Source organism: Bacteroides caecigallinarum, from assembly GCF_016901995.1.
GTDB classification, from domain to species: Bacteria; Bacteroidota; Bacteroidia; order Bacteroidales; family Bacteroidaceae; genus Phocaeicola; species Phocaeicola cellulolyticus.
Window position 1 is genome coordinate 1 of record NZ_JACJLE010000017.1, and the last position, 57,671, is coordinate 57,671.

The 57,671-nt window shown below is 40.5% G+C and carries 41 protein-coding genes and 3 tRNA genes (1 of these 44 running past the window's edge); 28 read left to right on the plus strand and 16 right to left on the minus strand.

Annotation, left to right across the window (positions count from 1 at the left end; genetic code table 11):
• Positions 1-190 precede the first annotated feature (190 nt).
• The 3 genes from H6A61_RS06070 to H6A61_RS06080 all read right to left on the minus strand — a co-directional run bounded on the left by H6A61_RS06070 (position 191) and on the right by H6A61_RS06080 (position 484).
• Positions 191-264 (minus strand) — tRNA-Thr (locus H6A61_RS06070).
• Between the two features lie 36 nt (positions 265-300).
• Positions 301-374: transfer RNA gene (locus H6A61_RS06075), tRNA-Thr, on the minus strand.
• Between the two features lie 36 nt (positions 375-410).
• Positions 411-484: transfer RNA gene (locus tag H6A61_RS06080), tRNA-Thr, on the minus strand.
• 301 nt (positions 485-785) lie between these two features.
• Between H6A61_RS06080 and H6A61_RS06085 the strand changes: the two genes are divergently transcribed.
• From H6A61_RS06085 to H6A61_RS06170, 18 genes are all read left to right on the plus strand, one after another.
• Positions 786-1,319: a DUF4199 domain-containing protein gene (locus H6A61_RS06085; RefSeq protein ID WP_204392085.1), complete on the plus strand. Its 534-nt coding sequence runs from the start codon at positions 786-788 to the stop codon at positions 1,317-1,319.
• Positions 1,320-1,355: 36 nt separating this feature from the next.
• Positions 1,356-2,306, plus strand: a complete 951-nt coding sequence (locus tag H6A61_RS06090) for a glycosyltransferase family 2 protein (RefSeq protein ID WP_204392087.1) — start codon at positions 1,356-1,358, stop codon at positions 2,304-2,306.
• A gap of 6 nt (positions 2,307-2,312) precedes the next feature.
• Positions 2,313-2,861 carry a DUF6452 family protein gene (locus H6A61_RS06095; RefSeq protein WP_204392089.1) on the plus strand — a complete coding sequence of 183 codons (549 nt, stop codon included), beginning with the start codon at positions 2,313-2,315 and terminating at the stop codon, positions 2,859-2,861.
• Positions 2,812-3,513, plus strand: coding sequence for a DUF6048 family protein (locus H6A61_RS06100; protein WP_204392091.1), 702 nt, complete (start codon positions 2,812-2,814; stop codon positions 3,511-3,513). The genes H6A61_RS06095 and H6A61_RS06100 overlap by 50 nt, the downstream gene beginning before the upstream one ends.
• A 57-nt stretch (positions 3,514-3,570) precedes the next feature.
• Complete coding sequence (locus H6A61_RS06105; RefSeq protein WP_154043912.1) at positions 3,571-4,137, plus strand: manganese efflux pump MntP; 567 nt, start codon at positions 3,571-3,573, stop codon at positions 4,135-4,137.
• A 16-nt stretch (positions 4,138-4,153) separates the two neighbouring features.
• Positions 4,154-5,167, plus strand: a complete 1,014-nt coding sequence (locus tag H6A61_RS06110; protein WP_204392093.1) for an FAD:protein FMN transferase — start codon at positions 4,154-4,156, stop codon at positions 5,165-5,167.
• A gap of 309 nt (positions 5,168-5,476) precedes the next feature.
• Positions 5,477-6,814 carry an NADP-specific glutamate dehydrogenase gene (gene gdhA, locus H6A61_RS06115; RefSeq protein ID WP_204392095.1) on the plus strand — a complete coding sequence of 446 codons (1,338 nt, stop codon included), beginning with the start codon at positions 5,477-5,479 and terminating at the stop codon, positions 6,812-6,814.
• A 160-nt stretch (positions 6,815-6,974) separates the two neighbouring features.
• Complete coding sequence (locus tag H6A61_RS06120; protein ID WP_204392097.1) at positions 6,975-8,675, plus strand: fimbrillin family protein; 1,701 nt, start codon at positions 6,975-6,977, stop codon at positions 8,673-8,675.
• An 89-nt stretch (positions 8,676-8,764) separates the two neighbouring features.
• On the plus strand, positions 8,765-9,634 hold the full coding sequence (locus tag H6A61_RS06125; RefSeq protein ID WP_204392099.1) for a hypothetical protein: 870 nt from the start codon (positions 8,765-8,767) through the stop codon (positions 9,632-9,634).
• Between the two features lie 19 nt (positions 9,635-9,653).
• On the plus strand, positions 9,654-11,006 hold the full coding sequence (locus H6A61_RS06130; RefSeq protein ID WP_204392101.1) for a S41 family peptidase: 1,353 nt from the start codon (positions 9,654-9,656) through the stop codon (positions 11,004-11,006).
• 102 nt (positions 11,007-11,108) lie between these two features.
• Positions 11,109-12,572 carry a TolC family protein gene (locus tag H6A61_RS06135; protein ID WP_204392103.1) on the plus strand — a complete coding sequence of 488 codons (1,464 nt, stop codon included), beginning with the start codon at positions 11,109-11,111 and terminating at the stop codon, positions 12,570-12,572.
• Between the two features lie 9 nt (positions 12,573-12,581).
• The gene (locus H6A61_RS06140; protein ID WP_154043919.1) at positions 12,582-13,568 is read left to right on the plus strand and encodes an HlyD family secretion protein; all 987 of its coding nucleotides are present in this window, start codon (positions 12,582-12,584) and stop codon (positions 13,566-13,568) included.
• Positions 13,569-13,577: 9 nt separating this feature from the next.
• On the plus strand, positions 13,578-14,750 hold the full coding sequence (locus tag H6A61_RS06145) for an ABC transporter permease (RefSeq protein WP_204392105.1): 1,173 nt from the start codon (positions 13,578-13,580) through the stop codon (positions 14,748-14,750).
• A gap of 14 nt (positions 14,751-14,764) precedes the next feature.
• Entirely contained in the window at positions 14,765-16,030 is a 1,266-nt protein-coding gene (locus H6A61_RS06150; RefSeq protein ID WP_204392107.1) for an ABC transporter permease, read from the plus strand.
• 116 nt (positions 16,031-16,146) lie between these two features.
• The gene (locus tag H6A61_RS06155) at positions 16,147-17,517 is read left to right on the plus strand and encodes a TonB family protein (protein ID WP_204392109.1); all 1,371 of its coding nucleotides are present in this window, start codon (positions 16,147-16,149) and stop codon (positions 17,515-17,517) included.
• 45 nt (positions 17,518-17,562) lie between these two features.
• The gene (locus tag H6A61_RS06160) at positions 17,563-19,737 is read left to right on the plus strand and encodes a S9 family peptidase (RefSeq protein WP_430746786.1); all 2,175 of its coding nucleotides are present in this window, start codon (positions 17,563-17,565) and stop codon (positions 19,735-19,737) included.
• A gap of 140 nt (positions 19,738-19,877) precedes the next feature.
• The gene (gene lipA / locus H6A61_RS06165; RefSeq protein WP_204392113.1) at positions 19,878-20,729 is read left to right on the plus strand and encodes a lipoyl synthase; all 852 of its coding nucleotides are present in this window, start codon (positions 19,878-19,880) and stop codon (positions 20,727-20,729) included.
• 39 nt (positions 20,730-20,768) lie between these two features.
• Positions 20,769-21,752, plus strand: a complete 984-nt coding sequence (locus H6A61_RS06170; RefSeq protein WP_204392115.1) for a hypothetical protein — start codon at positions 20,769-20,771, stop codon at positions 21,750-21,752.
• On the opposite strand, the gene H6A61_RS06175 is transcribed toward H6A61_RS06170, so the two are convergent.
• The 6 genes from H6A61_RS06175 to H6A61_RS06200 all read right to left on the minus strand — a co-directional run bounded on the left by H6A61_RS06175 (position 21,743) and on the right by H6A61_RS06200 (position 27,831).
• Positions 21,743-22,447: an SAM-dependent methyltransferase gene (locus tag H6A61_RS06175; RefSeq protein WP_204392117.1), complete on the minus strand. Its 705-nt coding sequence runs from the start codon at positions 22,445-22,447 to the stop codon at positions 21,743-21,745. The genes H6A61_RS06170 and H6A61_RS06175 overlap by 10 nt on opposite strands.
• A gap of 16 nt (positions 22,448-22,463) precedes the next feature.
• A complete protein-coding gene (locus H6A61_RS06180; RefSeq protein WP_154043927.1) occupies positions 22,464-23,459 on the minus strand; it encodes a gliding motility lipoprotein GldB in 996 nt (331 codons plus the stop codon).
• Positions 23,460-23,469: 10 nt separating this feature from the next.
• Positions 23,470-24,327: an enoyl-ACP reductase FabI gene (locus tag H6A61_RS06185; protein WP_154043928.1), complete on the minus strand. Its 858-nt coding sequence runs from the start codon at positions 24,325-24,327 to the stop codon at positions 23,470-23,472.
• 128 nt (positions 24,328-24,455) lie between these two features.
• Entirely contained in the window at positions 24,456-25,691 is a 1,236-nt protein-coding gene (locus H6A61_RS06190; protein WP_204392119.1) for a sodium ion-translocating decarboxylase subunit beta, read from the minus strand.
• Between the two features lie 7 nt (positions 25,692-25,698).
• Positions 25,699-27,543: a biotin/lipoyl-containing protein gene (locus H6A61_RS06195; protein ID WP_204392121.1), complete on the minus strand. Its 1,845-nt coding sequence runs from the start codon at positions 27,541-27,543 to the stop codon at positions 25,699-25,701.
• A 27-nt stretch (positions 27,544-27,570) separates the two neighbouring features.
• Positions 27,571-27,831, minus strand: a complete 261-nt coding sequence (locus H6A61_RS06200) for an OadG family protein (RefSeq protein WP_154043931.1) — start codon at positions 27,829-27,831, stop codon at positions 27,571-27,573.
• Positions 27,832-28,167: 336 nt separating this feature from the next.
• Between H6A61_RS06200 and H6A61_RS06205 the strand changes: the two genes are divergently transcribed.
• The 9 genes from H6A61_RS06205 (at position 28,168) to H6A61_RS06245 (ending at position 44,098) form a co-directional block, all read left to right on the plus strand.
• On the plus strand, positions 28,168-29,544 hold the full coding sequence (locus H6A61_RS06205; RefSeq protein WP_204392123.1) for a TolC family protein: 1,377 nt from the start codon (positions 28,168-28,170) through the stop codon (positions 29,542-29,544).
• A 17-nt stretch (positions 29,545-29,561) separates the two neighbouring features.
• Positions 29,562-30,821 carry an efflux RND transporter periplasmic adaptor subunit gene (locus tag H6A61_RS06210; protein WP_204392125.1) on the plus strand — a complete coding sequence of 420 codons (1,260 nt, stop codon included), beginning with the start codon at positions 29,562-29,564 and terminating at the stop codon, positions 30,819-30,821.
• A 38-nt stretch (positions 30,822-30,859) separates the two neighbouring features.
• Complete coding sequence (locus H6A61_RS06215; RefSeq protein WP_154043934.1) at positions 30,860-31,540, plus strand: ABC transporter ATP-binding protein; 681 nt, start codon at positions 30,860-30,862, stop codon at positions 31,538-31,540.
• Positions 31,541-31,620: 80 nt separating this feature from the next.
• A complete protein-coding gene (locus tag H6A61_RS06220) occupies positions 31,621-33,972 on the plus strand; it encodes an ABC transporter permease (protein WP_204392127.1) in 2,352 nt (783 codons plus the stop codon).
• 49 nt (positions 33,973-34,021) lie between these two features.
• Positions 34,022-36,412, plus strand: a complete 2,391-nt coding sequence (locus H6A61_RS06225) for an ABC transporter permease (protein WP_204392129.1) — start codon at positions 34,022-34,024, stop codon at positions 36,410-36,412.
• Positions 36,413-36,535: 123 nt separating this feature from the next.
• Positions 36,536-38,872, plus strand: a complete 2,337-nt coding sequence (locus H6A61_RS06230; RefSeq protein WP_204392132.1) for an ABC transporter permease — start codon at positions 36,536-36,538, stop codon at positions 38,870-38,872.
• A 141-nt stretch (positions 38,873-39,013) separates the two neighbouring features.
• Positions 39,014-41,353, plus strand: coding sequence for an ABC transporter permease (locus tag H6A61_RS06235; protein ID WP_204392134.1), 2,340 nt, complete (start codon positions 39,014-39,016; stop codon positions 41,351-41,353).
• 139 nt (positions 41,354-41,492) lie between these two features.
• Positions 41,493-42,854, plus strand: a complete 1,362-nt coding sequence (locus H6A61_RS06240; protein WP_204392136.1) for a sigma-54-dependent transcriptional regulator — start codon at positions 41,493-41,495, stop codon at positions 42,852-42,854.
• Complete coding sequence (locus tag H6A61_RS06245; protein WP_204392138.1) at positions 42,851-44,098, plus strand: sensor histidine kinase; 1,248 nt, start codon at positions 42,851-42,853, stop codon at positions 44,096-44,098. The genes H6A61_RS06240 and H6A61_RS06245 overlap by 4 nt, the downstream gene beginning before the upstream one ends.
• A gap of 23 nt (positions 44,099-44,121) precedes the next feature.
• Here H6A61_RS06245 and H6A61_RS06250 read toward each other — a convergent pair whose 3' ends face one another.
• The 3 genes from H6A61_RS06250 to H6A61_RS06260 all read right to left on the minus strand — a co-directional run bounded on the left by H6A61_RS06250 (position 44,122) and on the right by H6A61_RS06260 (position 49,752).
• Positions 44,122-44,931, minus strand: a complete 810-nt coding sequence (locus tag H6A61_RS06250; RefSeq protein WP_204392140.1) for a glycoside hydrolase family 16 protein — start codon at positions 44,929-44,931, stop codon at positions 44,122-44,124.
• A gap of 80 nt (positions 44,932-45,011) precedes the next feature.
• Positions 45,012-46,628: a RagB/SusD family nutrient uptake outer membrane protein gene (locus tag H6A61_RS06255; protein ID WP_239469126.1), complete on the minus strand. Its 1,617-nt coding sequence runs from the start codon at positions 46,626-46,628 to the stop codon at positions 45,012-45,014.
• Between the two features lie 19 nt (positions 46,629-46,647).
• A complete protein-coding gene (locus H6A61_RS06260) occupies positions 46,648-49,752 on the minus strand; it encodes a SusC/RagA family TonB-linked outer membrane protein (protein ID WP_204392142.1) in 3,105 nt (1,034 codons plus the stop codon).
• A 308-nt stretch (positions 49,753-50,060) separates the two neighbouring features.
• On the opposite strand from H6A61_RS06260, the gene H6A61_RS06265 reads away from it, so the two are divergent.
• Entirely contained in the window at positions 50,061-53,999 is a 3,939-nt protein-coding gene (locus H6A61_RS06265) for a hybrid sensor histidine kinase/response regulator transcription factor (RefSeq protein ID WP_204392144.1), read from the plus strand.
• Between the two features lie 73 nt (positions 54,000-54,072).
• Here the strand turns inward: H6A61_RS06265 and H6A61_RS06270 are convergent, their stop codons facing one another.
• The 4 genes in view from H6A61_RS06270 to H6A61_RS06285 are tightly spaced (at most 42 nt apart) and all read right to left on the minus strand, a layout consistent with a single transcriptional unit that may run on beyond the window.
• A complete protein-coding gene (locus H6A61_RS06270; RefSeq protein ID WP_154043944.1) occupies positions 54,073-54,489 on the minus strand; it encodes an ACT domain-containing protein in 417 nt (138 codons plus the stop codon).
• Positions 54,490-54,531: 42 nt separating this feature from the next.
• Positions 54,532-55,833: a phenylacetate--CoA ligase family protein gene (locus H6A61_RS06275; RefSeq protein ID WP_204392146.1), complete on the minus strand. Its 1,302-nt coding sequence runs from the start codon at positions 55,831-55,833 to the stop codon at positions 54,532-54,534.
• A 42-nt stretch (positions 55,834-55,875) separates the two neighbouring features.
• On the minus strand, positions 55,876-57,189 hold the full coding sequence (locus H6A61_RS06280) for an aminotransferase class I/II-fold pyridoxal phosphate-dependent enzyme (RefSeq protein ID WP_204392148.1): 1,314 nt from the start codon (positions 57,187-57,189) through the stop codon (positions 55,876-55,878).
• Between the two features lie 22 nt (positions 57,190-57,211).
• Positions 57,212-57,671 carry the 3' portion of an indolepyruvate oxidoreductase subunit beta gene (locus H6A61_RS06285; RefSeq protein WP_204392151.1) on the minus strand. It continues 122 nt past the right edge of the window, so only the last 460 of its 582 coding nucleotides appear in the window; the start codon falls outside the window, past its right edge; it ends in the stop codon at positions 57,212-57,214.

Consider the following 57,671-nt stretch of genomic DNA (forward strand, 5'->3'; position numbering starts at 1 on the left):
TAAAATCAAACTATTCAGAGCCAATCTGCATGGAGTAACGGATAAAAAGTTCTTTCTCTTCAGAATTGCTAAGTTGTATGGTTATCCCCACTAAATTTCTACTGTCCCCCGAACATCCCAAAAGATTTCCGGACGGCATTTCGTTTATAACAACAAAAAAATCAGATTGAATATTCAACCTGATTTTCTGAGCCTCTTGTCGGATTCGAACCAACGACCCCGAGATTACAAATCACGTGCTCTGGCCAACTGAGCTAAAGAGGCAAAGGGAATAATATTCCAAAATATGTTTGTTTTTTGAGCCTCTTGTCGGATTCGAACCAACGACCCCGAGATTACAAATCACGTGCTCTGGCCAACTGAGCTAAAGAGGCAAGGGGAATAATATTCCAAATATGTTTGTTTTTTCGAGCCTCTTGTCGGATTCGAACCAACGACCCCGAGATTACAAATCACGTGCTCTGGCCAACTGAGCTAAAGAGGCAGGTGGGTAAGCTTACCATATCGCGCCGCTACAACCAACTACCTTTGCTGCGATCAAGCCCTGGAGGATTCGAAGGGAGCTGGCCGTATGGGACTTACCCATGTTATGTCTGCTTTCGATTTAAACCGTATCGGTGTTTCTCGATTGCGGGTGCAAAGGTAGGCATTTTTTTTTATTACGCAACTATTCTTCGATAAAAAAATAAAGTTTTTCCCATAAAAAGATGATTTTTCCTCGTTTTATATACTTCCTATGCCGAAAAAACTTACTTTTGCACTATAATTACATATATAGAAAAGACATGGAAGACAAACCAAAGACACTACAAGAACATGCAATGCGTTTCGGTACGATGATGGGAATATTCTGGATAATAAAATTCTCATTTCTGCCAATAGGTTTCAAAATACCACTCCTGCAGCTTTTATTCATTTTCATGACATTGTTTGTCCCAATACTTGGCTACATATATATACGTAAATACAGAGAACGTTACTGCTGCGGCGAGCTGTCATTCCTGCGCGGATGGGTATTCTCGCTATACATGTATTTCTTTGCTTCACTGCTGACAGCCGCGGCACATTATATATATTTTCAGTTCATAGACAACGGATATTTAGCAGGAACATATATGGAACAACTGGAAAGTCTGAAATCAACTCTGACCGGAGACCTGGAGACTTCCATAGACCAGCTGATACAAAATCTTGAAACCATAGCATCAATGTCTGCACTCCAGCTTACCATGCAATTAATATTCCAAAACATATTCTACGGAGCACTGCTATCACTTCCTACAGCATTATTGGCAATGCGAAGAAAGAAGAATCCATAAAATAAAATAATCAAGAAATAAAAAAAACATATCCAAATGGACATATCAGTAGTAATTCCTTTATATAATGAAGAAGAATCCTTGCCGGAACTTCAGGCATGGATAGAACGAGTAATGAACGAAAATGGTTTCAGCTATGAAATAATTTTTGTAAACGACGGTAGTACCGACAACTCGTGGAACGTTATAGAAGATCTTAGCAAAAAGCACGATAATATTAAAGGTATAAAATTCCGCCGTAACTACGGTAAGTCCCCTGCCCTGTTCTGCGGTTTCGAAAAAGCTGAAGGAGATGTAGTCATTACCATGGATGCCGACCTGCAGGACAGTCCAGATGAAATTCCGGAACTCTACAGAATGATTACGGAAGACGGATACGACCTGGTTTCAGGATGGAAACAGAAAAGATACGACCCGCTTTCGAAAACAATACCTACAAAACTGTTCAACGCTACAGCCAGAAAAGTGTCCGGCATCAAGAACCTGCATGACTTCAACTGCGGACTGAAAGCATACCGACGCGAAGTGATAAAGAACATTGAGGTTTACGGCGAAATGCACCGCTACATACCATATCTGGCAAAAAATGCAGGTTTCAGCAAGATTGGCGAAAAAGTGGTACACCATCAGGCACGCAAATACGGAAAGACGAAATTCGGAATAAACAGATTTGTAAACGGATACCTTGACCTGATTTCCCTATGGTTCCTGTCTAAATTCGGAGTCAAGCCAATGCATATATTCGGTTTCCTGGGATCAATAATGTTCTTCTTGGGATTTGTGGCTGTAATAGCAGTAGGAGCTATGAAGATATACAACATGCATGCCGGCAACCCATACAGTCTGGTAACGGATAACCCGTATTTCTTCCTTGCACTGACCACTATGATATTGGGTACACAGCTGTTCTTAGCCGGTTTCCTTGGAGAACTTATAGCGAGAAACTCCACGGAAAGAAACAAATATCAAATTGAAAAAGAACTTTAACACACGATGAAGAGACTACCAATAATATTTATAGCGATAACCTTGCTTGCTACATTTATCCTGAACAGTTGCGAAGGTGAAAGCTGTCCGCCCAATGCCATGGCATACGCCAAATTCACCATGGTGAACCAGCACGGAACAGCCGTTGCACCTACAGTCCCCACAAGTATTATAGGACAGATAACTACCGACGTAACGGTTTATGACACTCTTGAAAATGGTGAAATCATAGAAAGAATAGTGAAAGACTCAGTAATAAACGATACACTGATAAACAAAGAAAGCAACCTCAGCACATTCAAAGTGCCTTTGAGCTATGCTGACCAAACTACTTTCATTATAAATTACAACGGTGAACAGCAGGACTATATCACAATAAAACATCGCAATATACCATATTTTATGAGTGTCGATTGCGGTACAATGATGTTTCACGAAGCAACGGAAGTGACACACAGCAACGGGATAGACTCCATAGTAACAATAAATGCAAACATTGACAATTATGAGAAAGAAAACTTCAGGATATATTTTACAGTTTCTGATACTCAGTAGTCTGCTGATATGTCCGATGTATGCTTTCGCACAAAATAAAAAGGACAAGGAAAAGACAGAAAACGTAAAACTGTATCAGGGAACCACCATAGGTGTAGAAGTGGCCGGTCTGGGCAACTATGTATTGGGCAGCGACATCCTTAGCAGCGAAGTAATGCTTCAAGCTAATCTCCTGAACCGTTTTCTGCCTGTTTTAGAGGTGGGATACGGTAAAGTGAACACAATAAGCGATGCCACCGATATACGATACAAGACGGCTGCTCCATTTTTCAAGATAGGAGCCGACTATAACTTCTTTTACAACAAGCCTCATCTGCCCGGATTTCTATACGGTGGAATCAGATACGGATTTTCATCATTCGTTTACGATGTGGACGGACCGACAATGACCGACCCTAATTATGGCGGACAAATACAAGTGCCGTTCTCATATCATGGTGTAAACACCACAGCCCACTGGCTGGAACTGGTAGGCGGAATGAAAGTCAGAATTTACAAAGGTTTCTGTATGGGGTGGAGCGTCAGATACAAAAAACGCCTCAGCTACACCAAATACCCTAACACGGAACCCTGGTACATACCTGGATACGGTGAAAATGCAGGAACAGGATTTACACTATCCTATCATCTGATGTATAATCTTCCGTTTTAATATAAGGACATAACAAAACCTTTATGTCCTTTTGTTATTTTGTCAAATATAAAATATATGAGCGTAATTGAAATATGGCTTCTGGCGATAAGCCTCGCCATCGACTGTTTCACCGTTTCAGTGGCAAGCGGTATAATACTACATAAGGTTGAGTGGAAAACATTTCTCAAAATGGGCTTCTTCTTCGGCTTCTTTCAGGCTATGATGCCATTCTTTGGATGGTTGGGAGCAAAAGGCTTTCATCACTACATAGAGGCATACGACCATTGGATAGCATTCGGACTCCTGACATTTCTTGGCGTAAGAATGATAAAGGAATACTTCAGTGATGAAGAATCCGAAAGTTTCAACCCAAGCAAACTAAAAGTCATCCTCACATTGGCTGTTGCCACAAGTATAGACGCACTGGCAGTAGGCATATCATTCGCCTTTACCGGATTCAGCACACTAAGCTCATTGGCATATCCGCTAGCAGCCATAGGCGTAGCATCTTTCGTGATATCAGTAATAGGCAGCCTCATCGGTGTGTTCTTCGGCAAAAGATTCAATCTCAGAATGGAGATATTCGGAGGACTGGTACTGATATGCATAGGAGTAAAAATACTTATCGAACATTTATCATAAAAAACAAATAAAAGACATGAACAATAAATCATTGAAATGGCAGATACCATTCCTCGTTCTGCTAATAGTGGGAACAGTACTCATATTGAAGAAACAGCCACCGTTTCACACCGACCAGGGACTAGTGTTCGGCACAGTGTATAAGATAACATATCAGCATGCCGACAACCTGAAACCGGAGATTGAAGCTGCATTGAAAGAAGTTGACAACTCACTATCACCATTCAACAAGTCTTCTGTCATTACAAAAATAAACAATAATACCGATATGACTGCCGACAGTCTTCTGACAGACGTCTATACGCTGGCAAAAAGAATATCAGAAGAAACTGACGGAGCTTTTGACATAACTGTAGCTCCTCTGGTCAACGCATGGGGATTTGGGTTCAACAGTTCAACGAACGTAAGCCGCGAGACGATAGACTCACTGCGCCAGTTTGTCGGTTTCGAAAAGATTTCACTGAAAGACGGAAAGATAATAAAGCAGGACAGCAGGACTATGCTTGACTGCAGCGCCATAGCAAAAGGTTATGGAGTGGATCATGTGGCACGCCTGCTCGACAGCAAAGGAGTGGAAAACTACATGATAGACATAGGCGGCGAACTTGTCCTGAAAGGCAAGAATCCGAAAATGAATCCGTGGAGAATAGGAATAAACAAACCTATAGATGACTCCCTGTCTGTAAACCAGGAACTTCAGACGGTTATTGAAATAACAAATGCCGGACTTGCCACATCTGGAAACTATCGCAACTTCTACTATAAGGACGGAAAGAAATATGCCCACACCATCAACCCTCGTACGGGATACCCAGTACAGCACAATATTCTGTCATCGACTGTAGTAGCAAAGAACTGTGCTACAGCAGACGCCTATGCTACAGCATTCATGGTTCTTGGTTTGGACTCCGCTGTTGCCATCTGCAACGCACACCCGGAAATTGACGCATATTTCATATACTCGGATGATAAGGACTCTACACGTGTGTTCTACACTGAGGGAATGAAGAGATTTATCAGAAAAAAATAATATTTCAATAAAAAAAGTTTAGTTTCAATTAGCGTTACACGTACGTGTAACGAGCGGAACACGAACGTGTAACGCGTGTAACACCTACGTGTCGCGGGCGTAACACGAACGTGTTCCGCTTTCTGCGTGCTTAAATTTTTCCTAACACTCTCTAAAATCAATTCATCACTAGACCGACTTTTTAAAGCATACTTACTTTTTATCATTATTTCACACAAAAACACGCCGGAAGATTTTGCCAATACATATAATTTCATAACTTTGCATATACAAAACATTTCATTTTGTCAGACCTTAATATTTTGAATTATGAATATCAACCAAATCATGGCTTCACTGGAAGCTAAGCATCCCGGTGAATTGGAGTATTTGCAAGCAGTAAAAGAAGTATTACTCTCTATCGAAGATGTTTATAACCAACATCCTGAATTCGAAAAAGTATCATTGATAGAACGTTTGGTTGAACCGGACAGAATAATAACTTTCCGTGTACCTTGGGTTGATGACAAAGGCAAGGTACAGGTTAACATCGGTTATAGAGTACAGTTCAACAACGCCATAGGCCCTTATAAAGGCGGTATCCGTTTCCACGCATCAGTAAATCTTTCAATCCTTAAATTCCTTGGATTCGAACAGACTTTCAAGAATGCCCTCACAACATTGCCAATGGGTGGCGGTAAAGGTGGTTCCGACTTCTCACCTCGCGGAAAGAGTGATGCGGAAATAATGCGTTTCTGCCAGGCATTCATGCTTGAATTGTGGCGTCACCTTGGTCCTGACATGGACGTACCTGCAGGCGATATAGGTGTTGGCGGCAGAGAAGTTGGCTATATGTTTGGTATGTACAAGAAATTGACTCACGAATTTACAGGTACTTTCACAGGTAAGGGACTTGAATTCGGCGGTTCACTGATCCGTCCTGAAGCAACAGGTTTCGGTGGTCTGTACTTCGTAAAACATATGTTGGACAAGAAAGGTATAGACATTAAAGGCAAGACAGTAGCCATCTCAGGTTTTGGAAACGTGGCATGGGGAGCTGCGACCAAAGCTACACAGTTGGGAGCAAAGGTTGTGACTATTTCAGGACCTGACGGTTATATATATGATCCAGACGGAATAAGTGGCGAAAAGATTGACTATATGCTTGAACTTCGTGCTTCGGGCAACGATATAGTTGAACCTTATGCTGAAAAATTCCCTGGTTCAAAATTCGTTCCGGGACGTCGTCCATGGGAAGTTAAGGTAGATATTGCACTTCCTTGCGCAACTCAGAACGAATTAAATGGCGAAGATGCTGGAAATTTGATAAAAAATTCCGTACTTTGCGTCGGAGAAATTTCAAACATGGGTTGTACGCCTGAAGCAATAGATGCATTCATCGAAAATAAGATAATGTATGCACCTGGTAAAGCAGTAAATGCAGGTGGTGTTGCAACATCAGGTCTTGAAATGAGCCAGAACGCAATGCATCTGAGCTGGAGCGCACAAGAAGTTGACGAAAAGCTTCATCATATAATGCATAATATCCACGAACAGTGCGTCAAGTACGGAACTGAACCTGATGGATATATAAATTATGTGAAGGGTGCTAACATTGCAGGCTTCATGAAAGTAGCTCATGCAATGATGGCTCAAGGAATAGTTTAGAATTAAATCTTTATGATTTAAGATATCTCGTTTAGTTGTATTTGTATTTTGTATTGTAGCTTGCGCTGCCCGCCTGAGAAGGTATGGCAGCGTTTTTTTATTCCATATAATGGACCATTGTTATAACCTGACTGTTATATATACATCTAATTTTATAACAATGAAAACAAGCACTTTACTATCGGCCATTACAATATTAATATTGGCAGCATGTACAAAAGAAAACTTCACAGAGAACAATCTTAAAGAAACTCAACTAGTTACAATTACCGGAAATTCCATGTCCGGTTTCAAAGACATTAATTCCAGAGCATCAACTGTCAGCTATATACCCGAAGACGGTTCCATACTATTCTTCAGTGAAGGAGGGGTTAAAGCCAACGGAGACACACTATATTATACTGATGGAAAATGGAGCGGCTTAAAAGACGACAATTGGTATATTGATGACGGAGACGCCAACATTACAGCATATTATCCGATAATTCACAGCAGCGAAGATCTTTATTACGAGAATGGCGAGCTGAAAGATGTTGTATGCTACAGAAACAGCGTTAAAGCCGGAGAACAAATAAGTTTAAGTTTCAATCATATTTTTGCAAAATTCATTATAAACATTGAGAAGGGACTAAACGATACGATTAAAAAAGTTCACGTAAACATACCTCAAAGAGTAAACAGTATCAATCTTAAGACATGTGAATACACAACGACAGAGAATAACAGCGGAAGTTTTACTTTCGATAAAAACGATAATTGTAAATATGAATTCTTCATACCTGCTATGAATGGAATGAGCCTGTCGTTTAAGATAGAGAGTAACAACATAATGTCCAAAGAAGTGATTATAAATGAGGACATTTTCGAAAGAGGGTATGAATACATATGTAATGTAAGCAAAAACAAAGGAAACGGCATTTATACTACAAAAGACTTCATAGCGTTCACTCATCTTATAAATGGTGAAACAGAATATGAAGGGAAAAAACTTGAAGATTTCTATACAGAGATAAACGGCAAAAAAATATTCAATTTATACAATGACTTGAGTTTCACGGATGAGGAGGCGGGAAAAATTTCCATTATAAAAGAATTCAATTATACATTCAACGGGAACAATCACACATTATCAAATCTGAAAATAAATCAAGAAGACATTGTAAACCTTGGTCTATTTGGAGAAAATAAAAAAAACGGATACATAAAAGATTTAACCATAAACAACTGTAAATTTAGTTTACCTGAATATAATTCTTACAGTACAGGATGCTTGTTCGTGGGAATGAATGCCGGAACTATAGACAACTGCCACGTTACTAATGGAATCATAAATATGTATCAGGAAAAACAAAAAAGCTATGCAGGCTTCTCAGTTATCAATACAGGTTCGATTATAAACAGTAGCATATCAAATTTGCAATTAGAATACAACAATGGCTTACTAGGTATTTTTGTATATCAAAACAATGGGAATATCTTAAACTGCAAAATAAACAATAACATAAACAAAAATGCAATAACAAGTAATGCCTCTACGATTTGTGTTAACAATACAATGAGATTATATAACATATTTGTGTCTGAATATAAAAATGGATATTATGGCATTTGCCATAGAAACGATCCCGGACATTATTACAACTGTATTCTACCTAAAGAATATAAAGGGAAAACAATACATGAAGATCACAAAAGCGGAACAGCATTAAAAAAAGCCGTATTTTATTCAGACACTCAAGAAGAATATAATAATATTGTAGATAGTTTAAACCTATGGATTGAAGATAACAAATCAAAATATTCGCAATTCACCTTCCGCAAATGGAAAACAGACCCTTCAGAGAAGGTAATATTCGAATAGAGACTATATTATGTTTTTTTTGGAGACCAAAACCATACATCTTGACATAATTATTGTATTTTTGCGGCATATTACCAATAAATAAAATTATGAATAAGAATAAGTCTCTAATAATCATAGTAATTCTAGCTATTATTGTAGCTGGTGTATCATTCTTTGCAATCCATCAGATGCAGCAAAACAAAGAAATGTCCGAACTGTTTGCCATAGAAAAAATGGAAATGGAAAACGAGTACAGTACTTTTGCAACACAGTATGACGAATTGCAAATACAGATAAACAATGACTCACTCAGAGAAAAGCTGGAAAGCGAAAAGCTAAAGACACAAAGGTTACTTGAAGAACTTCGCCAGGTAAAGACAAGCAATGCCGCTGAAATAATGAGGCTGAAAAAGGAACTTAAAACCGTAAGAGCTGTATTGAGAAGCTATGTTATGCAAATAGACTCTCTAAACAAAATCAATGCAGCCCTACAGGAAGAAAATAAAGAAGTAAAAAGTAAATATAGCGCAGCAACAAGACAGATTTCAACCCTGTCGAAAGAAAAAGAATCTCTGAACGAAAAAGTTACATTGGCATCACAGCTTGACGCCACAAACATAGTGACAGAGCCGCTTAACAAACGCAACCGTGAAGCAAGAAAAGCCAAGGACGTAAAAAAACTTGCAGTATCATTCACTATTGTAAAGAACATTACAGCTAAAACCGGAAATAAAACTGTATATGTAAGAATAGCCAAACCTGATAATGAAGTTCTGACTAAAAGCGATTCGAACACTTTTCCATACGAAGACAGAAACATTTCGTATTCTATGAAGAAAATGATAGAATATACAGGTGAGGAACAGACTGTTACATTATATTGGGATGTAGAAGAATTCATGCCGTCAGGTACATATAAAGTATATGTCTTTGCAGATGGCAACATGATTGGACAAGGTTCGTTTACTCTTAAATAATCACGACAGAATGTATAAGATGAAAAATATTATATCTGGAATAATGGGCGGACTTGCTATATCCGCCCTTGTTTCTTCATGCGGTGAAGACCGTTCGGGAGAATATTACGCGCTTATTACAACTCAGACATGGATGTACGAAACCATGCAGCAGGAATATCTCTACTATCAGGACATACCAGACAAGAATTCACTCAATTTCTTTAAAAAGCCGAGTGAGTTCCTCAGTTCAATGGTTTCTTCAAAAGACAAAAAATCAGGAGCCACATTCTCACACATAGATTCTGTTTTCGTTACCACAAGAAGCACATCCACAACCCCTACTTTCGGTTTCGAAGGTACAATGGTAAGAGCCGAGAATGGTTCTTACGGAATACGAGTACTCTACACCCAAGAAAATTCGCCAGCAGAAGAAGTCGGATTAAAAAGAGGCGACCTTATTATAGCTGCCAATAATAAGAAGATAAACAGTTCTGACCTTTTTTATATCACATCGCCCAAAGAAGCGTATCTGTTCACTATGGGCAAATTGAATGAAAGAGGATTCGACACATTGCAGACGGTACAAATGCCATCACCCAGAATTGTAGAAAACAAAAACATCTACAAGTCCGATATAATGGAAATTGGCGGGAAAAGGGTTGCATATATAATGTATAACGAATTCGGAAACAATGATGCTGAAAATCTGAAGCTACTGTTCAAAGATATAGCAGGTCAATCAGTAGATGATATTATCCTCGATTTGAGATACAATCCGGGAGGATATGTAAATATTGCACAATTGGTTTCCACCAATCTTGCACCTCAGGAAGCTATGGGAAATGTCTTCCTTAAAATGACACATAACGATAAGATTAACCAGACCGATATCCTGAACTTCGAACAGTCATTATTGGCTAACGGTTCACCCGTAAATTACAAAAACTTATATGTAATAACATCAAGCAACACTGCTTCAGCTTCGGAAATAGTGATTAACTGTCTGAGACCATATATGGCCGGAAGACTCATACAGGTTGGCACTGCAACTTTTGGAAAAAACGTTGCACAACAACTCTATACAGACGAAGCGAAAGCCCCGATGCTAGAATTCTGGATGACAAACAGCCTGCTGAGCAATGCAGAAGATTTCAGCGATTATTACACTAGTGGTCTGAAGCCGGATTATGAAAAAGCAGAAAATTTCAAGGGTGAATTAGGAGAGTTGGGAACAGCTCAGGACTCACTTATGATACCTATAATAAAACATATAGAAACCGGAAGCTTCCCAACAACAGAGACTCCGGATGCTGCATCAAGAAGTCTTGATGAGAAACTTCGTTTTAATAATTCAATCGACCTGAAACCTAAATCGGCAATCATAAAATAAAAAATAGAAATCTTTTCAACAATATCCTTTGTTTATTTGTTATTAAGGCATATATTTGCAATGTTGCATAAACAACCAAACAATAAAAACATTTCATTTGGTATGAAAAGATTTCTTAGCATTATCCTATTGGCCGGAATTACTATAAACGGTTTCAGCCAACGCATCCTGTCACTGGACAGTTGCAGAAACCTTGCTATCCAGAATAACAAGGAACTGCGTATAGCACAGGAGAAAATAAATGCCGCCCACTATAACAAAAAGGCTGCATTTACGAACTATCTGCCCAAGTTCGACATCATGGCAACCTACATGCGTACGCAAAAAGAGATTTCATTGCTCAGCGACGAGCAGAAAAATTCAATCAGTAACATCGGTACTGCAACAGGAGCACAACTGCAACAACAATTCCAGCAGATTGCCGCATCAAATCCTATATTGGCTTCGCTATTGGAACCGCTTCAAGGCATGATACCAGGGCTTACAGCCGGACTTAACGGAGTAGGTCAAGGACTTGTTGACGCTTTCCGCACAGACACACGAAACATGTTTGCCGGTGCCGCTACCCTGACCCAACCATTGTTCATGGGCGGAAAAATCATCGCTTACAACAAAATTACAAAATATGCGGAACAGCTTGCACAGATGCAACACGCCACCGGCATGGAAGACCTTATCCTGAATACAGACAAGGCTTATTGGCAGGTTGTATCTCTGGTCAACAAAAAGAAACTGGCCGAAAGCTACCTCAAACTGCTTGAAACTCTTGATTCTGATATAGACAAGATGATAGCCGAAGGTGTTGCCACAAAAGCAGACGGACTGAGTGTCAAGGTTAAGAAGAACGAGGCTGAAGTGACTCTATTGAAAGTGGAAAACGGACTGAGCCTTTCGAAGATGGTTTTATGCCAGATATGCGGTTTGCCTCTTGATACAGATATTTCTCTGGAAGATGAAAATATGGACAACCTTACACTTCCTAATTTATATACCGAAAGTAATGTAAACACTGCTTTAGCCAACAGACATGAGCTTAAAAGCCTTGAACTGGCATCGCAGATATACAGACAGAAAGTTAACGTGGTACGTTCGGAATTCCTTCCTTCACTTGCCCTTACAGCAAACTATGCAGTAACAAATCCTTCACTTGTCAACGGTTTCGAAAACAAATTCAGAGGTTTCTGGGCTGCAGGAGTAGTATTGAAAGTTCCTGTGTTCCACTGGGGAGAAGGTATCTATAAAGTCAGAGCTGCAAAAGCTGAAGCAAACATTGCAAGATACCAGCTTGAAGATGTAAAGGAAAAAGTGGAACTTCAGGTAACACAAAGCTCATATAAGGTGAACGAAGCTACAAAACAGCTTCACATGGCAGAACAGAACATGGACAAGGCTGAAGAAAACCTTCGTTTCGCGACCCTTGGCTTCAAGGAAGGCGTGATACCTACAAGCAACGTGCTTGAGGCACAAACAGCATGGCTTTCTGCACAATCGGGCAAAATAGACGCTCAGATAGACATGAAAATGAGCGAACTGTATTTACTAAAATCAATGGGAACTTTAAAATAATAAAAAGATATGGCTGATAAATCACAACACAGCAACGTTTTGCTGGCATTTTTCACATTGGTGGCTGCTATAGTCATCGTTAGCGTTATTGGATTCTTCACTCTTGGTAAAGGTCCTGAAATCATACAGGGACAGGCTGAAGCTACTGAATACAGGGTTTCAAGCAAGGTACCGGGACGTATTTTGAAATACTTCGTAACAGAAGGCGATCAGGTAAAAGCCGGCGACACACTTGCCATACTTGAGGCACCGGATGTGATGGCCAAACTGATGCAGGCTCAGGCTGCAGAACAGGCTGCACTGGCAATGAACCAGAAAGCAAACAGAGGAACTCGTGCCGAACAGCTTCAGGCTGCCTTCGAGATGTGGCAAAAAGCTAAAGCAGGTCTGGAAATAGCCGAGAAATCATATAAAAGAGTTAACAATCTGTATGAGCAGGGAGTTATCTCAGAACAGAAAAGAGACGAGGCTAAAGCTCAGTACGAAGCAATGAAAGCCACAGAAAAGGCTGCAAATGCACAATATACAATGGCAAAGAACGGAGCTCAAGCTGAAGATAAGGCGATGGCTGCCGCTCAGGTGGAACGTGCAAAAGGTGCCGTAGCAGAAGTATCTTCTTATATAAACGAGACTTATCTTGTAGCATCGGCAGACGGTGAAGTGACAGAAATTTTCCCTAAAGTGGGCGAACTGGTAGGTACTGGCGCTCCTATTATGAATGTGGCACAGCTTGACGATATGTGGCTTACATTCAACGTAAGAGAGGATTTGCTTAAAGACTTCACAGTAGGTGGAGAAATAAAGGCTTACATTCCTGCTCTTGAAAAAGATGCCGTACTAAAGGTTTACTATATGAAAGACCTGGGAAGCTACGCAGCATGGAAAGCTACAAAAACTACAGGACAGTTCGACCTCAAGACTTTTGAAGTTAGAGCAAAAGCTGTAGATACTGTAGAGAACTTGCGTCCAGGAATGTCTGCCATAATTGAAAAATAATAAAGGAATATGTCGAATACCGCCTATAAACTTATAAAAATAATGAGGCGCGAGGTGCTTCGTATCGCTACAAAACCGATGTATCTGTTTTGTATGATTATTGCACCCCTGCTCTGTTATGTGTTTTTCGCTACTCTGATGAGTAACGGACTGCCGACAGACTTGCCTGCCGGGGTGGTGGACCTCGACAACACATCTACCACAAGAAACATAATCAGAAATCTGGATGCATTCCAGCAGACAAAAATAGTGGCGCATTACACCAGTGTGGCTGAAGCTCGCAGAGCCGTACAAAAAGGCGATATATATGCTTTCTACTACATTCCTGAAGGAACAACAGAGGAAACACTAGCCAGCAGACAGCCTAAGGTTTCGTTCTATGCAAACTATTCATATCTCATTGCAGGATCACTGATTTACAGGGATATGAGGACAATGTCCGAGCTTGCAGGTGGAGCAGTAGGAAGAGCCACTCTCTATGCCAAAGGAGCAACAGAGGATCAGGCAATGGCATTTCTGCAACCCATTGTCATAGATACACATGCCATAAACAATCCGTGGCTGAATTACTCCATTTACCTGTGTAACACTCTTTTCCCGGGTGTGCTTATGCTATTGATATTCATGACAACAGCATATACTTTAGGAACGGAGATAAAGGAAAATACAGGAAAAGATCTGATGGCACTTGCCGACAATTCTATTGTTACGGCTCTGGTAGGAAAGATTCTTCCTCAGACTCTGGTGTTCTTCATCATGGCTACGTTCCATAATATCTACCTGTACGGATTTATGCATTTCCCATGTCATGGAGGTATCCTACCTATGATATTGGCCGGATTATTGCTGGTACTGGCATCGCAGGCTGTAGGTATTTTCTTCTATGGATTGTTCGGTTCGATGCGTCTTGCTCTGAGCGCCGCATCACTGTGGGGAGTGTTGTCATTCTCCATTTCAGGCTTCACATTCCCTGTAATGGCAATGCACCCTACCCTTCAGGCTCTAAGCAATCTTTTCCCATTGAGGCACTACTTCCTGCTATACGTAAACCAGGCTTTGAACGGATATCCAATAATTTATGCATGGCATTCCGTTGTGGCACTTATGCTGTTTCTGCTCTTACCTTTCTTTGTACTGAAGAAGCTAAGACTTATTATGGAGACATACGAGTATCTCCCTTAATACTATTTTAAATTATGAAACATCAATCATTTAAAAATATTGTCCGTCAGGGATTCTCAAGTCTATTCCACATCTGTGCCAGAGAACTGAGGAATGTATTCAAGGACCAGGGTGTTCTGATATTCTTCATTCTTGTTCCATTGGCATACCCTCTGGTCTATGCCTTTATATATACACAAGAAGTTGTAAGAGACGTTCCTGCAGCCGTGGTTGACAACAGCCGTTCATCCTTGAGCAGGGAGTTTATACGAATGGTAGATGCCACTCCTGACATCAAGGTGCAATCCTATTGTGCCGACATGGAGGAAGCACAGAATCTTATCGAAGAAGGAAGGGTATATGGAATAATATACATCCCCGAAGAATTTGCCCGCAATATCTCACAGGGGAAACAGGCTTCGGTAAGCATTTTCAGCGATATGAGTGGTTTGCTCTATTACAAATCTCTGCTGATGGCTACAACAAACGTATCGCTTGACATGAACAAGGATATAAAAATCGAACGAATGGGAAATACAACCGCACGCCAGGACGAAATAGGCACAGCTCCCATTGAATACGAAGATATATCATTGTTCAATCCACAGGACGGCTTTGCCAGTTTCCTTATTCCTGCCGTACTTATACTGGTTATACAGCAAACTTTATTGCTTGGTATAGGCCTGTCGGCGGGAACGGCAAGAGAAACGAACAAATTTCAGGATCTTGTACCTTTAAGCAGAAAGTACAACGGTACATTGCGAATTGTGCTTGGTAAATCTTTGGCTTACTTCCTTATTTATGCCATAGTGTCGGCATACGTGCTGTGTGTAGTCCCCAGAATGTTCAGCCTTGTACAGATTCCGAATCCGACGACATTGCTTCTGTTCATCCTCCCGTATCTGTCGGCATGTATTTTCTTTGCAATGACATGCTCCATATTCATCCATCACAGAGAATCGTGTATGATGATATATGTATTTACCTCAGTACCACTGTTGTTCATCTCCGGTATTTCATGGCCGGGAGCTGCAATACCTGATTTTTGGAAGGTAGTATCCTGGATATTCCCTTCTACATTCGGTATAAACGGATTCGTAAGAATCAACAGTATGGGAGCTACACTGCCCGACGTACTTACTGAATTCAGAGCATTGTGGCTACAAACAGGTATATATTTCATAACGACCTGTATCGTTTATCGCCGACAAATACAGATAAGCCACAAGCACGTGGAAGAGAAACTCAGAAAAGTGAGAAAATATTTCCGTCTGAAGAAAAAGACTGTTATTACACAATAACAGACAATAAGTTCATCATTATTAACAATTCATCTTATACTTATAAGAGAGAATACTATTAGCTTTGCAAATGGTTTTAAAAACGTTTGCAAAGCTTTTTTATTTAAATGAAATCAATGAGAAGAATTAACCTTTATATAACAAGCATAATATTATTGACAGTTATCAGGACAAATGCAAATCCTATTATAAGCAGTATCAATGATAACGGAAAAACTAAATTCAAGGTGGAGGTTAAGAACTCCATAGGTGAACCTCAGACAAAAATTTTTCTAAAAATAACAGGAAGAAGCGAAGTTTATAAAGTTGATTCATGCGGAATTATCAATTTCGAATATGAAATTCCAAAGAACTATAAACGAACAGCAAACATCTATCTGAACGAAGATACCAAGAACCCTGAGAAAACATTTACCCTGGATGAAGAAAACACAGTACTGAATTTCTGTATAGACACAAAGGAAGATATATTAAGATTCAAACAGGAAAACAGCACCTTCAATATTGAAGGAATAGTAACAACCGAGGACGGCGAACCTATTACGGGAGCAACTGTAAGCATACAGGGAACAGGAAGATATGCTACGACCGACGAGATAGGTCTGTTCTCCATTGATGCCGACTTCAATCATTACATAATAATCAGAGCCGACGGAATGGAAAACATTTCTATGACCGTAAGTCCGTTCCTCATGAATCAGAAAGATGCATATCCTATTGTGATGCGAAAGAAAAGCGGTGAAAAGATTTATTCCAGCGTAGAAACAATGCCTGAATATCCCGGAGGAATGAAATACTTCAAGAGATACATAGACCGTAATCTGAAATATCCTGAAGAAGCAAAAAGAAACAAGATTGAAGGTGTGGTAGTAATGCAGTTTGTCGTAGAGAAAAACGGTGATATTACAAGCCCCAAAGTAGTCAGAAGACTGGAAGCATCGCTTGACTCAGTTGCCATGAACCTGATTAAAGGCATGCCAAGATGGACACCTGCTTCTGACCATGGTGTAAAGGTAAGATGCAAATATTCAGTACCTATTGCATTCAAGATACCTGTACCTAAACCGGTAGTAATAGAGAATAATCCGATAAAGGAAATTGCCGGTGACAGTCTCGTCACATTAAATGACAGTACTATATTGAGACCTGACACTTTGATTCAGGACAGTATTCTTAGCGACAGTATCATAAAGAACAAACTCTTGAATGACAGTACTATAATAGCGAACGACTCAATAAGAAATGATTCAATAATTTCTACGAAGCTTACTGATAAAGAGGATACTGCTACAGGCAATACTACTAAAGTAAAGAAAAGGAATGCCTTCGTCAGATTCTTCAGATGGCTGTTCGGCATAAAGGATAAGGAAGAAAAAAAGGATGAAGAGATAAAGGAAAACAAAGAAATAAAAAAATTACCGCAACAGAACTCTACGGAAATAGAGAATAAAGACAAAATAGGAATAGAACAAAAAGAAGAACTATAACATTAAATTTATTTACGCATGAAAAGATTATTCGCACTATTGCTAATGATTGTCGGATTGACATTCGGCATTCATGCAGAAAAGGTAACTCTAAAAGATGTTGCTAACGGAACATACCGTGCAAAGAATATTTACGGTCTCAGACCAATGCTTGACGGCGAACATTACACTCAGATCAGCGCCGACAAGAAAAGAATAGTAAAGTACTCATTCAAGACAGGAGAAGAAGTCGGAACAATTTTCGACGTAACAACAGCCCGCGACTGCAGTCTTAAATCGTTCGACGACTATATTATGTCGCCCGATGAAAAGCTAATCCTTATACAGACAGAAACGAAGCCTATATACAGACGCTCGTTTACAGCCGAATATTATATCTACAACGTAAAGAACAACAAGATGGAACCTCTGTCAAAGAACGGTCCACAACAGGTTCCTCTTTTCTCACCGGACGGTTTCCAGATAGCATTCGTAAGAAACAATAACATATATCTTGTGAAACTTCTTTTCGGAAACAGTGAATCGCAGGTGACAAAGGACGGAGAATACAACAAAGTTCTTAACGGCATCCCAGACTGGGTTTATGAAGAAGAATTCGGCTTCAACAGAGCATTCGAGTTCAGCGCCGACAGCAAAATGATTGCATACATCAGATTTGATGAAAGTCTGGTAAAACAGTTCTCTTTCCCTTGGTATAAAGGCATGGCACCTGAAAAAAGCGAATACGAATACTATCCGGGAGCTTACGAATACAAATACCCTAAAGCCGGAGAAGTAAACTCTAAAGTCACAGTACATACTTTTGACATCAAGAGCAAGGTTACAAGAAAAATGGACTTGCCGCTTGATGAAGACGGATATATTCCTCGCATCAAGTTCACATCCGATCCGGAAAAACTGGCTATAATGACTCTTAACCGCCATCAGAACAGATTCGACATGTATATGGCTAATCCTAGAAGCGGAATCTGCAAACTGACTATTCGTGACGAGGCAGAGCAATACATCAAGGAGCCTGCATATGCAAATATGGAGTTCTTTACAGACAATATAGTGATGATGAGCGAAAGAGACGGATTCAATCATCTGTATCTTTACACCATAGGCGGTAACCTTGTAAGACAGATTACAAAAGGAAAGTACGAAGTGACAGACTTCTTAGGATGGAATCAGAATACAAATGAATTCTACTATAGAGGATACGACAACAGCCCTCTTAGAACTGCCATATTCAAGGTCAACAAAAAAGGAGAAGTTACAAAGCTTTCGAAGAGAGAAGGTACAAACAATGCCATCTTCAGCAGCAATATGGAATATTTCATAAATACTTTCTCAAACATGACTACTCCTACCCTTATCACCATCAACAACAATAAGGGAAAAGAAATTGTAACTCTGCTCGATAATAAGGAGCTTAAAGAACAGACCAAATCGCTGAACTTGCCACAGAAAGAATTCTTTACTTTCAAGACAAGCAACGGAACGGAACTGAACGGCTGGATAATGAAACCTGTAAACTTCAACCCAAGCAAGAAATATCCGGTAATCATGCACCAGTACAGCGGTCCTGGTTCACAACAGGTACTAGACAAATGGGGCATCGGAAGTTTCAGCGACGGAGGTATGTTCGAAGCATATATGTGCGACAAAGGCTACATCATGGTATGTGTTGACGGACGCGGAACAGGCGGACGCGGAGCTGAATTCGAAAAATGTACATATATGTATCTTGGTGTGAAAGAGTCGGAAGACCAGGTTGAAACAGCCAAATACCTTAGTTCACTGCCATACGTTGACGGAAAGAGAATCGGTATCTGGGGATGGAGCTTCGGTGGCTATAACACACTTATGTCAATGAGTGACGGAAGTGGAGCTTTCAAAGCCGGAGTTGCCATAGCAGCACCTTCATGCTGGAAATACTACGACACTGTATATACAGAAAGATTCATGCGTACTCCTAAAGAAAACGGTGAAGGATACGAAGCAGGTTCGGCTACCAGCAGAGCCAAAAACCTGAAAGGTAACCTGTTGCTTATCCATGGTACCGCCGATGACAATGTCCACTATCAGAACTGTGCAGAATATGCGGAAGCACTTGTACAGGCCGGCAAACAGTTTGATATGCAGGTTTACACAAACCGTAATCACAGCATATTCGGTGGTAATACCAGACATCACCTTATGACCAGAGTAAGTGAATTCTTTATCAACAATCTGTAGTTTCGCAGGCTCAACTCCAAAGTTGACAAGGCTCCGGTTGACAAGTTGACAAGGTTTATAACTTAATGGAAACCTTGTCAACTCGTTAACTCGTCAACTTGTAACTTATAAATAATAGCCTACCTATAAACAAACATACTATGACACACATCAGAAAACCGGAATGGCTAAAGATAAGTATCGGAGCCAATGCCAGATATGCAGAAACAAAAAAAATTGTAGATACACATAAACTTCACACTATATGCAGCAGCGGCCGCTGTCCCAATATGGGCGAATGCTGGGGCAAAGGTACGGCTACATTCATGATTTGCGGAGCCATATGTACGCGTTCATGCAAATTCTGCAATACATGCACAGGTAAGCCTCTCCCACTCGATGAAAACGAACCGGCAAACGTGGCAGAATCAATAAAACTAATGAAACTCAACCACGCAGTTATCACATCAGTTGACAGAGACGACCTTGAAGACCTTGGAGCATCACACTGGGCAAAGACACTGAAGAAGATAAAAGAAGTCAATCCAGAAACTACTATCGAAGCTCTGATACCGGACTTCCAGGGTAAACCGGAACTGGTAAGTCAGGTAATAGAGGCAAGACCTGATATCCTGTCACACAACATGGAGACCGTAAGGAGAATCAGTCCGCTGGTAAGAAGCGTAGCAAAATATGACACAAGTCTCAACGTAATAAAACTAATTTCGGAAAGCGGAATTACAGCAAAATCAGGAATAATGGTAGGACTTGGTGAGACTAAGGAAGAAGTTCTGGAAACTATGGACGACTTGCTTGAAGCAGGATGCAAGATACTGACAATAGGCCAATACCTGCAGCCTTCGCATAAGCACTATCCTGTAGCGGAATATGTCACACCGGAACAGTTCGAAGAGTATAGAATAATAGGAGAAAACAAGGGATTCAAGACTGTAGAAAGCGGTCCACTGGTACGTTCATCATATCATGCGGAAAAACATATCATCCACAAGTGAACAATCACGGTATTTTGTTTGTTGAAACTTTGATATATAATGAAAGAGAACAAACAGAATATGGGCATGAATCTAAGAAACAAAATCGTATCAATAGGACTTTTACCAATCATAATCACATTAATAGGTCTGCATTTCTTTCCCAACACTGAAATGCTAGGTGTGGGACTGCTGTTAAGCCTGATAATGCTTACATACAACATTATCAGGATGAAAGACCTGAATTTCTTTCTCCTGCTTGGTACATTAGGTATAGGTACATGTTTTGTTCTCAGATTGTTTTGGGGATATAAATATGTACCTCTCAATACCATCACTCCTACCGTAGAGTTCTCTCTGATGGCATTTGCTTTCATTTATCACACTGCCCCCGAATTATATAAGGACATTGTCAGCAAACTAGGCATAAGGATATGCTTTTCATACAAGTTCGAGACAAAAATAATCATTGTTCTTTCATCGGTTCACCTCATAATTCTGTATATAATAAAGACACTGAATCACGACTGGAGTCCGGAGGGACGCTTCTTCATGATAAATGTCATTCCTGTGTCGATATACATTATTTGTCTTATTATAAATACATTGGGAATACATTTTGTGGCAAAAATCGATCTGTCAAAACAAAACATAATACGCATAGCACCAGTATGTAACGGAAAGCTCCTGCTCTCTAACAAAAACATGCCATCACAAATGTGGGACCTTCCTATTGAAAGAAACCTTGAAGGTACAGTAGAAGACTGCATAAAGTATGCCACCAAAACAGCCAAGAGATTTACTGGAAAAAACATTCAGCCACGACTTATATTACAGTATAGCGAAGAATGCTCATGCGGAATATGCAATAACATTCTTTTATTCATACTGCCCTTAAAAGCTGAAAGCGACATAAGACTTGAAGGAAAGTTCTTCAAGTTCGAAGATATGGAAAACGGTCAGCACCAACTGAACAAATCCATAAAAAAAGAGCTGGAACATCTTAAAGACGCTGCCAGCTTATGGAAAGAATTTTATTTGTAAATAAGGAATATACACGGAATCTTTGACAAGTCAGGCAGTTTCCCGTGCCATTCCTTCAAAGTACGAGTCTTGATATATTCCCCTTCGCATGTAATATTAGCTGCTATACACAACTTTGTCTGCGGACGACAAGCTTTCATTATATCCTCCATCATCTTATTGTTTCTGTATGGAGTTTCTATAAACAATTGTGTCTGATTTTCCGAATATACTCTGTTTTCAAGTTCTTTAAGCCTTTTAATCCTCTCATTGGCATCAATAGGCAAATATCCATGAAACGCAAAACTCTGACCGTTAAACCCTGATGCCATAACCGAAAGTATTATGGAAGAAGGACCGACTAACGGAACCACCTTATAGTTCTTGCGCTGTGCTATCGCCACCACATCGGCTCCCGGATCGGCAACTGCAGGACAACCAGCCTCAGATATTACCCCCATGGAATTTCCTTCAGCCAAAGGTTTCAGAAAGCCTGAAATATCTTCGGGAGAAGTATGTTTGTTCAGTGTAAAGAATGTCAAATCATCAATAACGATAGAATGATTCACTTTCTTCAGAAATCTTCGTGCCGAACGAACGTCTTCGACTATAAAGTATTTTATTCCACTGATAATTTCCTTGTTATATACCGGCAGAACCTTCTCAACAGATGTATCTCCCAACGTTACCGGTAATAAATATAATGCTGTCTCCATATTTTCTACTTGAATACTAAATATCAATGTCCATCAACATTCCTTCATAATCAGTATCTTCCAGAAGCTTCTCTATCGTTACATCCGGATTTTTCTTCATATATGCATTTATATACTGCATTCCCATCCAGACACCTATCATCGGCGGTACTTCATCTTTAAGGATTTTATTTGGAGTTGGCTGTATATAGGCACGGATAATCATTGGGTCTGTACTTTCGAGGTGTCTTGATTTCTCCACCCACTCAATAAACGATTTTTTATTCTTCTCACACCATGCCAATTGTTCCTTATCATATCCCAATATACGGGCTCCGTAATCGCTCTCACCAAGCACTTTCTCAGTAATCCACGCAATCTTCCCCCTGTACATCATAATATCGAACAGCGAGCGGTGGTCTTTCTCCCATGGGAAAGGATATAGCCCCAACAGATAAAATGAAATACAGTCAGGCACTATTCTGTCGGGAGACATTGATTTACGCTGATAATTATAATAATACTTCTTATACATAGGATAATCTTCACCCATATACTTGTCAAGGCTTATTCCTATAAGACTGTCAGATACTACTATAGACTGGTTCAATGCCGATATTTGTGAATATACTGCCGGCACTGTCATAGACGGAAGTTCCTTCTTCAGATTAACAAAAGCTTTTGTCAGTTCTTTTTCAAAACTACCGAGGTCCTTATACTTATCTTCCACATCAAGCATCAGATTTACAAGAGAAGTATCGGAATAATATGCACATAACCGGTCGTTTATTTTCTCATCATTCACCGATCCCAGTGCCAGAACATCCTCGATAAGAATTTTTGTCGCATGAGGGAAATCCATATTCATTTTTTGCAGCGAAGTGAAGCTGTTCAGCGCAGAAGCTTCAAACTGCAATCTGTCGTATCTGTGGATTTTTATCTTTCCTTCAGATAAAAAAAAGTCTTCCTGCCTGTCATCGCGACAGGCAGAAAGCACTAATAAACTTAATATTATGATTAAAATGTTTCGCATTAAAAATCAATTATCCGTAGATAATGTTACCATTTTCATCTTTATATTCGTCAAGTCCCTTTTCGTATGTAGCCATTGCACGAAGACTCATACCTACACTTGAGAAACCACCATCGTGGTAAAGGTTCTGCATAGTAACCTTCTTAGTCAAGTCAGAGAACATCACGATACAGTAGTCTGCACATTCATCTGCAGAAGCATTGCCAAGAGGAGACATACGGTTAGCAAAGTCGAACAATTTGTCCATTCCCTTAACACCCGATCCCGCAGTAGTCATAGTAGGCGACTGTGAAATAGTGTTGATACGAACATGATGTTCACGACCATAAATATATCCGAAGCTACGTGCTATTGATTCAAGCAGAGCCTTGGCATCAGCCATATCGTTATATCCGTAGAATGTACGCTGAGCAGCAACATAACTCAATGCAAGGATTGAACCATATTCATTTATGGCATCAAGTTTTTTTGCACACTGAATCATTTTGTGGAATGAAACAGCCGAGATATCAAGAGTCTTGCTCAACATATCGTAATCCAAGTCATCGTATGTACGTTTTTTACGAACATTTGGAGACATACCGATAGAGTGCAATACAAAATCTATCTTTCCTCCCAATACTTCCATAGAACGCTTGAAGACATTTTCAAGATCTTCAACGCTTGTTGCGTCGGCAGGTATAACCTCACAGTTCAATTTTTCTGCCAAAGCAGAAACTTCACCCATACGTACTGCTACAGGAGTATTTGACAATGTGATTATTGCACCTTCTTCTACAGCTTTCTCTGCAACTTTCCATGCTATAGACTGTTCGTTAAGGGCACCAAAAATAATACCCCTTTTTCCTTTAAGCAAATTATAACTCATATATTTAAATTTGTTATTACGCCTGCAAATATACTGCTTTATTTACAATATATGCCACTTTTGCTCACTTTTCTTTAATATTGTGCAGTTTTGCTATAAAAAACTTTAACAAACGCACTTAAAGAATTTTAGCCAAGGAAAGAAATAAGTACACCGGCAGCCACTGCAGAACCTATCACTCCGGAGATATTACTTGCCATACAATACTGCAACACGTGGTTTTTAGGATCATATTTCAATGCTATCTCGTTTGCCACACGGCTCGCCATAGGCACGGCACTCAACCCTGTCGCACCGATAAGCGGATTGATTTTCTTCTTTGTAAACAGATTATAGATCTTGACAAAGAAAATACCGCCTGATATTGAAAGACCGAAAGCAAGGAAACCTCCAATCACGATACCTATTGTTGTCCAGTTCAGGAAAGCGTCAGTAGTCATTGTTGCACCAACCGAGATACCAAGGAAAATGGTTGCGGCATTCATTATACTGTTTGATGCAGCATCGAACAGACGTGATGTGTTCGAACCTATTTCCTTCACAAGATTACCAAACATCAGCATACCTACCAAAGGAACAGCGCTTGGCACGAACAATGCCACTATAGTAGTAACCGCAATCGGAAATACTATCTTCAATACACGCATGTTCTTTATTTCAATAGTAGGAGGATATTTCTTCTCCTGTTCTTTCATATTTATACTGAGTTCCTTCTTGCTGCACCATAGTCTTACAACCAATGGTATGATTACAGGAACAAGAGCCATATATGAATAAGCCGCAATAGCTATAGGGCCAAGCAGATGAGGAGCCAGCTTGATAGTAGTAAATATCGCTGTAGGACCGTCAGCTCCACCTATTATACCCAATGAAGCAGCTTCCTGAGGAGTAAAGCCAACCATTATGGCAACAAGCAATACTGCAAAAATACCCAGCTGAGCAGCAGCACCGAAAATAGACAGACGCAGGTTACGTAGCATAGGACCGAAGTCGGTCAGCGCACCCACACCCATAAATATTACCGGAGGAAGGAAACCTGTCTTGATGAGCATATAATAAATGAAGTTCATCAGTCCCAGTTCGTGTGCTATCTCATGCAGAGGCATTTCCCATATATTCTTCATCACGCCATTCACCATCACCATACCGTTCTCATCGGCCTGTATCACTCCCATCTCTCCTCCAGGGAAGTTGGCAAGCAACACACCGAAAGCTATCGGCACAAGCAACAGCGGTTCGTACTGTTTCTTTATACCCAGATAAAGCAGTACGAAAGCTATGGCATACATTATAAGAAACCGCGGATCGGCAATGATATTGCTGAACGCAGTCATATCGTATAATCGTTCAAAAATCTCTTCCATACATCTATCACTTTATCTTCATTAATACATCATCTTCAGATACAGAGTCGCCGGAGTTCATACAGATGGCCGTAACGGTACCGCCAAACTCGGCATTTACAGCTATATAAGTCTTCATTGCCTCGATATAGCAGAGAGTGTCACCCGGATTAACCTTATCGCCAACCTTCAAAGGTGTTTCCTGAGCCGATTTAGTAAGATAGAATTTTCCTTCAAGCGGAGAAAGCACATCCTTGCCCTCACCAGATGCAGCAACCTGCTGAGCACCATCAGCAGACGCAGACTGTGCTGGCAATGCTGTGTCACCGAAAGCTACAGTCACACGATAAGGCTTTCCGTTCACATCTACAGTGAGCACTTGAGTACCTTCCTTAGGCATTGAACTGCCTTCAGCCTCAGCACGACGTTTCTCCACGTCTGCCAGGAAGTCAGCCTTAGCCTTTCCGCTCTTGTAAGCCTCATACTGAGCCGGATGCATAGCGTATTCGAACAGTTCCTCGTCGTCCTGACCCGTCTCCCATCCTTTTTCAGCCATCATCTGACGGTATTTGTCAAGCTGATCCGGATAATTGTCCTGAGGATTGCCGGTAAAGAATACCCTGCCTTCGCTCTTTGCCTTCTCTACTATTTCATCTGCCAACGGACCTGCCAGTGCGCCTGCCTTACCAAGTATCATATCCCATACATCGTCTGCTATCATAGCCCAGCGTTCCTTACCTTTTTCCATCTGAATGACATTCATCATTGCCAGGTTCTTTACATACTGGCTGAAAGGAGTAACCAGACAAGGATAACCTACACGTGGCCATACGTATGAAACTTCGTTGAACAGTTTGATGAGCAATTCGTCCTGAGTCATAAGTGGCAAATTGTTCTTTGCCTTATATTTATTGATTGATTCCAGATTTGTTTCCAGGTCAGCCATCAGACTACCCATCATACCACCGGGAAGTCCCGGACCTACAAGCAAAGAATTCATCATACGGTTTCTCGGACTGATATACAAGCCTAAGAAATCGTCCATAAATTCCTGTATCATGGTTCTGGCTTTCATATATGCATTCATATTGATTTCCTTCACCTTGAAACCGGCATCCTTAAGCATTGCCTGCACACTGATTACGTCAGCATGTCCGGTACCCCATGACAGAGGGTCCATACCGCAGTCCACATAATCGCATCCGGCCTTGCAAACTTCAAGAATTGAAGCCATATTGAATCCGGGACCTGCATGAGAGTGATATTGTATTGTTATATCCTTGATTTTCTTGATTCCGGCAACAAGTTTACCGAGGAATGCAGGGCGTCCGATACCTGCCATATCCTTGATACATATTTCGTCACATCCGGCATTGATAAGTTTCTTTGCCATATCAAGATAATACTCCACTGTATGTATAGGCGAATATGTGATGCACAGACAGCACTGCGAAATCATTCCGGCATCATGAGAATAATGAATTGAAGGGATAATGTTACGTACATCGTTCAATCCGCAGAAAGTACGTGTAATGTCAGTTCCCTGAACCTTCTTTACCTTATAGAACAGTTTTCTTACGTCTGCCGGAACAGGACTCATTCTCAGTCCGTTCAACGCGCGGTCCAGCATATGTGTCTGGATGCCTGCTTCGTGAAAAGGCTTAGTCCATTCTCTCACAGCCTTATTAGGATTTTCACCAAACAGCAGATTTACCTGTTCAAAACCGCCTCCGTTAGTCTCAACTCTGTCAAAGCATCCCATTTCCACTATCACAGGAGCTATCTTTACCAATTGGTCAACACGTGGTACATATTTTCCGGCACTCTGCCACATATCGCGGAAGACCAGACTGAATTTTACTTCTTTTTCCATTTTCTTAATGTGTTTTCATTTCTTTAATCAGTTCAACTTCTCAATTTTCATTACCTTGCCCTTACCACCTGTAAGTTTTTCCACTGCAATGTTAATCGCCTTCACGGAATCCTCTTCCAATGAAACTGTTGCTACTGCAGGCTTACGTTTGACTTCCTCTTCGGGTGGAGCAAATTTGTTAACCGCCTTAATCAGAAGAGTACTAAGCCAGATAATAATGAGAAGGATTACGAATACCGTGCACATACCTACGAGCATCAGCATCAGACCTGTTCCAATATTTTCCATATATATCTAATTTTAATGTATTATCGACACCATTTAAAGCCATGCCGCTTAAAAGGCGCCCAAATATACCAATTAAATATATTGCATTGATACAAAAAACTTTTAAATTATCAACATTCATAACTTTGAAATACATTTTACATATTTAATCAGAATAAAATCCCAATATTGTCATTCATACATTATATTTTACACCTCAGTGTAATCCATCTTTACACTACTGTAAAGAAACCTTACAGTTGCCACAACAGTCATTTTTATCAACTATCACTATATCAACGAATTACATTTCTGGCACGGTTATGGCATTATAGTTAGTGTAAAAACAACCGTAAAATGAAAAAAATATTTATACCCATAATTCTAATTTTGGCAGGAACGCAATGCATGACTTACGGAAGCGACACCACATCCGTTGCCGATACCTTACGTACAATGACACTACGCGACTGTATGGAATATGCAATAGAATATTCCACCAAAAATGAAATACAAAAACTTGACAATGCCGACGCCCGTACTGAGAGACGCGATGCGATACTAAAGACATTCACCCCGTCTGTTTCGGCAGGAACATACGCCTACAGTAATTTCGGACGTGCCGTGGACCCTGAAACAAACACCTATACCAATACCACATCTTTCAATAACGGTTATTCACTGAGCGCAAGCATCACACTGTTCAACGGATTTTCCGCCATCAACAATATCAGAATTTCGCAGACAGCCGTAAAGATGGGAATCTCGCAGGAAGACAAGCTGCGCGATGAACTGTGTCTGGCAGTTATGGAAGCATACTTCAATGTACTGTACCACACTGAAATGACTGAAGTTCTCCGTAAACAAGTGGAAAACTCGAAAGCCAGCTTGCTGCTGATGCAGAAACAATATGAAACGGGACAGAAAAGCCGACCTGATGTGGCACAGATGGAGGCCGACCTTGCCGACAGGGAATATCAACTGGAGACATCGTACAACAACAGCCAGGATGCACTGCTCACACTGAAATCCGTAATGATGTGGCCCGTGGAGGAAGAGCTCAAGATAGACCGCACGATGATAGACGAAAAATATTCGGCACTGGTGGAAGAAGAGGACCGAGCGGATGAAATAATGGATTACGCGGTCAGCTCACAGCCATCAGCACTCATAGCCAAAGGCACGATGGACAAAGCCAAATTTGCATTGAACACGGCAAAATGGCAGTTTCTTCCAAGTCTGTCGCTTAGTGGTGGATGGTCAACCAGTTACTACAGTTATCCGGGAAACGACTCTTACAATGTACCGTCATTCAATTCGCAGTGGAAAAACAACTCCGGCGAATACATTCAGTTGAGCCTGTCCTTTCCTATTTATGACAGACTTTCAAAATTTTCAAACCTTTCGAAAAAGAAAAACGAGTACCGGCGCGCCGAGGCACAATACCGACAGACAGTACACGACATCAAGTCTGAAGTACAGCGTGCAATACAGGACAAGACTGGTGCCCGCAAGTCGCTTGTACTTGCCATGAAACGTTCAAAGGCACAGGAAGCCACCTATCTGCTACACGAAAAGAAGATGCGTCAGGGCATGGTATCCCCTATCGACTATCAGACAATTACAAATTCTTTCCTGAACTCACAGGCGGAAGAGCTGAACGCACTGCTGCAATATTATTTGAAACGCAGCGTAGTGAAATATTATAAAGGAATAAGTTACATAGAACAATAAAAAAAGTATAACATATCATGGACAGAGCAATAGAAAAGAAAAAAGGAATGGCACTGGTGTTCAGCAAAAAAGCTTTACCATACTGGGGTGGTGGGCTGCTGTTGTGCCTTATAGGATACATCCTGATAAGAGACAATGTAAGCACACTGAGAGTGAATGCGGAAACCCTATCAATAAACAAGGTTATGAAAGGCGAATTCAATGACTACATCCGTATCTCAGGTCAGGTACAGCCGATGACAACCATACAGCTTAGTCCCCTTGAAACAGGAGTGGTGAAAGAGATATTCATGGAAGAAGGTTCGCACGTAAAAGCCGGCGACAGAATCCTGCGCCTTACAAACGAAAACCTCGATATGCAGATATTGAACTCGGAAGCCGACCTTGCAGAAAAGGAAAATATCCTCCGCAATACAATGATTTCGATGGAACAGCAACGTCTGAGCGTAAATCAGGAAATGCTGCAACTGGAAATGGAAGTAAGACGCTATCGCAGAACATACGAATCGCAAAAATCTCTTTACGCCGAAGACCTGATAGCCAAAGAGGACTATCTGAAAGCCGAAGAAGACTATCAGTTGGCAAAGGACAAACTGGAACTCGTAAAGGAACGTTCCATACAGGACAGCCTTTACCGCAGCGTACAGGTGGAACAGATGCAGGAAAGTCTGAGCAATATGCGAATCAATATGCAGATGATACGCAAGAGAAAAGACAACCTTGTGATTACTGCCCCTATAGATGGCGAACTGGGGTTGCTTGATGTTGTTCTCGGTCAGTCTGTACCGTCGGGCAGCAAAGTTGGACAGATAAATACCCTTGACAGCTATAAGATAGAGGCCCAGATAGACGAACACTACATCGACCGTGTCACTTCAGGGCTGGAAGCCGATTTCGAAAGACAGGACGAATCGTTCCATGCCGTCATACGCAAGGTCTATCCTGAAGTACGCGACGGAAAGTTCAAAGCCGACTTCAAATTCAGCGGAGCACAGCCTGAGAATATCCGCACAGGCCAGACATACTATCTGAACCTGCAATTGGGACAACCTGAAGAAGCCATAATGATTCCTCGCGGCACATTCTATCAAAAGACAGGTGGACGATGGATTTATGTGATTACCGAGGACGGTTCGAAAGCTTATAAAAGAGAAATACGTATAGGTCGTCAGAACCCTCAGTATTACGAAGTGCTTGAAGGTCTGCAACCGGGAGAAAAGGTCATCACATCTGGATATGACAATTTCGGTAACAATGACTGTCTGGTGTTGAATTAATAAACTTAAAAACTCACAAACTTAAAAACTCAAACAATATGATTAAAGTAACTAACCTCAGCAAAGTTTTCCGTACAGAAGAAATTGAAACTACAGCATTGAACGAAGTGTCTTTCGAAATAAACGAAGGTGAATTTGTAGCTATCATGGGGCCGTCAGGATGCGGCAAGTCAACATTGTTGAACATCCTCGGTCTGCTGGACAATCCTACAGGAGGCAGCTATGAACTGTTGGGACAGGAAGTGGCAAACCTGAAAGAACGCGAACGTACAAAATTCCGCAAAGGTAACCTTGGTTTTGTGTTCCAGAGCTTCAACCTGATAGACGAACTGAATGTGTTTGAAAACGTGGAACTGCCTCTGAAATATCTCAACATCGGTGCGGCAGAACGCAAACAGCGTGTTACGGAGATTCTGAAAAGAATGAACATCAGCCACCGTTCACACCACTTCCCACAGCAGTTGTCCGGTGGTCAGCAGCAGCGTGTGGCAATAGCCCGTGCCGTAGTGTCAAACCCTAAGTTGGTACTTGCCGACGAGCCTACAGGTAACCTCGACTCAAAGAACGGTAAGGAAGTTATGGATCTGCTGACAGAACTGAACTCTGAAGGCACAACTATAGTAATGGTGACACACTCACAGAAAGACGCGTCAGTCGCACAAAGAATCATCAACCTTTTCGACGGACGTATCGTGGGCGATGTAAGAAATGAATTGTAAATACAAGTCTGTTAGTTTTAAGTTTTAGAGTTTGTTGAGAACAAACTCTAAAACTTGAAAACTCAAAAACTCAAGATGATATGAATGAATATAAGACATACTTTAAGTTCCTGAGCCGAAACAAGGTTTTCACGTTGGTAAATCTTGCAGGACTAAGCATCTCGCTCATGTTCATACTGCTGATATCGAACATGGTATTCAGGCAACTTACTGTAGATAAAGATATGAAGGATGCCGACAGGACGTATATAATGGCAAGCGAAGAAGATGCATCTGGACATTACAATTTAGGAGACAAACTGCAAAGCCGCTATCCCGAAATAGAGGAATGGTGTGCCATTTCCGGATGTGTTGAATATCCGGTAATGTCTGAAGACAAACAGATGACTTTGTACGTAGGTATGGCAAAGAAGAACTTCTTCAGTTTCTTCGGTTTTCCTCTTCTGTATGGAAATCCTGATGATGTGTTGATTTCGAATGACAATGCAGTCATAAGCCAGTCGGCAGCTATTAAGATGTTCGGAACCACAGATTGTATAGGCAAGACCTTCAAGACTATACAGCCAATGGCAACAAACGAATACAAAGTTACAGGTATTATGAAGGATATAGACAACTCTGTCATTCCTCATGAATGGGAAATAATTTTACCATTCGAAAATATAAAATACTATAATTATGGTTCTGCAATAGAGAATACACACATGAGTAATTCAGGTGGGGCAAATCTATTCTTCCGTCTATTACCGAACACAGATCTTAACACCAAGGCTGACGATATAGTTTCATATCTCAAGACATTTTACTGGATATACGAAGGCGGAACATACAAAACTGTAAAATTCATTCCTGTCCGTGAGTTTTATTTTTCAGACATACAGTCTTCAATAGGCTTGAAACAGTACAATTATAAGGTTGTTGTGACCTTTATAATAATAGGAGTACTCGTCCTGCTGATGGCTATATTCAATTACGTGAGTATGAGTGTGGCGCAGACCAGCTACAGAGCAAAGGAAATGGCGACAAGACGTATCTTAGGCTCTTCACGGAAAGATATTTTCTGGCGAATGATACTTGAGTCGTTTATACTTACAGCAGCATCTTTCATTATATCCTTCATACTTGCACTGGCAGTGGAGCCATACGCCATGGATTTGCTTAAAGTTAAACTTGATATACTGGGCGACGTATCATATATTACAGTAATATCATACATCCTGCTTGTTGCGGTTCTGGCATTCGCGTCAGGCATCGTGCCGGCATCAATATTATCAGGATACAATCCTATGGATGTGGTAAAGGGAACGTTCCGACGCAAGACCAAACTGGTGTATTTCCGCGGACTGAATATATTCCAAAGCTGTCTTACTATAGCATTGCTGACTTGTTCTTTCTATTTCAGCATGCAGATATACAGAATACTCAATGCTCCTCTTGGTTATGAATATGGCAGTATAATAGACTATCCTGTCATGGCGGGCAATGAGCAGATGAGACAGTTCCGTAGCGAGGCACTGAAACTGCCTTTCGTAAAAAGAGTTTCTTTCGCTTGCGGAACACCAAACGATGGAGGAAACAACTATACAAACTATTTAAACAGTGCCGACACACTGAAATGTATGAGTTTTCAGACATTCATTGCTGATTCATCATTCTTGCAGATGTTTGACATCAAGATTACAGAAGACCGTAGAGTCGGGAACACCGACAATGGCTATTTCGTAAGCGAAAATGCCATGAAAGAATTAAGTTCAATAGGTCAGGGCCCTGATTATTACGTCAATAATTATGGAGATAAATTCAACATTATAGGTCAGTTCAAGGACTTCAAGATACGCTCATTGATGGATGAAGTTCATCCTCTTCAGATGAGAATTCTTCCGGTAGAAAAGGTTTCACCATGGAATGTGCTGGTAGAAACCACATCGGCGAATGAGGAGTACAAACGACAGCTTGATGACTTGTTTTACGAAATAATAGGCGGAATACCTTTCGACTCAAAATGGTATCATGACGAAGTGCTCAATACATACGACAATATAACACGTCTGAACAAGACTATCGTCATTTTCACATTTGCGGCACTCATCATATCATTATTGGGACTTACAGCCATGAGCCTCTACTTCGTATCACAACGCAAACGCGACATATCCATACGCAAGGTTTTCGGTTCAAATTCATGGATGGAACAATGCAACCTGATGAAGTTCTCAATGAAATCACTGCTCATAAGTTTGGTTATAGCTGTTCCGCTCATCTATTTTGGCATACGTCAGATAGACAAGTTTGTGGAATATGATCCTTACTTCCAGTGGTGGATACCGGTAACAGCTTTTGCCCTGGTGGTTGTCTTTTCGTTAGGTTCCGTCTGGCTTATCAGCCTGAAAACCACATCGGACAATCCGGTGAATAATCTTAAAAGTGAATAATAAAGAACTTGACTATAGTATCTATAATAACTTTTAAAAAATCAAAGTGATGAGAAACATTATCAGACTATTCAAAGGTGCAGGAATACTTAATCTGTTAGGTATGACAGTTGCCTTTGCAGCAATATATATTATAATGGTTCAGGTGAATTACGACTGGAACTACAACAGCAAAATCAAAGACTTGGACCGTATATTCGTTGTGACACATAAGGACTGGTTCGACGAAGGGAAATACAGTGTGAACATGAGCCGCCCTGTTATGGAATCATTGATAGAACAGTCGTCAATGGTTGAATCGTATGCTGTTCTACAAGGGAATATTCAGACTGAAATAAAAATAGCAGACGGCAATGACAACAGGACATTCGAGCTTAACACCATGCAGGTGACAAGCGGCACATATGACGTATTCGGAATAGAAGCCGTTGCAGGTACTTTCCAGGGTATAGGTGAAGAAAATGTAGTGGCACTCAGCGAAAGAGCGTCACGCAGACTGAACCTGAAACTTGGCGATGCAATTCAACTGGAAGGCGAAAAGGACAAGAGAACCGTTTCTGCCATTTTCAAGGACATGGCGATGAACTCCATATTCGGAGAAACAGATCTTCTGTACAGTAATATTTATGAGAAAGAGTCATTAGACAATTTCGGCGAATGGTCTTACAGATATTTTATAAAACTTAATGACAAGAACAACGTAAATGCTTTCAGCGAAAATGCCACCAACTTTACTAAAAATCTAGTCAACGAAATGATAAGTTCCAATCCGGATATGGAACTTCCTACTCAGGAAGAGATAGACGAATACGTAGGCAGAAACACAGTAAAAATATTCCCGCTGGAAGGATTTCAGTTCGAGTTAAAAATTACAGACAATACCATAGTTTACCAATGTAACATTATCACTACAATAACATTGTTCATAGTATCAGTGCTTATACTTGTCATCACACTGATAAACTATCTGAACTTCTTCATGGCACAGATTCCGGCAAAACTGCGTTCTGTAAATACAAGGAAAATTCTTGGCAGTTCCAGATTGTCGCTTGTAATGGGCTTTATGGCTGAATCGGCTATATTGGTGGTGGTTTCGCTTTTCTTTTCATATATTGTGATAAAGATTATAGGCAGTTCCACATACGCCGAACTTATAAGCTGTCCGCTGGATCTTGGATATAATGCCGCAGTGGCGATACTGACAGTTTTTGTCGCACTGATAATGACTGTTGCGTCAAGCATATATCCTGCAATGCACGTCACTTCATTCTCTCCTGCCCTTGCCATTAAGGGTACAATGGGCACAGTGAGCAGAGGCAAGTCATTCAGATATATACTTGTAGGTTTCCAGTTCTTTATATCTATCCTGTTCGTGCTGTGCGCATTCTTCATCAAGATGCAATACGACTATATGATGAACTACGACATGGGATTCAATAAGGAATCGCTGTTCACGGCATACGTTCCGGTAAACTCAAACAATCACGATTTATACACTACCGAACTTCAGAAGAAGACTGCCATCAAGGAAGTGGCATGGGGAGCATCATCTCTGGTCAGCGTATATAGAATGGGTTGGGGAAGAGAATTCAACGGTAAGAATATAAGCTTCATCAGCTATCCAGTCTCATACAACTTCCTGAAGTTTATGGGTATAGATATTGTTGAGGGACGTGACTTCACACAGGCAGACGAAAAATGCGAAAAAGGTATTTTCATATTCAACGAAATTGCTAAAGAAAAATTCGGATTCAGCCTTGAGAGCAAAGTTAGCGGACATATAGGTGAAACTGATATTGCCGGTTTCTGTGAGAACTTCAAGTTCAAGCCACTTCATTATAAGGAAGAACCGTTCGCATTCTATGTTTTCGGCAAGAACCCGTGGTGGCCTGTATGTCACCTGTATATCCGAAGCAATCCTGGAGCTACTTACAGCGAAGTACTTCAGGCAGTGAAAGAAGTGGTGGCCGATATTTCGCCGAACTTCAACACCGAAGAAATAAACCTGAAGTTCTTCGACGAGGAACTTGGAACACAATACCGTAAGGAACAGAAACTAATCAGCCTTATAACGCTGTTCACCATACTTGCAGTAATCATATCACTGATGGGAATAATCGGTCTGCTTATGTTCGAAACCAAGTTCCGCAGAAAGGAAATAGGTCTGCGAAGAGTTCATGGGGCAAGCATACGAGAGATACTGGAGATGTTCAACCGCAAGTTCTTCTACATACTGCTTATAAGCTTCCTGATAGCTGCACCTGTGGGATATATTGTAATGGATTATTACTATAGCACATTTGCCTACCGCTCTCCGTTGCACTGGTGGGTATTCCTGCTAGCATTCGTAATGGTAGCAATAATTACCGTAGGAGTTGTCACACTATGCAGTTATAAGGCAGCTTCGGAAAATCCGGCTGAAACGCTGAAAAATGAATAAAAGAGATGACGAGGCTTCTTTTCAGGTGACAAGGCTCCAGTTACAAGGAAACAAGGTTCTCCATCCGGATAAGACCTTGTCAACTCGTCAACTTGTCAACTCGTAACATAAAAACGAAAAAATATGCTCAAGTTCAACAACATATTGAAAATATTGTCTCTAGGAATAGGTCTTGCCATAGGATGTATTCTTATAGCCAAGGTATGCTTTGAGTCGTCATACGACAATTTCTACAAAGGCCTGGAACGGATATATCTGATAAAACCGAATTATTCACTCAGGGGCGAAGTTAATGAATATGATCAGGTGAGTGGCGGTATCGCTCCGGGATTCAAGAAATATGTACCGGGAGTGGAAAGCGCCACACGTACCACCTTCCTTTTTGAAAGCGACAAATTCTATACGGAAGAAAAGGCTCTTGTAACCGGTACGCTGGTCCTGGCGGATACCGCATTCTTCGATGTCTTTGACCGCAAGATACTGGCAGGAAACCCGAAGGAAGTACTGGCTCAGAGATTCAACATTATGGTAAGCCGTTCGTTTGCCGAAAAGATGGGAGGCATTGACAAGGCAGTAGGAAGAATTATTTACAACGAAGAGGCGCCCAAACTAAAATTCACTATAGGAGGAGTATATGAAGATTTCCCGGAAAACGGAAGTCTGTATTACGACATTCTGCTTTCAATGGAAACTTATCCTAAGGAAAGTACTGACAATTGGCTTGGAAATGACCGGTACAAAGGATACGTAAAACTTGAAGAAGGTGTTACACCCGAATCCATCGATCCAGCCATACGCAAAATGATGGACAAGAACCTGCCTATGGAGGAACTGAAAAACAGCGGATACAAGATATGGTGCGTACTCAGTCCGTTCCATAAGCTTCATACATCCGAACCGTACGTAAGGAATCTTATAATCATCCTTTCCGTAGTTTCGTTTGTACTGGTTCTGATATCACTGATGAACTATATGCTTATATCCATATCGGAAATGGTGAAACGCTCGAAGGAGATAGGTATCCACAAATGCTATGGCGCAGAAGGAACAAACATATACGGTATGCTGATTAAAGAGACATCAGTATATCTGTTCTTCTCACTGCTTCTGGCATTCCTCATGATATTGGGATTCAGACAGACGATAGAATATCTGCTTGGAGTCAGTCTGGAGGCTCTTTTCATAAAAGAGACGATGATTGTACTCTGCGGAGTGATACTGGTGTTGTTTCTGGTTTCGGCTTTGCTTCCGGGATATCTTTACAACAAGATTCCGGTAAGCGTGGCGTTCATGAACTACAAGGAGAACAAAAGGAAATGGAAACTCTGTCTGCTGTTCGTCCAGTTCATCATAAACGTGTTCCTTCTGAGTTTCGTTTTCATCATTGCCGCTCAGTACGACAAGGCTCTGAATGATGATCCGGGATATAATTACGACAACGTGTTATACTATAATGTCAGAGGAGTAGATAAAGTACAGGCATCGAGAAGCGTGGAAGTAATATCATCGCTTCCAGATGTGGTTGACGTGGAGAGGGCATACACTCTTCCATTCGACTATTGCTCGGGAAACAATGTCTATCTCCCCGGGAGTGACAGCGAACTTTTCAACATAGCCGACCAGTATGCCGGTACAGAAGGGTTCTTCAAGTTCTTTGACATTCCAATAATTGAAGGACGTGTGCCTGCCGCAGAAAACGAGATTGCCGTCAGCCGCAGCTTCGTGGAAAAGATGAAAGAGTTTACAGACTGGAACGACGGCCCTATAGGAAAAGGTATTTATCTGACCGAGCATTCAGACTCTTCGGCAATGAACCTTGGAATTCTGACAATCTCGGGAGTTTACGAGGACTACCGTATCGGACTGCTGAACAGAATGGACAAACGTCCGAGCGTACGCTTTACTGGCAAGGCTGATAATGAATATATGCCGTACATACTTATAAAGGTAAAGGACATCAATCCTGAGACAATAAACAGAATTCAGAACAAACTGAGTGAAGTGATTACCGAAAAGGAGATGGAGGTTTTCTCATACGAACAGGTAATGAACAGCATGTATGACGACAACAAGAAGATGAAGAATACCATCCTTGCCGGAAGTATATTCTCCATAGCGATAGCCTTCCTCGGACTCGTGGGATACGTTCGCGATGAAGCACAACGGAGAAGCAAGGAAATTGCCATACGCAAGATAAATGGAGCCACCACGGCAGAAATCCTTTCGCTTTTCGTGGCCGGCATAATGAAATGGCTCGTTGTTGCCTTTATCATAGGCGACGCACTGGCATATTATGTGGCAGGACTCTGGCTGGAACAGTTTGCCGAGAAAGTCAGTCTGTCATTGCTATATTTCATTGCAGCAGACCTGATAGTGGCTATAATAGTAGTAGCTACTGTGGTAATCTGCAGCCTGAAAATATCGAATGCCAATCCGGTATTGTCACTTAAAAATGAATAAAAGAGACGAGCCTCTTTTTAAAGTTGACAAGGCTCCAGTTACAAGTGAACAAGGTTCTCCATCCGGACGGCAACCTTGTCAACTCGTCAACTTGTCAACTCGTAACTTAAAAACTTAAAAACTCAAGAACTCAAACTTAATATGCAAGCACTGAGAAACATAAAATATACGTTGAGGAAATACTTCGTTCCAATGCTTATGAGCCTTATCGGTCTGATTCTGGCATTCAGCGCCTTTATGCTCATATCCGTACAACTGGACTTCGAAAAAGGCTTCGACAGATTCCATCCTGACGCCGGGAACATCTACAGGGTGGATCTTTCGGACAACAATACCATTTTCCGTTCGATACTTCCTCCGGGATTTTCGGACGAGGTGATACGCTCTTCAAGCCATATCGTAGCGGGAACTGTGGTATGTCCGTTCCTTGGCGAGGTATATATCACCACTATGAAAGACGGAATTTCCAGCGGATTCATAGAAACCGCCAATGTGGTGAGTGAAGACTTTTTCAAGGTATTCGGAATAAAGATTGTAGAAGGCGATCCCGCCACACTGTCAAAGAACGAACAGCTTGCCATTCCGCAAAGTACGGCACGCAAGATTTTCGGCAACGAATCCCCCATAGGTAAACAGGTGAAGATTAAGTCCGGTACCGGATTTCTGCGTTCCGACAAATGGACTGTAGGTGCCGTTTACAAGGACTTGCCCGCAAACTCGCAGATACGGAACGAGATATACATGAAGATTCCGGATTTCTTCCTTCAGAACTTCGGGGCAAGCAATTTCGTATGCTATCTCCGTCTTGACGACAGCGCGAATGTTTCTCTTGTGGAGGATGAATTCAACAGCAAGTTCGAGTTTGATAAATACCGTGGTCTCACCCCTATTTATCTCACACCGCTGGTTGACGTATATTTTCAGGAAGAGAAGTCAGACGGACGTGTGTTCCGGAGCGGAAGCGTCACACAATACAATGTACTGACCATTATCTCATTCCTCATAATCATTGTAGGCCTACTGAACTTCACAAATTTCTATACCTCGCTCATTCCGTCAAGACTGAAAACCATCAACACCAGGATAATACTTGGCGAGGACACCCGTACGATACGTATGGAGATAATTCAGGAAACTGTCCTGCTGTCGCTCATAGCATTTGTCGGAGCTGTGATTGCAGTTGTTTTCCTCTCTCCTGCTGTCACGGAAATGGGAATCGTAAACACAGTGTTCAGTTTCGGGAAGAATTCTTCCATCGTAATCATAACACTGCTTCTGGCTCTGTCCGGAGGAATACTTTCTGGAATATATCCTGCATTTTTCGCCACATCATATACCGGAGAACTTGCAATGAGAGGCAACTTCAACTTAAGTTCTTCTGGTATGAAAATCAAGAAAGCTCTCTTGTGCGTGCAGTATGCCATTTCGTGCTCATTGATTCTGTTCATAGCGGCAATCTATCTGCAGAACAGGATGATGCTTCAGTTCGACCCAAAGTTTGACAAGGATCGTATAGCCATTGTAGGACTGACAAGCGATATAGTAAAGAACAAAGGCGCATGGATAAAGGAAGAACTTCAGAAATATCCTGAAATAGAGAATGTGGCATTCACGTCCGAAAGATTCGGGGCACAGGACACTTACTGCACTGAGGGAATAGAATATAACGGAACAGACATTCCGAGCTTCCTGATATATGTCACTCCCGATTTTCCGGAGGTGATGGGAATAAAGATGACAGAAGGGAAAACATTCCCGAAAACGAGCAAAGGAGACATTATAGTAAACCGATATATGAAGGACAATTACGGTGTAGAACTTGGAAATATACCTTCCATGGAAGCGGAAGCAATAGGTATATGCGACAATGTAAACTTCACATCCATGCGCAAAAGCCAGAGTGCTGTATGCTTCATTTCCCTACCGGCTGAAAGCGGGTATCTATCGGATATGTTTGTGAGACTCGCTTCCGGATACGACAGAACTGAGGCGGTATCCCACATAAAGGAGATAATCAGCAAAGTGGAACCCGAATATCCTACAGAAGTATTGTTCTACGACAATGTGGCTGCCGCACAATATCAGCGTGAGAATTCCTTCGCCAACACAATGCTATGTTTTTCAATAATAGCAATAGTATTGTCACTGGTCGGCGTCTTCTCTATGGTAATATTCGACATTCAGCATAAGAGAAAGGAAATAGCCCTCCGCAAAGTGTTCGGAGCTGACTACACCGATGTGCTTTGGCTGGGAAACAAGCCGTACTTCTTTATTGTTATGGCAGGTTTCATAATCTCGATACCCGTAGCAGTGATAGCAATAAACGAATATCTCCAGGGATTTGCAATGAAAGTAAATGTGTCATGGTGGATATTCCTGCTGGTGTTCCTGTTCATACAGGTACTTACGGCAATACTTGTAGTTATGAGATATAATTCGCTGGCACTAGAATCTCCAAACATATCATTGGAGACAGAATAAATAAAAAATCTCTCTCTAATTAACCCGCAGACTACATCTGTTCGTGATGAATGGATGTGTCTGCGGATAATTTTTCAGTCAACAGGACAAAATAAACTCCAAAACTTATATTTTTGCACAACAAAGTATAAAAGTGAACATGAACAAAGCCAAAATATTAGTAGTAGATGATAATAGCGGAATAAGGGCAGCACTCCAACTGCTACTGCCTAAATACTTCAAGGAAGTAAAGGCTGTGGCGTCACCAAACGTCATAAATTCACAGTTAAGAGAATTTATGCCTGACGTGATTTTGCTGGATATGAACTTCCAGTCGTCTGCCAATACCGGAAATGAGGGACTGTACTGGCTTTCGGAAATCAAAAAGACAAGCCCTACGACTGAAGTTGTACTCTTCACCGCTTATGCCGACATATCACTGGCGGTAGAGGGAATGAAGCGCGGAGCATTCGACTTCATTGTAAAGCCTTGGGAAAACGAGAAACTGATTTCTGTGCTTGATGCTGCCTACAAGCACAGGGATGCAGGAACAAAAAAGAAAAGCATAAAACCTGCGATAAGCCAGGCTGCGACAATGCACTGGGGAAGCAGTCCTGCAATGAAAAATATATTCCGTACGGTAAACAAAATAGCCTCAACAGACGCAAGCATTCTCATTACGGGAGAAAACGGTACGGGAAAAGATGTGCTTGCGGCAGAAATACACCGTCTGTCGGATAGAGGCATGAAGCCGATGGTTTGTGTGGATGCAGGAGCGATAACGGAAACACTGTTCGAAAGCGAACTGTTCGGACATGTAAAAGGAGCCTTTACGGACGCTCATACAGACCGTGTGGGAAAAATAGAACAGGCAAACGGCAGCACTTTGTTTCTTGACGAAATAGGAAATATTCCTCTTAATCTACAGGCCAAGTTGCTCAGAGTGCTTCAGAACAGAACGGTGAGCAAGGTGGGAAGTTCGCAATCAACTCCTGTAGATATCCGCCTCATCTGTGCCACCAACCGCAATCTTGAGGAAATGATACGAAACGGCGAGTTCCGCGAGGACCTCTACTATCGTATCAACACCATGCATCTGCAACTCCCTCCCCTTAGAGAAAGGACTGATGAGATCATACCTCTGGCAGAAATATTCATAAAGAGATATGCCGAGAAATATCATCGTGAGGTATCGGGAATTTCAACTGAAGCGGAAAAAGCATTGGTTTCATGCAGATGGAACGGAAACATCCGCGAACTGCAGAACACGATAGAAAAGGCAGTAATCCTGACCGACGGTACGGAGCTTCAGCTTTCGGACTTCTGTCTGCCTGACAGACAACACAGCTATGAGATACAACCGCAAGCATCAGCTTCAGGAGAAGAGACACTGGAAGAAGTGGAAGAAAGAACCATACGCGCCGCAATGGAAAGATATAACGGTAATCTTACTCATGTGGCAAAATCGCTTAACATAAGCCGCCCTACCCTATATACGAAACTGAAAAAATATAATATATGATTTCGTATGAAAATGTCATATTAATCATTATTGCTACAGCATTAATCTCTGCAATAATTTCCGGTATGTATTATGCGCGAAAGACACACCGGAAGGTTTCGTACATTCTTGACGCACTGGAAGACAAGGAGACCAACTTCCGTTTTGACGAGAAGAAAGTACTGTACCGCAGATTCAACAAGACTCTGAACAGAATACGTCTGATATTCGAAAAGGAGAAACTGGAAATAAACGAACAGGAACGTTACTACGGTCAGATGCTGGACAGGGTAAAGACAGGTATTGTGGTAGTGGAACTGAACGAGAAATTCAGCGGAAAAGTTTCATACTGTAATGCGGCAGCACTTAATATACTTGGAGTAGCTACGCTAAGCAATATACGCCAATTGGCAAATGTCAGCCCTGAAATACAGGAATGCTTTGAAAACATTTCCGAAGCAAATAACGAAATGCGTGTCTCTTTCTACAATGAAAAAGGACAGACCACACTTTCAGTTTCGTCATCAGAAACTTCTTTGCAGGGAAAGAATGTTAAGATTATCGTTATAAATGACATAAGCAACGAAATGTCGCGCAACGAAGAGATGTCGTGGAACAAACTTATCCGTGTGCTTACGCATGAAATAATGAACACCGTAACTCCAATAGCTTCGCTGAGCCATACACTGTCGATGGATATAACTTCATCCGAAAACAAGCCTGTAAACAGAGAAGAACTCAAATTGGGCCTTGACACAATATCCGAATCAGCCCGTGGACTGATAAAATTTGTTGACACTTACCGTTCGCTGACACGTGTTTCCGCACCTGTAAAAAAAGCTTTCTATCTGCAAGAGCTTATTGACAGGGTTACCCAACTGACACGTGAACAAATCAGTGCATCAGGAGCAACACTAAGTTACGTAGAGAAATCGGAAGACATTCTTCTTTATGCAGACGAAGACCAGATTTCGCAAGTACTGGTAAACCTGATAAGGAATGCTATCCAAGCCAAAGCCACAACCATAGATATAACTGCCGAAATAGACCTTAACGAAGCCGTTATTGTGAACATATCAAACAACGGAAATCCTATAAGCAAAGAGAATTATGAGGATATTTTCGTTCCATTTTACACAACAAAACAGGAAGGAACGGGAGTAGGATTAAGTCTTTCCCGCCAGATTATGCGTCTCCATAACGGAAGTATATCATTGGTGTGCAGCAATGAGAAGAATACAGTTTTCAAGTTACAGTTCAAATGACAAATCAATAAATCATATATTTATCATATCTTTGTCACCTTAACCCAATCAATCCATAATTCTCCAGGAAGGTCATTGTCATCTATTTCTCCAGGCCATGTAGGGTTGCCGTTCAATTCTCCTCCAAGAGAAAAATTCAATATTATGTCATAAAGATAGTCACAAAACGGGAACTGCATTTCTTCGGAAGGCAGATTTTGATTTTCATATCTCCATGTTTCAACACCATCGATATAAAAAATTACAGCTTTCTCTGTTCTATCGGCACCATAAACATGATATTGGGTTACATCGAAATCTGTAGGACGATTAGGATTGGTCACACCGGCAGAACCATAATCACCGTTTATGTAATATGTATGCACGGTCTGATATACATCATAAGGAGTTCCTTGTACCCATTCCATGAGGTCAACTTCACCACCTCTAGGCCATACAGGCGCATTTATCGGCATCTGCCATATAGCAGGAAAACCACCTTTTACAAGTTTTGTCAATCTGGCTTTTACCTCCAGACGAGTATTACAAGGAAAGCCGTTTTTTGTTCTGATACCACCATTTTTATATACTCCGTCTTCTTTTGAAGCTTTAAGTTTGAGTACACCGTCTTCCACCTTAACATTTTCGTATCCTTTGACGTATTTGAAATGTTGCGACCAGGCATTGTTTGCATGTTTACATAGTTCCCATACGGAAGTATCAGGGATAGAAGAATCACCAGAAAAATCATCCATAAACAATATATTGCCATCATTATGGCCGTCGCATGATGAAACTGACATACCAAGCAATATAAAGAAAGATGATATAAGAGTGTAAACTTTTTTATACATAATTCTAATATTAAAATCAAGAAGGTTAATAAAAATAGGGTTGCCTTTTGAGCAACCCTATTATTCAAACTCTTATTATATTATTTCCATTCATCATGTTGTACGAGTTGCTTATTGGTATCAATTTCACCCTGTGGTATTGGCCAAACTTCATCTTGCGGGCCTCTATAGCTGAAATCATAAACAGCAAAATCATCACCATAGAACTCTTTGTCATGTTTCATTCTTTCGACAGCATTTTTCCATTCACCCCATCTGTACAAATCGGCAAGCCTTAAATCCTCGAAAGCAAGTTCCACTCGTCTTTCGTGTCTGACTATATCTCTCAACTGATCTTGTGACAAATTTTTGCCTTCGACTTCTTCTACAGCAGGCATACCAACTCGTGCTCTGACTTCATTGACATACTGGGTTATTTCCGCTTGAGGCAAGCCTTTTTCCACTTTAGCCTCAGCCATAGAAAGCAATACTTCAGCGTATCTTATGATGTAATAATCCAAGCTTCCATCGTATTCATTTGCTGTATTTTCAGGAGTAAACCATTTTAGAATGCAAGCTGTTGATTTTGCCGGAAGATTATTGGTATATTCTTTTCCATTCCATGTCATTCCAGGCAACATTAATGTTGCTTTAAGTCGTGGATCACGGTTTTCGTATCTTGCATAGTCAGGATTCTCTCTGGTATGACCTCCCTTTTCCTTACTACCTTTAAATAATTGAGACTTCTCAATAGGCAATCCGTCAATACAATAAAAATCATCACTCAGGTTCATAGATGCTTCAATAGCATTAAGCGGGGCACTCCAACATACACCAAATGTACTACCTTCCTTTAATCCCGGACCAGTGAAATGAACACTCAAGAGGACTTCATCACAGCCTTCGTTTTCTTCTTTAAACAGATTTCTAAAGTTTGCTTCGAAATCCGAGCCATCACCTGATTTAAATAAAGAAACTTTACCGATAACATTATTATAAGCTTCAATAGCATCATCCCATCTTGCATCAAATAAAGCAATACGTCCCATTATAGCATAAGCAGCTTCTTTTGACATTCTTCCTTTCTGTTCTGTACCTTTATCAGGAAGGCTAGGATTGTTTGTCTTCAAATCAGCCAAAATATTATCAACTATATTCTTTTTCAGTTCCTTTGGAGCTTCCGGATTTTCCAATGTCAAAGGTTCTGTAATATAAGGAACATCCCTGTATAGAGAAATTAGGTTGCAATATCCTAATGCTCTCAAAGCAATAGCTTCAGCCTTAATTGCATTTTTTGATGTATCTTCCATAGGAATGCCCTCCACTTTAGAAAGAAGGAGATTACAGCGCTTAATCAACTCATAGTTTGCATTCCAGTAGTTAGAGAAACATCCGTCTGTCGTAGCAGAAGTACCTTTAGACACTGTACTGCCCTGCATCCAGTCTCCCCATGTATGTTGTCCGTTATCAGTACTGGTTTCACGCATAAGGAATCCGAATCCTCCACCGTCAACATTATCATCATACAAATGATCAGACTGTAAAGCGTCATAACAAGCCGCTAGCCCCATTAAAGCATCACTTTCAGACTGCCAGAAAGTATTATCCGAAACCTGGTTTGGATTATTCAAATCCAGAAAACTGTCAGAACAAGAAGTTGCTGTAATAAGCAATCCAGACAACAACAATCCTCTGTATATATTTAATCTAAATTTCATAATAGTAAGTTTTTATAGTTTAAAAGGTTATATTCACACCAAATGAGAATGATTTTGCATTTGGATAATTATCATTTCTTGTATCGTCAGCTCCCTTTTCAGGATCCCAGTTATCCAGTTTTGTGAAAGTAAGCATATTGGTTCCTGCAAAGTAAACACGTAATTTAGAGACTCCAAGTTTTGAAATACTGCCAAATGTGTATCCAAATTCAAGATTTTTCAATCTCAGATAACTTGCATTTTCAAGCCAGAATGAAGAGAACTGCTCGTTCATTGTATTACCAAGTGCAGGCATTTTTCCATCAGGCGTTTCTGTTGTCCATCTGTCCAACCATCTGTCAGTAAAGTTACCTCGGATATCAGTTGTAGTTTCCCAGTTATAACGGTAAATACCAGCGACTCCCTGCCAGAAAGTTGAAATGTCGAATCCCTTCCATCCTGCACCAATATTTATACCATAAGTGTATTTAGGAAAAGGATTACCTATGATAGTTCTGTCTTCTGGAGTAATGTTATCATCATCGTTAATATTCTCATACATGATATCACCAAGTTTTGGAGCAACACCGTTTTGTTTTATCAGTTCACCTTTCGAATTTGTTCTGTTCAGATCGGCCTCTGTCCTGTACAATCCTATAGCTTTATAAGCATAATATGCACCGATAGGTTCACCGACACGGTTTATAGTCTGTCCGCTGATACGTTCATACAATCCACCCATATAAAGAATTTCATTTTTCACGTGCGACAAGTTAAATCCTGCATACCAAGTCCAGTCACCTTTACTGTCATTGTAGTTTACATTCCATTCCCATCCTCTGTTTCTTACAGTACCAACATTCTGATAAGGAGCTGAAAGAGAACCAAGGAAAATATTAGGCATAGCCAACTGCATCAAGATGTCAGAAGTCTTTTTATCAAACCATTCAAAAGTAGTTTGAAGTCTATTATTAAAGAAACCAAGATCTATGGCCGCATTGATTGTTCTGGTTGTTTCCCATTTTATATTCTCGTTAGCGATAGAAGTAGATACCATACCTGTCTGTGGGTCTTTGCCTTGGTCAAAATAGTAATTACCGGAAGCTCCCAGACTTGAGAGATAAGCGTAACTTCCTATCTCCTGATTACCCAGTTTACCCCATGAGAAACGAAGCTTACCGAACAACCATTGATAATCTTCCATAAATGATTCATTGGTAAACACCCAACCTGCCGAAACTGACGGGAATGTTGCATATCTGTTACTCTTCGGCATACGTGAAGAACCATCACGACGGACATTTACTTCGAAAAGATACTTGTCTGCATAGCTGTAGTTTACACGTCCGAAGAATGATTGCAATCTATATTCGCTACTTTCACCTATTGCTGACGGATTTTTTGAACCTCCGTTAAGTTCGTAAATATTTTCTGTAGGGAATCCTTCTATTCCTGCCGTAGTTGTTGAACTCTTATAAGTTATAACAGAATGACCAAGCAATACATTAAGACTGTGCTGTCCAAACTTCTTGTCATAAGTAAGAATATTCTCATTTGTAACGGTTGCATCTCTCCAATAATAATCTTCCAACCTATTGTTCTGACCAGGAGCTTTCAGCAAGTTACCTTCCGCATCATATCTACCTAATTCCTTAGGTGTATATTTCTTGGTAGCATTCATATAAAAAGCATATGCCAGACTTGTCTTAAACTTCAAGCCATCAATGATATCAATTCCTGCATAAGCCTTACCGTTAAATCTCCATGTCTCGTCCAGTCTATAGCCTTGTTCCATAAACTGCACAGGATTCTTTACCAACTCAGCATTTTTTAGCGAACCGTCAACATATCCATAATATCCGTTTGAATACATTACAGGTACAGTCGGGCGCGAGAACCATGACAAATAACGCATTACGCTGGTTTCACCACTTGGGGCAATGGAAGCAGGCTGGTCTATATTATTCTTATTGCCCGAAACATTCAATCCAAAATCAAAAATACCCAATTTACTATCTACATTAGATCGGAATGAAAACTTTTCCGCACCTGTTTTTTTCATTATACCTTCTTGATTTGAATACGAAATAGAAGTCATATAATGAGTATTTTCATTACCACCAGAAACAGAGAGATGATGTTGATGCATACCTGCATTTCTGAAAACTTCATCCAACCAATTTGTATTTGCATAATGATCCGGATCTGAACCGTCTTTCAATTTTTGAAGAGCAACAGTATCATATGTATCTGGAGCCACATCGTTTTTCATCAAGGCCCAATGATAGCTGTCAATATATTTAGGCAACATAGGAGTCTGAATGGTATAATTTCCTGAATAGTTTACAGAAACTTTACCGGCCTTACCTCTTTTGGTTGTAATAAGTATAACACCATTGGCAGCACGTACACCATAAATGGCTGCTGAGGCTGCATCTTTCAATACTGAAATATTCTCAATGTCTGCCGAAGGAATATCGCTCATTTGTGAAAGTGTACCTTCAACCCCATCAATTATTACCATAGGATTATTGTTTCCGAATGTACCGACACCACGTACACGCACTTCCATATCTTCCTTACCTGCCTGACCACCATTCTGGCTGATAACCAGACCAGGCATACGTCCCTGTAACAATGATGTAGTATTGGAAGTGGGAACATCCTGAATATCCTTTGCGGATACAGAAGATACCGATCCTGTCAAATTAACTTTTTTCTGAGTTCCATATCCAACAACGACAACCTCTTCCAAAGTTTCGGAATCTTCTTTAAGACTTACGCTTATATCCGTTCTTCCGTTGACTGCGACTTCTGTAGTTTTATATCCAATATACGAAACTACAATCACGGCATCTTTCGATGAAAGATTCAATGAAAAACGGCCATCTAAATCTGAAATTGTTCCATTATTTGTTCCTTTCTCAAGTACATTCACACCTATAAGTGGTTCACCTTTATCGTCAACCACAGTACCTGTAATAGTAAAGTTCTGCTGTGATACAGATACTAGATTAAGGTTCTGGTTTGGACTTGTCTCTGAATAAGCATTAATTGCGACAAGCAAACCTACGGTTACGGGAATTGACTGTAATAAACATCTCCTCCATGGAGAATTCAGTCTGAAAAAAATGTCTTTTTTCATAGGTTTTTGTTTTAAGTTAACCATTCAATAAAATTGAGTTTTAAAAAATAAAATACGGTATTAATAAGTTAGTCTTTGTATTTTTCATGCTGCAAAATTATATAATAGACAGTTTCATTACTTTTAAAAAATGACTTTAGATTTTTAAAAATCGACATAAATATATGATTTTCAATATTGTTATAGTATTTCTTGCATTTTTTGAAAATAAAGAATTGAAAAAGTATCTTTTAAGATTAAACATTAAAAGACATTATATATTGAAGTATTATTATTACATTTGTAAAAGTAAACCTCAAAAATCCAATATGAAAGTCTCACAGATAATATTATTTGTAATAATTATTTTAAGTTCGTTGCTCCATGTCAGCAAACTATATGCTGACTATTCATATAGCCAGATATATTTACCGTCTGATGTTCCTTCGGTAGTTCATTGCATTTTTAAAGACAAGTATGGGTTTATATGGATGGGCACAAGAGCAGGTTTGTTCAGATATGACGGCCAGAATATCAAAGATTACAATAAGGATAAAAACTCACCGTTAGGAAGCTATATCTATAAAATATTCCAAGACAATAACGGCCATTTATGGGTGCTTACCAATAAAGGTATTAGTATATACGATTACTCAATAAATGGATTCAGCATAATAGAAAACGATGATAAATCTCCACTGATAGCTTCAAGTGCCATAGTCAATAAAGGAGAAATCATATTGGGAGGAAAAAATTTCATTTATACCTACGACATATATAAAAAGAAAATAAAAGATCTTATATCATTCAACCTGCCCAATGATTATAATGTATCAAATATGATTCTTTCCGGCACTGATACACTAATATGTAGCGACAGATGGTACGGAATGAGAATTGTTGACTTGAAATCAAAAAAATCATACGCTGCTTTTCCTGAATGTGGAAATGATATAATATGCACATATCAAGACAATGAAGGGAAAATCTGGATTTCCTCGTATAATCAAGGAGTGCACTGCTATGATAAGAACCTCAGATTCCTTAATTACTATTCAAAAAAGAATTCAGGAATAAGCAGTGATATTGTACTGAGTATTATTGAACACAAGGGCGAAATATGGTTTGGTTCTGATGGAGACGGAATTTCCGTACTAAATCAAGAAAGCGGTATTTTTAAAGTTCTAAAACATATACCAAGCGAAAACAACTATTCTTTACCTTCAAATTCTATAATATGCCTGTATGAAGATTATTATAGGAACGTATGGATAGGCAGCATTTACTATGGAGCCATATGTATGCATGAAGTTTCGATGAGAACATATAAGGATGTCCTTCCTGGCGACAATAGCGGACTGACAAACAGTACCGCACTGTATTTATTTAAGGAAGGAAACGACAGGCTGTGGATTGGTACAAATGGCGGAGGATTAAATATGTACAATCTTAGTAATGGAAAATTTTCTCATTTCCCATCTACCATAGGCGATAAAGTAACTTCTATCTGCGATTTCGGAAATAATAAGCTTCTTATATTTAATTTCGCCGAGGGAATTTTTGTTTTTGATACAGTCACAGGAACCAAAAAGCCTTTTATACTTATAGATAAAAAAACTAACGAAGAACTTTGTAATCACGGTAATTCCGTTTTCATATACAGAAATACTCCTAAATCTATATTGTTCCTTGCGAATTTTGTATATTGGTATGACGAAGAGACCGGAAAATTTGATACTATTAAAGAAAAAAATAATGTTGACCTTGGTATCGGTTCTCTGGTTGCCATAGGAAATGACTCCATCTATACATACATTAACGATATAAATAATGTTTACAGACTGGATAACAGGACCAAAACATTGGAAATGATTTTCAAAGTTTCAAACGATGTTTCAATTACATCAGTAAGCATGGACAATTCAGGGATAATTTGGGTTGGAACAGATAAAGGATTAATCAGATACGACAACAAGAATCACACACACGAGTGGGTAAAAACAGAACTGTTCAATCGTGTATCTTCTGTAGTATGTGTAAACAATAAAGTATTGGTAGGAGCCGAATCCATGCTTTTCTGTTGGGATATAGATAAACAGAAGTTTTTGTTTTACGGAGAATCGGACGGCGTGATGCCTAATGAATATATGCCTAGCTCGAAATTCGTAAATTCTGACGGACGGATTTTTATGGGCGGAGTAAGAGGATTATTAAAAATAGACAAACTGCAGGATTATGAGAGTACGTCTGCACTTTCTCTGAATCTTTCTGAAATAGAGCTTAACGGCATGAAAACTTTTTTTTCTACCGATGGCCAAATACCGGAACTGAAGATGTCTGAATCAGGTAGCTTGATTATAAGGGTATTTGCTAACGGTGAAGATATTTTCAGAAAGAAAATGTATAAATTTCAAATATATGGACCTGATATAAAAAAGAATATCGAGACATACAGATCAGAGCTTGCTTTGCATTCATTATCGGCAGGTAAATACCGGATATTGGCATCATGCAATACAAAAGATGGTAATCAGACAGACGAAAAATGTATTCTGACACTTAAGGTCATTCCACCATGGTATAAGACCAAATGGTTTTTCCTGTCATGCATTCTGCTTTTGGTATTAGTATTCATTTACATAAACATTTTGATAGTCAGAAAAAAGACAGAAAAACACAATCTTATAATCAAAGAACGTGAAAAGCAAATGTATGAGGATAAAATTCGTTTCCTTATAAATATAAGCCATGAATTAAGAACCCCTCTTACGTTAATACACGCACCATTACAGAGAATATTGAAAACTCTGGATATGGAAAATCCATTATTGCTTCCTCTGAAGGGTATCTACAGGCAGACTCAACGCATGAAGAATCTTATAAATATGGTACTTGACGTGAGGAAAATGGAAGTTGGCAACGGAAAACTCAATTTAAGTATAACTGATGTGAACGAATATGTAAAATACATAGGTCAGGATTTCATAGAGGAAGCAAAAGCCATTGGAGCCAATGTTGTGTTCAAGCTAGATAATTCTGCAGGTGAAATAGAAGTGGACAAACAGAAATTTGACAGCATACTTACAAATCTACTAATCAATGCTCTGAAACATTCTTTCAGTGGTGGGATTATAACTATATCTACAGAAAACATTGTTGAAAGTGATTCCGTAAAAATATCAGTATCCGATCAGGGACATGGACTTAAAGGAACAGATCCATCCATGCTTTTCAGACGGTTTTATCAAGGAGCCGGCGAAGAGACCGGAACGGGAATAGGATTGTCATACTCAAAAATCCTGGTTGAAATGCATGGAGGAAAGATTGGGGCATACAACAATGAGGATGAAGGTGCAACATTCTTTTTCGAGCTTCCAAGAAGACAGGATGACACTAAGGCTTACGAGCCTAAACAGTATATGAATGAACTGATATTCGACTTTAACGGAGATGATAAATCAGAAGGGACGAAACTTACTGACATGGATACATTGTCTTATACTGTTATGATAGTAGATGATAATGCCGACTTGAGAAGTTTCCTAAAATCGGTACTGAAAGAGTATTTCAAAAAAGTCATTACTGCTTCCGAAGGTGAAGAAGCCCTGTTACTTATAAAAAGCCATTTACCGGATATTGTAATAAGTGACGTTATGATGCCAGGCATGAACGGATATCAGTTATGCAAATCAATTAAACAGGACTTTTCAATAAGCCATTTGCCTGTAATTCTGTTGACTGCAAAGGACGATAACGAAAGCAGAATAAACGGTTATAAAAATGGAGCTGACGACTATATCCTGAAACCGTTTGATATTGATATGCTTCTGGAGGTCATTAAAAACAGGCTCAGAAACAGAGACATAGCACGTAAAGCATATTCAGATACAGGGAAACTGCCTACAGCAGAATCTACAACATTCAGCCAGGTAGATGAATCGTTTATCCTTAAAATGAATTCAGTTATCAATAATCATATGAGTGATCCGGAATTGGGAGTACACACCATTTGCAAAGAGCTTGGAATGAGCCGCACTTCGGTATATAGCAAATTGAAAAATCTTACCAATATGGGAATAAACGATTATATTAGTAAGGTCAGGATGGAGAAAGCCATTGAACTACTTCTGGAAACCGACATGTCGTTTGTGGAAATCGCTGTAAGTGTAGGATTTACTTCGCAAAGCTATTTCAGCACAGCATTTAAGCAATATACAGGAAAAACGCCTACGGCATATAAAAAAGAGATGAAAAAACAATACCGATAATTCTTAAAAAAATAACTGGTCAGGTGAGTTTGATATTTTCACCTGACCAGTTGTCTTATTTAAATAAATTCTATTATAAATCCCCTTTCTTCAATACTGTGCAGCCTTTTGCTTCAAGCACTGCCAGGCATGCCTTGAGGTCGTTAGGCTTTATCACCACATGTGCCTTGTCATTTTGAGCAAAAGCATACATATATTCAATGAATATTTTTTCTTCTGCCAGATACTCCAAAATCACAGCAAGAGAACCGGGAGTATTGTCACAACTGAGGCAGATAACTTCAGTTGACATAACGGCAAAGTTCTGTGCACGCAAAACCTCAACGGCCTTATCAACATCAGATACGATAAGGCGTAGAATACCGAAATCTGTTGTCTCAGCCATACTGAAGGCATGCATGTTTATGCCATTCTGTCCCAATGTACGGACTACATCGTTTATTCTTCCTGTCTTGTTTTCCAGGAATACTGATAATTGCTTTATAGTCATGTTACTTTAATTAAGAATGAAAAATTAAAAATTAAGAGCATCTCACACCAACTTACGGTTATCTATCACCCTCTTCGATTTTCCCTGACTACGGGCTATGCTGTTAGGTTCAACCAACTTGACATCGGCACTGATAGAAAGTACACTCTTCAGTTTGTCGGCAAGTGATTTCTTCAAGGCTAGCATTGCTCCAATATCATCGCTGAAGAAATCGCGACGCACTTCAACCTGTATTTCCAGAGTATCAAGATTGCCTTTGCGGTCAACTATCAACATATACTGAGGTTCGAATTCCTTCATCTCGAGGATGACACTTTCCACCTGTGAAGGGAACACATTGATACCGCGGATAATGAGCATATCATCACTTCGTCCCATGATTGGAGTCATACGCACAGATGTACGTCCGCACGGACATGGAGTGTCAATAAGAGATGTCAGGTCTTTAGTGCGGTAACGGAGCAATGGCATTCCTTCCTTTGTCAGCGTAGTAAAGACAAGTTCACCCTGCTGTCCGTAAGGCAATGGTTCAAGTGTGTTTGGATCAATGATTTCAGGGAAGAAATGGTCTTCGTTGATATGCGATCCATTCTGCTCCTGACACTCGTATGATACACCAGGTCCCATTATTTCGCTCAGACCATAGATATTGTAACCTTTCAGTCCGAGACGTTCTTCTATTTCCTTACGCATATTTTCTGTCCACGGTTCTGCACCGAAAGCACCGATACGAAGACCAAGATCATTCTTAGTAAGCCCCATCTTCTCCATCACTTCTGCCAGATACATGGCATACGATGGTGTACATGCTATACCGGTAATCTTCAGGTCGCGGATAAGACGAATGTGTTTTTCTGTGTTACCTGTAGATGCAGGTATAACCGTTGCTCCAAGATTTTCCACCCCGTAGTGTGCTCCCAGACCACCGGTGAAGAGTCCGTATCCGTAACTAACCGAGAATGTATCATCACGAGTAACTCCGTATGCCGTGAGACAGCGTGACATCACTTCCGACCAAATAGCAAGGTCTTTACGCGTATATCCCACAATAGTAGGATTACCTGTTGTACCTGAAGACGCGTGTACACGTACTATCTCCGATGCGGGTGCAGCCTGCAATCCATACGGATAGTTATCACGCAAGTCCTGTTTGGTAGTGAAAGGAAGTTTCACTATATCGTCAATACTACGGATATCATCGGGAGACAAGTCCATCTCCTGCATTTTCTTTCTGTAGAACGGGACATTATGATAAACATATGTCACCAGTTTCTGAAGTCTTTTCCCCTGCAGCTCGCGCATCTGTTCGCGAGGCATACATTCCTTATTCTCATTCCAAAACATGGGTATTATCTTTAATCGTTAATGTTATATTTGCAAATGTAATTATATAGGATGGTCTGCCTTAAAGGCTTTCATTCGTTCTTCAAGAACAGGATAAAGTTCTTCCCTCATGCGAGATGTGCATGCACGTACTCCCTGCTGATCGCTTCCTGTTGTGGAAAGTGAAATACTGCTGACTCCATAATACATAAGTTCCTCGAGCAACTCTCCTCCTGTCATGCCTGGATACCCCAAAGTGAAGAAGAAACCGTCACCAACCTTTTGGTGTACATCATAATCGTAAACAATACTGAATCCGTTGTCGGTAAATATCTGTTTCATCCTGCGTGCGCGACGTTCGTACTCACGTGTATCCTCTACGAAGTCTATCACTCCTTCAACGGATTTATTCAGCATTTCCGCCATGGCATACTGCGTGGTGGCAGTACATCCGGAAGTTATCATATACATGATGGATGCAATGAATGTAGGTCCGAATATTCCCGAATCCTCATATCGCTGCGCAAGTGCGGGATACTGCTTGTCGAAAAGTTTGTCGGAAATACATGCCAGTGCAATACGTTGTCCTGCATAGCTGAAGATTTTCGATGCTGAAAGCATAAGGATATAATTGTCGGTATATCTAGCCACTGTAGGCACATACGGCTCCTGATACGGACGACCGAACGGACTGCGGAAGTCCATACAGAAATATGCCTGGTCTTCCATCACTATTGTATCATACTTAGTGGCAAGTTCGCCTATTATCTTCAGTTCATCCTCATCCAGACAGAACCATGCAGGATTGTTCGGATTCGAATATACTATCGCGGCTATATCTCCGTCAGCCATCATGCTTTCCAGTTTAGCACGGAGAGCCTCACCACGATAATTATATATATCAAAGAGTTTCCATTTGATACCGAGAATACGCAACTGCGATTTCTGAATAGGGAAACCTGGATCTATGAACAGAACCTTATCCTTTCCCGGAATACGCTGTGTACATGCTATGAATGCTCCGAACGATGCAGCCACTGAACCTGTAGTCGGCAGACATGCACGCGGGGAAATGTCAATATTTATGAATGCCTTTACGAAACGAGATGCCGCATCCTTGAGTTCCTGAACTCCGGCTGCAGCGGGATACTGTGCCCCCAATCCTTTGTCGAGGGCAGCCTTTTCGGCTTCAATTCCTATTTTGTTGGCAGGCAGCCCCGGAGAACCCTGGTCCATACGGATGAAAGGTATGCCTGTAAGCTGCTCCAGACGTGATGCTACAAGCAAAACATCGCCTATAGTAGCATTGCGTAGGTCGGCAACCTTCATCTCTTTTACCACCTGCTCTACTAATTCTTTACTGAAGACTTTACTCATAATAGTTTTTGTCTTAAATTATTCATTTGGAAGCTGCAGCCTCATAACCTATATTAAAAGCAAGATGATTCATTTCTACTACAGTCTCGCCTTTAGATCCGAATATTCGTTCTATACTGTCATAAAGAGTTTTCTTGTCCAAAATCTTAAAACAGGCAGCTGCCGCACCTAAGAGAATCACGTTTCCGCATTTAGGCATATTGTTTTCCTTGGCTATAGCATCAATATCAAGCGAAACCACATTTGGAAGAGAATTAAGCTCTGCCATTACAGCATCAACATCCGGATAGTTCGGAATATTCTTGAACGGAGTGGAAGATGTTATAATCCATCCGTCCTTGGCGAGATATGGCAGATAACGCAAAGCTTCCATCGGTTCAAGAGAAATAATCATATCTGCTCCTCCAAGAGGAATAAGGTCGGAAGCAATGGGTTTGTCAGACAGACGGAGGTTTGACTGAACATCACCACCGCGCTGGCTC

Coding starts and splice junctions, on each gene's coding strand:
- H6A61_RS06175 (WP_204392117.1), bottom strand. CDS start 22,447: ATGGAGACAGCATTATATTTATTACCGGTAACGTTGGGAGATACATCT.
- H6A61_RS06135 (WP_204392103.1), top strand. CDS start 11,109: ATGAAAAGATTTCTTAGCATTATCCTATTGGCCGGAATTACTATAAAC.
- H6A61_RS06090 (WP_204392087.1), top strand. CDS start 1,356: ATGGACATATCAGTAGTAATTCCTTTATATAATGAAGAAGAATCCTTG.
- H6A61_RS06210 (WP_204392125.1), top strand. CDS start 29,562: ATGGACAGAGCAATAGAAAAGAAAAAAGGAATGGCACTGGTGTTCAGC.
- H6A61_RS06280 (WP_204392148.1), bottom strand. CDS start 57,189: ATGAGTAAAGTCTTCAGTAAAGAATTAGTAGAGCAGGTGGTAAAAGAG.
- H6A61_RS06170 (WP_204392115.1), top strand. CDS start 20,769: ATGAAAGAGAACAAACAGAATATGGGCATGAATCTAAGAAACAAAATC.
- H6A61_RS06230 (WP_204392132.1), top strand. CDS start 36,536: ATGCTCAAGTTCAACAACATATTGAAAATATTGTCTCTAGGAATAGGT.
- H6A61_RS06125 (WP_204392099.1), top strand. CDS start 8,765: ATGAATAAGAATAAGTCTCTAATAATCATAGTAATTCTAGCTATTATT.
- gdhA (WP_204392095.1), top strand. CDS start 5,477: ATGAATATCAACCAAATCATGGCTTCACTGGAAGCTAAGCATCCCGGT.
- H6A61_RS06235 (WP_204392134.1), top strand. CDS start 39,014: ATGCAAGCACTGAGAAACATAAAATATACGTTGAGGAAATACTTCGTT.
- H6A61_RS06220 (WP_204392127.1), top strand. CDS start 31,621: ATGAATGAATATAAGACATACTTTAAGTTCCTGAGCCGAAACAAGGTT.
- H6A61_RS06245 (WP_204392138.1), top strand. CDS start 42,851: ATGATTTCGTATGAAAATGTCATATTAATCATTATTGCTACAGCATTA.
- H6A61_RS06150 (WP_204392107.1), top strand. CDS start 14,765: ATGAAACATCAATCATTTAAAAATATTGTCCGTCAGGGATTCTCAAGT.
- H6A61_RS06205 (WP_204392123.1), top strand. CDS start 28,168: ATGAAAAAAATATTTATACCCATAATTCTAATTTTGGCAGGAACGCAA.
- H6A61_RS06095 (WP_204392089.1), top strand. CDS start 2,313: ATGAAGAGACTACCAATAATATTTATAGCGATAACCTTGCTTGCTACA.
- H6A61_RS06215 (WP_154043934.1), top strand. CDS start 30,860: ATGATTAAAGTAACTAACCTCAGCAAAGTTTTCCGTACAGAAGAAATT.
- H6A61_RS06255 (WP_239469126.1), bottom strand. CDS start 46,628: ATGAAATTTAGATTAAATATATACAGAGGATTGTTGTTGTCTGGATTG.
- H6A61_RS06180 (WP_154043927.1), bottom strand. CDS start 23,459: ATGCGAAACATTTTAATCATAATATTAAGTTTATTAGTGCTTTCTGCC.
- H6A61_RS06250 (WP_204392140.1), bottom strand. CDS start 44,931: ATGTATAAAAAAGTTTACACTCTTATATCATCTTTCTTTATATTGCTT.
- H6A61_RS06185 (WP_154043928.1), bottom strand. CDS start 24,327: ATGAGTTATAATTTGCTTAAAGGAAAAAGGGGTATTATTTTTGGTGCC.
- H6A61_RS06270 (WP_154043944.1), bottom strand. CDS start 54,489: ATGACTATAAAGCAATTATCAGTATTCCTGGAAAACAAGACAGGAAGA.
- H6A61_RS06190 (WP_204392119.1), bottom strand. CDS start 25,691: ATGGAAGAGATTTTTGAACGATTATACGATATGACTGCGTTCAGCAAT.
- H6A61_RS06140 (WP_154043919.1), top strand. CDS start 12,582: ATGGCTGATAAATCACAACACAGCAACGTTTTGCTGGCATTTTTCACA.
- H6A61_RS06275 (WP_204392146.1), bottom strand. CDS start 55,833: ATGTTTTGGAATGAGAATAAGGAATGTATGCCTCGCGAACAGATGCGC.
- H6A61_RS06145 (WP_204392105.1), top strand. CDS start 13,578: ATGTCGAATACCGCCTATAAACTTATAAAAATAATGAGGCGCGAGGTG.
- H6A61_RS06265 (WP_204392144.1), top strand. CDS start 50,061: ATGAAAGTCTCACAGATAATATTATTTGTAATAATTATTTTAAGTTCG.
- H6A61_RS06260 (WP_204392142.1), bottom strand. CDS start 49,752: ATGAAAAAAGACATTTTTTTCAGACTGAATTCTCCATGGAGGAGATGT.
- H6A61_RS06155 (WP_204392109.1), top strand. CDS start 16,147: ATGAGAAGAATTAACCTTTATATAACAAGCATAATATTATTGACAGTT.
- H6A61_RS06100 (WP_204392091.1), top strand. CDS start 2,812: ATGAGAAAGAAAACTTCAGGATATATTTTACAGTTTCTGATACTCAGT.
- H6A61_RS06110 (WP_204392093.1), top strand. CDS start 4,154: ATGAACAATAAATCATTGAAATGGCAGATACCATTCCTCGTTCTGCTA.
- H6A61_RS06225 (WP_204392129.1), top strand. CDS start 34,022: ATGAGAAACATTATCAGACTATTCAAAGGTGCAGGAATACTTAATCTG.
- H6A61_RS06240 (WP_204392136.1), top strand. CDS start 41,493: ATGAACAAAGCCAAAATATTAGTAGTAGATGATAATAGCGGAATAAGG.
- H6A61_RS06130 (WP_204392101.1), top strand. CDS start 9,654: ATGAAAAATATTATATCTGGAATAATGGGCGGACTTGCTATATCCGCC.
- H6A61_RS06120 (WP_204392097.1), top strand. CDS start 6,975: ATGAAAACAAGCACTTTACTATCGGCCATTACAATATTAATATTGGCA.
- H6A61_RS06195 (WP_204392121.1), bottom strand. CDS start 27,543: ATGGAAAAAGAAGTAAAATTCAGTCTGGTCTTCCGCGATATGTGGCAG.
- lipA (WP_204392113.1), top strand. CDS start 19,878: ATGACACACATCAGAAAACCGGAATGGCTAAAGATAAGTATCGGAGCC.
- H6A61_RS06200 (WP_154043931.1), bottom strand. CDS start 27,831: ATGGAAAATATTGGAACAGGTCTGATGCTGATGCTCGTAGGTATGTGC.
- H6A61_RS06105 (WP_154043912.1), top strand. CDS start 3,571: ATGAGCGTAATTGAAATATGGCTTCTGGCGATAAGCCTCGCCATCGAC.
- H6A61_RS06085 (WP_204392085.1), top strand. CDS start 786: ATGGAAGACAAACCAAAGACACTACAAGAACATGCAATGCGTTTCGGT.
- H6A61_RS06160 (WP_430746786.1), top strand. CDS start 17,563: ATGATTGTCGGATTGACATTCGGCATTCATGCAGAAAAGGTAACTCTA.